General features: G+C 71.0%; 53 protein-coding genes, 1 rRNA gene, 1 pseudogene and 1 riboswitch (1 of these 56 running past the window's edge). Of the genes and pseudogenes, 31 read left to right on the forward strand and 24 right to left on the reverse strand.

What is annotated here, in order from left to right; all coding sequences use genetic code 11:
* Positions 1–92 (forward strand): 5S ribosomal RNA (rrf, locus tag ACWDXC_RS35590); the annotation flags it as partial.
* Positions 93–451: 359 nt separating this feature from the next.
* Entirely contained in the window at positions 452–1081 is a 630-nt protein-coding gene (locus ACWDXC_RS35595; RefSeq protein WP_449989633.1) for a hypothetical protein, read from the forward strand.
* A gap of 170 nt (positions 1082–1251) precedes the next feature.
* Here the strand turns inward: ACWDXC_RS35595 and ACWDXC_RS35600 are convergent, their stop codons facing one another.
* Positions 1252–1836 carry a short chain dehydrogenase gene (locus tag ACWDXC_RS35600; RefSeq protein WP_449989636.1) on the reverse strand — a complete coding sequence of 195 codons (585 nt, stop codon included), beginning with the start codon at positions 1834–1836 and terminating at the stop codon, positions 1252–1254.
* A gap of 205 nt (positions 1837–2041) precedes the next feature.
* Here ACWDXC_RS35600 and ACWDXC_RS35605 point away from each other — a divergent pair, with 205 nt between their 5' ends.
* The gene (locus ACWDXC_RS35605) at positions 2042–3013 is read left to right on the forward strand and encodes a helix-turn-helix domain-containing protein (protein ID WP_449989639.1); all 972 of its coding nucleotides are present in this window, start codon (positions 2042–2044) and stop codon (positions 3011–3013) included.
* Between the two features lie 225 nt (positions 3014–3238).
* Here the strand turns inward: ACWDXC_RS35605 and ACWDXC_RS35610 are convergent, their stop codons facing one another.
* Entirely contained in the window at positions 3239–4003 is a 765-nt protein-coding gene (locus ACWDXC_RS35610; protein ID WP_449989641.1) for a PhzF family phenazine biosynthesis protein, read from the reverse strand.
* 166 nt (positions 4004–4169) lie between these two features.
* Between ACWDXC_RS35610 and ACWDXC_RS35615 the strand changes: the two genes are divergently transcribed.
* Positions 4170–4553, forward strand: a complete 384-nt coding sequence (locus ACWDXC_RS35615; protein WP_219518525.1) for a cell division protein SepF — start codon at positions 4170–4172, stop codon at positions 4551–4553.
* A gap of 306 nt (positions 4554–4859) precedes the next feature.
* Here the strand turns inward: ACWDXC_RS35615 and ACWDXC_RS35620 are convergent, their stop codons facing one another.
* From ACWDXC_RS35620 to ACWDXC_RS35640, 5 genes are all read right to left on the reverse strand, one after another.
* Positions 4860–6191, reverse strand: coding sequence for a hypothetical protein (locus tag ACWDXC_RS35620; RefSeq protein WP_449989644.1), 1332 nt, complete (start codon positions 6189–6191; stop codon positions 4860–4862).
* 120 nt (positions 6192–6311) lie between these two features.
* Positions 6312–8039, reverse strand: coding sequence for an arginine--tRNA ligase (gene argS / locus ACWDXC_RS35625; protein WP_449989646.1), 1728 nt, complete (start codon positions 8037–8039; stop codon positions 6312–6314).
* Entirely contained in the window at positions 8036–10321 is a 2286-nt protein-coding gene (locus ACWDXC_RS35630) for an HAD-IC family P-type ATPase (RefSeq protein ID WP_449989649.1), read from the reverse strand. Before ACWDXC_RS35630 ends, argS begins: the two co-directional genes overlap by 4 nt.
* Positions 10322–10359: 38 nt before the next feature.
* Positions 10360–11379: a phosphate acyltransferase PlsX gene (gene plsX / locus ACWDXC_RS35635; protein ID WP_449989651.1), complete on the reverse strand. Its 1020-nt coding sequence runs from the start codon at positions 11377–11379 to the stop codon at positions 10360–10362.
* Positions 11380–11440: 61 nt separating this feature from the next.
* Positions 11441–12010, reverse strand: a complete 570-nt coding sequence (locus ACWDXC_RS35640; RefSeq protein WP_308126229.1) for a DUF1707 SHOCT-like domain-containing protein — start codon at positions 12008–12010, stop codon at positions 11441–11443.
* Positions 12011–12181: 171 nt separating this feature from the next.
* Here ACWDXC_RS35640 and ACWDXC_RS35645 point away from each other — a divergent pair, with 171 nt between their 5' ends.
* Both ACWDXC_RS35645 and ACWDXC_RS35650 read left to right on the forward strand, forming a co-directional pair.
* Positions 12182–13498, forward strand: a complete 1317-nt coding sequence (locus tag ACWDXC_RS35645) for a KamA family radical SAM protein (protein WP_219518516.1) — start codon at positions 12182–12184, stop codon at positions 13496–13498.
* 381 nt (positions 13499–13879) lie between these two features.
* Positions 13880–14848, forward strand: a complete 969-nt coding sequence (locus tag ACWDXC_RS35650; RefSeq protein ID WP_375074172.1) for a hypothetical protein — start codon at positions 13880–13882, stop codon at positions 14846–14848.
* Positions 14849–15100: 252 nt separating this feature from the next.
* Here the strand turns inward: ACWDXC_RS35650 and ACWDXC_RS35655 are convergent, their stop codons facing one another.
* The 3 genes from ACWDXC_RS35655 to ACWDXC_RS35665 form a co-directional block, all read right to left on the reverse strand.
* Positions 15101–15256: a hypothetical protein gene (locus tag ACWDXC_RS35655; RefSeq protein ID WP_219506210.1), complete on the reverse strand. Its 156-nt coding sequence runs from the start codon at positions 15254–15256 to the stop codon at positions 15101–15103.
* 178 nt (positions 15257–15434) lie between these two features.
* On the reverse strand, positions 15435–16301 hold the full coding sequence (locus tag ACWDXC_RS35660; RefSeq protein WP_449989656.1) for an ABC transporter ATP-binding protein: 867 nt from the start codon (positions 16299–16301) through the stop codon (positions 15435–15437).
* Positions 16294–17229, reverse strand: coding sequence for an ABC transporter permease (locus tag ACWDXC_RS35665; RefSeq protein WP_449989659.1), 936 nt, complete (start codon positions 17227–17229; stop codon positions 16294–16296). Before ACWDXC_RS35665 ends, ACWDXC_RS35660 begins: the two co-directional genes overlap by 8 nt.
* Positions 17230–17832: 603 nt before the next feature.
* Between ACWDXC_RS35665 and ACWDXC_RS35670 the strand changes: the two genes are divergently transcribed.
* The 5 genes from ACWDXC_RS35670 to ACWDXC_RS35690 all read left to right on the forward strand — a co-directional run bounded on the left by ACWDXC_RS35670 (position 17833) and on the right by ACWDXC_RS35690 (position 23408).
* On the forward strand, positions 17833–19341 hold the full coding sequence (locus ACWDXC_RS35670; protein ID WP_449989661.1) for a peptide ABC transporter substrate-binding protein: 1509 nt from the start codon (positions 17833–17835) through the stop codon (positions 19339–19341).
* Positions 19342–19464: 123 nt separating this feature from the next.
* Complete coding sequence (locus ACWDXC_RS35675) at positions 19465–20409, forward strand: ABC transporter permease (protein WP_219506218.1); 945 nt, start codon at positions 19465–19467, stop codon at positions 20407–20409.
* A complete protein-coding gene (locus ACWDXC_RS35680; protein ID WP_219506220.1) occupies positions 20402–21358 on the forward strand; it encodes an ABC transporter permease in 957 nt (318 codons plus the stop codon). The genes ACWDXC_RS35675 and ACWDXC_RS35680 overlap by 8 nt, the downstream gene beginning before the upstream one ends.
* A 12-nt stretch (positions 21359–21370) precedes the next feature.
* Entirely contained in the window at positions 21371–22408 is a 1038-nt protein-coding gene (locus ACWDXC_RS35685; RefSeq protein WP_449989664.1) for an ABC transporter ATP-binding protein, read from the forward strand.
* The gene (locus ACWDXC_RS35690; RefSeq protein WP_219506222.1) at positions 22392–23408 is read left to right on the forward strand and encodes an ABC transporter ATP-binding protein; all 1017 of its coding nucleotides are present in this window, start codon (positions 22392–22394) and stop codon (positions 23406–23408) included. Before ACWDXC_RS35685 ends, ACWDXC_RS35690 begins: the two co-directional genes overlap by 17 nt.
* 13 nt (positions 23409–23421) lie before the next feature.
* On the opposite strand, the gene mycP is transcribed toward ACWDXC_RS35690, so the two are convergent.
* The 3 genes from mycP to ACWDXC_RS35705 form a co-directional block, all read right to left on the reverse strand.
* Entirely contained in the window at positions 23422–24615 is a 1194-nt protein-coding gene (gene mycP, locus ACWDXC_RS35695; RefSeq protein WP_449989668.1) for a type VII secretion-associated serine protease mycosin, read from the reverse strand.
* Complete coding sequence (locus tag ACWDXC_RS35700; RefSeq protein WP_449989671.1) at positions 24612–25238, reverse strand: hypothetical protein; 627 nt, start codon at positions 25236–25238, stop codon at positions 24612–24614. Before ACWDXC_RS35700 ends, mycP begins: the two co-directional genes overlap by 4 nt.
* A gap of 82 nt (positions 25239–25320) precedes the next feature.
* Positions 25321–26127, reverse strand: a complete 807-nt coding sequence (locus ACWDXC_RS35705; protein ID WP_219506228.1) for an SAM hydrolase/SAM-dependent halogenase family protein — start codon at positions 26125–26127, stop codon at positions 25321–25323.
* A gap of 117 nt (positions 26128–26244) precedes the next feature.
* Here ACWDXC_RS35705 and ACWDXC_RS35710 point away from each other — a divergent pair, with 117 nt between their 5' ends.
* From ACWDXC_RS35710 to ACWDXC_RS35720, 3 genes are read left to right on the forward strand one after another with little or no spacing between them, the layout of a single operon-like run.
* Complete coding sequence (locus tag ACWDXC_RS35710; RefSeq protein ID WP_219506231.1) at positions 26245–26547, forward strand: DUF3263 domain-containing protein; 303 nt, start codon at positions 26245–26247, stop codon at positions 26545–26547.
* 39 nt (positions 26548–26586) lie between these two features.
* Positions 26587–27360: a trehalose-phosphatase gene (gene otsB, locus ACWDXC_RS35715; RefSeq protein ID WP_219506234.1), complete on the forward strand. Its 774-nt coding sequence runs from the start codon at positions 26587–26589 to the stop codon at positions 27358–27360.
* Between the two features lie 35 nt (positions 27361–27395).
* Positions 27396–27980: a hypothetical protein gene (locus ACWDXC_RS35720; protein ID WP_449989674.1), complete on the forward strand. Its 585-nt coding sequence runs from the start codon at positions 27396–27398 to the stop codon at positions 27978–27980.
* Positions 27981–27984: 4 nt separating this feature from the next.
* On the opposite strand, the gene ACWDXC_RS35725 is transcribed toward ACWDXC_RS35720, so the two are convergent.
* Positions 27985–29409: an alpha,alpha-trehalose-phosphate synthase (UDP-forming) gene (locus ACWDXC_RS35725; protein WP_449989677.1), complete on the reverse strand. Its 1425-nt coding sequence runs from the start codon at positions 29407–29409 to the stop codon at positions 27985–27987.
* Positions 29410–29475: 66 nt separating this feature from the next.
* Here ACWDXC_RS35725 and ACWDXC_RS35730 point away from each other — a divergent pair, with 66 nt between their 5' ends.
* From ACWDXC_RS35730 to ACWDXC_RS35755, 6 genes are all read left to right on the forward strand, one after another.
* Positions 29476–30030: an RNA polymerase sigma factor gene (locus tag ACWDXC_RS35730; RefSeq protein ID WP_219506241.1), complete on the forward strand. Its 555-nt coding sequence runs from the start codon at positions 29476–29478 to the stop codon at positions 30028–30030.
* 85 nt (positions 30031–30115) lie between these two features.
* A riboswitch (SAM riboswitch) is annotated at positions 30116–30256 on the forward strand.
* Positions 30257–30269: 13 nt separating this feature from the next.
* Positions 30270–31499, forward strand: coding sequence for a threonine synthase (thrC, locus tag ACWDXC_RS35735; protein ID WP_219506243.1), 1230 nt, complete (start codon positions 30270–30272; stop codon positions 31497–31499).
* 24 nt (positions 31500–31523) lie between these two features.
* Entirely contained in the window at positions 31524–31799 is a 276-nt protein-coding gene (locus ACWDXC_RS35740; RefSeq protein WP_043633550.1) for a MoaD/ThiS family protein, read from the forward strand.
* Positions 31800–32046: 247 nt separating this feature from the next.
* A complete protein-coding gene (locus tag ACWDXC_RS35745) occupies positions 32047–32247 on the forward strand; it encodes a cold-shock protein (protein ID WP_090947280.1) in 201 nt (66 codons plus the stop codon).
* A gap of 294 nt (positions 32248–32541) precedes the next feature.
* Positions 32542–34170, forward strand: a complete 1629-nt coding sequence (gene groL, locus ACWDXC_RS35750) for a chaperonin GroEL (protein ID WP_364180550.1) — start codon at positions 32542–32544, stop codon at positions 34168–34170.
* Between the two features lie 187 nt (positions 34171–34357).
* Positions 34358–34780, forward strand: a complete 423-nt coding sequence (locus tag ACWDXC_RS35755) for a nuclear transport factor 2 family protein (RefSeq protein WP_449989683.1) — start codon at positions 34358–34360, stop codon at positions 34778–34780.
* Here ACWDXC_RS35755 and ACWDXC_RS35760 read toward each other — a convergent pair.
* The gene (locus tag ACWDXC_RS35760) at positions 34764–35660 is read right to left on the reverse strand and encodes a LysR family transcriptional regulator (RefSeq protein WP_449989686.1); all 897 of its coding nucleotides are present in this window, start codon (positions 35658–35660) and stop codon (positions 34764–34766) included. The genes ACWDXC_RS35755 and ACWDXC_RS35760 overlap by 17 nt on opposite strands.
* An 83-nt stretch (positions 35661–35743) precedes the next feature.
* Between ACWDXC_RS35760 and ACWDXC_RS35765 the strand changes: the two genes are divergently transcribed.
* Positions 35744–36094, forward strand: a complete 351-nt coding sequence (locus ACWDXC_RS35765) for a DoxX family protein (protein ID WP_449989688.1) — start codon at positions 35744–35746, stop codon at positions 36092–36094.
* An 85-nt stretch (positions 36095–36179) separates the two neighbouring features.
* Positions 36180–36335 (forward strand): annotated as a pseudogene (locus ACWDXC_RS35770) (imine reductase family protein); the annotation flags it as partial.
* Positions 36336–36572: 237 nt separating this feature from the next.
* Here the strand turns inward: ACWDXC_RS35770 and ACWDXC_RS35775 are convergent.
* The 3 genes from ACWDXC_RS35775 to ACWDXC_RS35785 all read right to left on the reverse strand — a co-directional run bounded on the left by ACWDXC_RS35775 (position 36573) and on the right by ACWDXC_RS35785 (position 39656).
* Positions 36573–37001, reverse strand: coding sequence for a GNAT family N-acetyltransferase (locus tag ACWDXC_RS35775; protein ID WP_449989691.1), 429 nt, complete (start codon positions 36999–37001; stop codon positions 36573–36575).
* Positions 37002–37044: 43 nt separating this feature from the next.
* Positions 37045–37575, reverse strand: coding sequence for a YbhB/YbcL family Raf kinase inhibitor-like protein (locus ACWDXC_RS35780; RefSeq protein ID WP_219506258.1), 531 nt, complete (start codon positions 37573–37575; stop codon positions 37045–37047).
* An 80-nt stretch (positions 37576–37655) separates the two neighbouring features.
* On the reverse strand, positions 37656–39656 hold the full coding sequence (locus ACWDXC_RS35785; protein ID WP_357591479.1) for a HelD family protein: 2001 nt from the start codon (positions 39654–39656) through the stop codon (positions 37656–37658).
* A 124-nt stretch (positions 39657–39780) separates the two neighbouring features.
* Here ACWDXC_RS35785 and ACWDXC_RS35790 point away from each other — a divergent pair, with 124 nt between their 5' ends.
* Complete coding sequence (locus ACWDXC_RS35790; protein WP_219506262.1) at positions 39781–40119, forward strand: hypothetical protein; 339 nt, start codon at positions 39781–39783, stop codon at positions 40117–40119.
* 199 nt (positions 40120–40318) lie between these two features.
* Here the strand turns inward: ACWDXC_RS35790 and ACWDXC_RS35795 are convergent, their stop codons facing one another.
* The 3 genes from ACWDXC_RS35795 to ACWDXC_RS35805 are packed head-to-tail and all read right to left on the reverse strand — an operon-like array spanning position 40319 to position 43922.
* Positions 40319–41971 carry a DNA repair helicase XPB gene (locus ACWDXC_RS35795; protein ID WP_219506264.1) on the reverse strand — a complete coding sequence of 551 codons (1653 nt, stop codon included), beginning with the start codon at positions 41969–41971 and terminating at the stop codon, positions 40319–40321.
* 59 nt (positions 41972–42030) lie between these two features.
* Positions 42031–42396, reverse strand: a complete 366-nt coding sequence (locus ACWDXC_RS35800) for a hypothetical protein (RefSeq protein ID WP_219506267.1) — start codon at positions 42394–42396, stop codon at positions 42031–42033.
* 26 nt (positions 42397–42422) lie between these two features.
* Positions 42423–43922: a class I adenylate-forming enzyme family protein gene (locus tag ACWDXC_RS35805; RefSeq protein WP_449989697.1), complete on the reverse strand. Its 1500-nt coding sequence runs from the start codon at positions 43920–43922 to the stop codon at positions 42423–42425.
* Positions 43923–44325: 403 nt separating this feature from the next.
* Between ACWDXC_RS35805 and ACWDXC_RS35810 the strand changes: the two genes are divergently transcribed.
* The gene (locus ACWDXC_RS35810) at positions 44326–45006 is read left to right on the forward strand and encodes a hypothetical protein (RefSeq protein WP_449989700.1); all 681 of its coding nucleotides are present in this window, start codon (positions 44326–44328) and stop codon (positions 45004–45006) included.
* Here the strand turns inward: ACWDXC_RS35810 and ACWDXC_RS35815 are convergent.
* Positions 44984–47314, reverse strand: a complete 2331-nt coding sequence (locus tag ACWDXC_RS35815; RefSeq protein ID WP_449989702.1) for a helicase-associated domain-containing protein — start codon at positions 47312–47314, stop codon at positions 44984–44986. The two genes, ACWDXC_RS35810 and ACWDXC_RS35815, sit on opposite strands and share 23 nt — an antisense overlap.
* A gap of 45 nt (positions 47315–47359) precedes the next feature.
* Between ACWDXC_RS35815 and ACWDXC_RS35820 the strand changes: the two genes are divergently transcribed.
* Complete coding sequence (locus tag ACWDXC_RS35820; RefSeq protein WP_449989704.1) at positions 47360–48130, forward strand: hypothetical protein; 771 nt, start codon at positions 47360–47362, stop codon at positions 48128–48130.
* A 3-nt stretch (positions 48131–48133) separates the two neighbouring features.
* On the opposite strand, the gene ACWDXC_RS35825 is transcribed toward ACWDXC_RS35820, so the two are convergent.
* Positions 48134–48751: a TetR/AcrR family transcriptional regulator gene (locus ACWDXC_RS35825; RefSeq protein ID WP_449989707.1), complete on the reverse strand. Its 618-nt coding sequence runs from the start codon at positions 48749–48751 to the stop codon at positions 48134–48136.
* A 111-nt stretch (positions 48752–48862) separates the two neighbouring features.
* Here ACWDXC_RS35825 and ACWDXC_RS35830 point away from each other — a divergent pair, with 111 nt between their 5' ends.
* Together ACWDXC_RS35830 and ACWDXC_RS35835 are read left to right on the forward strand one after the other, a co-directional pair.
* Positions 48863–49471, forward strand: a complete 609-nt coding sequence (locus tag ACWDXC_RS35830) for an HAD family hydrolase (protein ID WP_449989976.1) — start codon at positions 48863–48865, stop codon at positions 49469–49471.
* 88 nt (positions 49472–49559) lie between these two features.
* Positions 49560–49955 (forward strand): cold-shock protein, encoded by a 396-nt coding sequence (locus ACWDXC_RS35835; protein ID WP_219506279.1) that lies wholly within the window; start codon positions 49560–49562, stop codon positions 49953–49955.
* On the opposite strand, the gene ACWDXC_RS35840 is transcribed toward ACWDXC_RS35835, so the two are convergent.
* Positions 49952–51457, reverse strand: coding sequence for an MFS transporter (locus ACWDXC_RS35840; RefSeq protein ID WP_219506281.1), 1506 nt, complete (start codon positions 51455–51457; stop codon positions 49952–49954). The genes ACWDXC_RS35835 and ACWDXC_RS35840 overlap by 4 nt on opposite strands.
* Before the next feature lie 250 nt (positions 51458–51707).
* Between ACWDXC_RS35840 and ACWDXC_RS35845 the strand changes: the two genes are divergently transcribed.
* From ACWDXC_RS35845 to ACWDXC_RS35860, 4 genes are all read left to right on the forward strand, one after another.
* Positions 51708–52508: a DUF3027 domain-containing protein gene (locus ACWDXC_RS35845; RefSeq protein WP_364180577.1), complete on the forward strand. Its 801-nt coding sequence runs from the start codon at positions 51708–51710 to the stop codon at positions 52506–52508.
* 77 nt (positions 52509–52585) lie between these two features.
* Positions 52586–55627 carry a sacsin N-terminal ATP-binding-like domain-containing protein gene (locus ACWDXC_RS35850; RefSeq protein WP_449989711.1) on the forward strand — a complete coding sequence of 1014 codons (3042 nt, stop codon included), beginning with the start codon at positions 52586–52588 and terminating at the stop codon, positions 55625–55627.
* 108 nt (positions 55628–55735) lie between these two features.
* A complete protein-coding gene (locus ACWDXC_RS35855) occupies positions 55736–56083 on the forward strand; it encodes a YciI family protein (protein ID WP_219506287.1) in 348 nt (115 codons plus the stop codon).
* 5 nt (positions 56084–56088) lie between these two features.
* Positions 56089–56186: the 5' end (the start) of an RNA polymerase sigma factor gene (locus tag ACWDXC_RS35860; RefSeq protein WP_364180581.1), read on the forward strand. Its footprint extends 1195 nt past the window's final position; only the first 98 of its 1293 coding nucleotides appear in the window; its start codon is at positions 56089–56091; its stop codon lies off the right edge, out of view.

Consider the following 56186-nt stretch of genomic DNA (forward strand, 5'->3'; position numbering starts at 1 on the left):
CACCCGGTTACATTCCGAACCCGGAAGTTAAGCTTCCCTGCGCCGATGGTACTGCACTCGGGAGGGTGTGGGAGAGTAGGTCACCGCCGGACAATTTTTTTAGAGAAGGCCCCGACAAGTTGATTGTCGGGGCCTTCTCTGCGTTGTATGGCGAAACAGGCCCTCGGGTATCCCCCGGGGGCCTTTTCTGCGTTCACGATAAGGCAGCTCAGGTGCGTGCCGACGCGCGCCTGCCTGGCTCATAGGAGTGGTAGGGGGGAGTGCGGTGCCGGCATGGTCCGTAGGCGTCGGTTGGCGTCAGGGCTTCTCGGCGAGAGACGACGCGACGACGTATGGACAGGTCCATCAGCGTAGGGAAGTTATCCCTACCCGTGATCTTCATGTTGGCCGTAGGGACACAGCAGCGCTCAGATGATCGACTGGTTGCCCTCAGACGAGAAGGGAACGGGAGATGGAGCAGTGTGATCGGCGGGCTGCGATCGGAGCGGCGACCGCGCTGTTGGCGAGTGGCATGACCGTGATGGCGGCGAGCGAACCCGCCCGAGCGGAGTCCTCCGGCGAGCAGGTCCGAAATTCGTTCCGGGTAGTGGACCGCCGAGGCCGACAGCGTTTCCTGGCGAGCTCAAGCAAACCTCCGGTGATCATTGGAGGTAAGACGTACCCCGCCGACCAACGCCAGGGGCCCGAAGGCACCTACCTGGTCTTCAATGACGGCGACGGCAACGAGAAGGGAGGAATAGTTGCCTCCTCTGTCGGGGCCAGCCTCTCGCTCGACTACACCAACGCGCAGGCGATCACGATGGCCACCCGCTGGGAGGGCGTTCAGGGCGCAGCGCTGCTGGAGATGAAGCACATGCCTGATCCATCGCTCCCGATCGACCAGGTACCCGCCATGCCGCCTCGCGTCCAGCTCGGCTACAGCACTCCGGAAGGAGCTTTCCTGGTGCTCAGCGACTCGCGAGGACGCCCGAGGATCGTGCTGGAGATCGACGGCGACGACCAGCCGGCGATCAAGGTGCTGGACTCCGAGGGCAAGGTAGTCGGCCGGCTTCCCGAAACGCCAACCGGGCGGCGTTCGTAGCCGCCATCCATGATGGCCCCGGCCCAGACATGATGTCTCGAGGCCGGTCCAAGCCTGCATGAGGCTCGGCCGAGATATCCAGCCGAGCGTCTTACTGTGCTGCAGCAGCCAATTGTCGGTCGTGTGTTGCGACCACCTGGAATTCGCCGGTCTCCAGGAGACTGGGAGCTTCAGGGGCTGATGACCTGGCCGTGGGCGGTGCCCTCGACGGTGTCCGCATATATGCGGGCCAGGTCGTGTGCCGGGATGCCGGCTGTGCCGTCCATGCCCAGGGCGAGGCCGGTCTCGCGTACCCAGCCGGGGCTGATGGCGTTGAGGCGGATGCCGCGCGGCATCTCCGGGGCGGCGGCGCGTACGAAGGACTCCAGGCCGGCGTTCACCAGGTGGCCGAGGGTGCTGCCCGGCAGGGGGGCGGGGATGCGTCCGCTGGTGAGCGTCACCGAGCCGCCGGGCCGCAGGTGCAGGGCGGCGCGGCGGACCAGGTTGACCTGGCCGATGAGCTTGCCGTCGAGGCCGCGCCAGTAGTCGGCGTCCGGCAGGGTGGCGAGTGGCGCAAGGGCGCCGGAGGCCGCGCAGCACACCACGGCGTCGACGTCGGGGACCGTGGCGAACAGGGCGTCGAGCGACGCGGGGTCGGTCAGATCGACACGCGCCGGGCCGCGGCGGGATGCCGGCACCACCTCGTGGTCCGCTGCCAGGAGGGCGGCGACCGCGCTTCCGATGGTGCCTGTCGCGCCGATCACGATGATTCTCACAGGTGTCTCCTCAGGCGGGTGGTTCGCAGTCCAGCGTGGGGCGGGCGGGTGGTCCAGGCAGAGCGCAGTCCAGCGAGGGGGCGGGCTGGTGGCCCAGCAGAGTGCAGTCCAGCGTGCAGGCGGGCTGGTGGCCCAGGCAGAGGTCTGGTGTGGGTACATCTGGCAGGTGCAGGTTGGCGGGGGCGGGTGCCGGGATACTGGGGGTGTGGACGGGCGTGCGGATCTGGGGGAGTTTCTGCGGTCGAGGCGGGCGCGGTTGCGGCCGGGGGAGCTCGGGCTGCCGGTGTACGGGCGGCGGCGGGTGCCCGGGTTGCGCCGGGAGGAGCTGGCTCAGCTCGCCGGGGTGAGCGCCGGCTACTACACCCGGTTGGAGCAGGGGCAGAGTCCCAACGCCTCCGATGCCGTGCTCGACGCCGTAGCCCGGGTGCTGCGGCTGGACGACGACGAGCGGGGGCACCTCTACTCGCTGGCCAGGGCGAAGCCTCGGCCGCCGCGTCGGGCCGCCGAGGCGGAGCGGGTGCGGCCGGGCGTCCGGGTGATGATCGAGTCGTTCCGGGACGTGCCCGCGCTGGTCATGGGGCGCTTCTGCGACATCCTGTGCTGGAACGCCACGGCGCACGCGCTGCTGGCCGGACACCTGGGCTTCGACGCGCCGGACGACCCCGCAGGGCGGCCCAACGTGGCGGCCATGCTGTTCCTGGACCCGCGGCTGCGTGAGCTGTATGCGGACTGGGCGGGCAAGGCCCGCTCGACCGTCGCCGACCTCCGGCTGATCGCAGGACGGTATCCCGGCTCTCCCGAGCTGGCCTCGCTGGTCGGCGAGCTCACCGTGGGCAGCGCCGAGTTCGCGGAGCTGTGGGCGGCGCATCCGGTGAGCGAGTGCGACACCGGGCCGCGGGTCTATCGTCATCCGACCGTCGGGACGATGGAGCTCAGTGCCGAGTTCATGACGCTGCCGGACGACGAGGGTCAGCGGGTGGCGGTGTTCAATGCCGCGCCCGGCTCGCCCTCCGAAACCGCGCTCCGCCTCCTCGCCACCCGGAGCACGACGGTCGCCCGGAGCACGACGGCCAGCCAGAGCACGACGACCGCCCGGACTGCGACGGCCGCCGGGACTGCGACGGCCGCCGGGACTCCGACGGCCGCCCCGGCTACGACGGTCGCCCGGCGGCCCTGAGCGGGTCCGTACGAGCCGTAGGGCCCGTTACGGAAGCCCGTAACCCTCGGTGCCGGCTCCGGAGGCGGGAACCGTGTCTCAAGCGCTGGGAATCCCGGCGCCATCGACGGCTCAAGGCTCAGTGACCTGCGACTTTACCTTCATGATCAAATGTGATCAAATTGTGATCAGCGCCGGAGTGTGTGCGTGGCCTGCGTGGGGCACATCCACGTGACTGATGAGGCCTCAGATGTGGAGGGTGCCGGTGACGACGGTGACAGCGTGTCCCGCGAGCTGGACGCGGTCGCCGTCGAGCGTCACCCGTACGACCCCGCCCCGTGCCGACAGTTGCGCGCCCGTCAGGGTGTCGCGGCCCAGCCGCGCCGTCCAGTACGGCGAGAGCGCGCAGTGCGCCGAGCCGGTCACCGGATCCTCGGGCACGCCGACGTTCGGGGCGAAGAAGCGCGAGACGAAATCGGTCGCCGAGCCGGCGGCCGTCACGATGACACCGCGCGCGTCGATCGCCGCCAATGCGGGGATGTCGGGCGTCAACGACCGGACGACTTCTTCGGATTCGAGCTCGACCAGCAGGTCGAGAGCGCTCCTGCCGACGCTCACCGGGGAAGCCCCGAGTGCTTTTTCCAAGCCGTCCGGAACTGTGGCGGGTGTCACTTCCTTGGCCGGAAAATCCATAGTGATCATGTTGTCCGGCATGCGATTCACGGTGAGCGGACCGCTCGCCGTGGCGAATTTCACCGGACCCGTCGCCGCGCCCGTCGAATACAAGACGTGGGCCGTGGCCAGGGTGGCGTGGCCGCACAGCGTGACCTCGACCTTCGGCGTGAACCAGCGCAGCGAATCGCTCAGCAGGAACGCCGTCTCCGACAGGTTCATCTCGGCCGCGACGGCCTGCATCCACTCGTCCGGAACGCGATCCTCCAGCAGGCACACGGCCGCGGGATTACCCTTGAATGCGGTGCTGGTGAAGGCATCGACGATGAACAGGCGCATGGCTCGATGCTATACGGGGCCGGATATCGGGGTGAAACCAGGACGCTAGCCGTACAAAATGGAATTAGTGCTGGGCGTGTCGCATGGCGAACGCGGAATCGTCGGTTACCGTCCAATGTGTCGGGACGTGCCGATTGCGGTGAGTTCCTGAGGAAAGGACAAGCCGATGGGGGCAGTGCGTAAGGTTGCGGGATACCTTGGCCTGGGCGGGATCGATCACTACGACGAGGGTTACGACGACGACGGGCAGTACGAAGAGGAGTACATGCCCGCGACGGAGCGGGCCGCGCGCAGGTGGCGGTCCACGATCGAGTCGTCGCGCATCGTGATGGTGCAGCCGCTCAAGTACAACGACGCACCGTTGATCGGCCAGTATTTCCGCGAGGGCCAGACGGTGATCATGGATGTGACGGGCATGGCGATGCCGGAGGCGACCCGGATGGTCGACTTCGCGGCCGGCCTGGCCTATGGCTGTGAAGGGCGGATCGAGCGCATCGCCGATCGGGTCTTCCTGCTGGCGCCCGCGCACGTGGAGATCGAGACGAGCTGAGCCCGGCTTCAGGGGAAGCCGGGGCGGCTCGCCTCCGCCGCCTTCTCGGGGGGAGAAGGTGGCCACGCGCCTCGGGCGTCATGCCGTGGGGCCGGATGCTCAGCTCATGCGCCTCCGCCGTCTCGGGCGGGCGAGCAGGCGCTCACACGCCTCCATCCCCACTTTCGGGCCATCCTTCCGAGCGGAAGCGGGCGCTCGACTCCGCTGGCTGCTCCGGGAGCACGGTCCAGGAGCGAGCAGGGGCTAGGAGCGAGAAGAGCCCAGGAGTGAGAAGGGCTCAGGCGCCTCCGGGGAGAAGAGCCCGGGTCAGGCGGCGCGGGGGCCGCGGCGGATCAGGCGGGTGAGCTCGGCGCAGTCTTCACTGGCCTGCTTGGCACGCCCCTCCGCCTCGTGCGCGTAGGCGTGCAGTGCCCACACGGCCCCGTCGGCCAGCTCCTTGAGCTCGGCGACCTGGGCGGCCACCCAGCGGGCGTCGGCCTCGGCGGCCTTGCGCCGCCGCCAGAGCAGCCAGCCCGCCGCGCCGAGCAGGCCGGCGCCCGCGACAGCGAGCAGCGGCGGCCCGAGCACCGCGCCGGCGAAGCACGCCAGCCCGGCCAGGACCAGCAGCGCGACGTCCCAGGGGCGGCGGCGCGGGGTGGTGCCGGCGCTGACGATGGCGGCCTCGGCGGCGGCCATCGAGCTCTCGTCCGGCCCTTCGGGGTGCAGCTTGATGTGATGGCCGAGCAGCGCGACGGTGACCGTGGCGGGCGGCTCCAGGCGGGTGTCGGCCTCCAGCTCCTCGGCGACGCCGCGCAGGATCGGGCCGGCCACGTGCAGGGCGATCGCCGCCAGGTGCGGGTCGGCGCCGGGGCGCAGGTCGTCGAGCAGGTGGGAGCTGAGCGAGGCCATCGGGCCGGGCGGTCCGCCCAGGCCGATGAGGGTGCGCAGGACGGCCAGCGGCTCGTCCTCCTGCCAGGCCGCGGCGGGGCTGGCGTCGGAGTTGGTGAGCGGCGTCGACGCGCTCTGCCCGGCCTGCGGGGTGGAGGTGATCTCCGCGCAGCGGGCGCGCAGCCGGTCGAGCCGGGCGGCGGCCTGGGCGGGCCGGGCCAGCTCGGGGATCTCGGCCATCTCCGGGAAGTCGACGAGCGAGGCGGGCACCACGACCGAGGGTTCGCCGGGCACGAGGGCCTGGGTCCACTGCGACGGGTCGGCGTGCTCCTGGACGGCGAGCGCGTCGAGCTTGCGCAGCACGAAGATCTTGCCTGCCGGGCCGTAGGCGCCGCGGGCGGCGGCGAGCCAGAGCGAGCGCTGGCCGTGGCTGACGGGCTGGTCGAGTGACAGGTCGCCGAACGCGGTGCCGAGCCAGGAGGCGTGGATGCGGCTGCCGTGGCCGGCCACGGCGAGCGCCAGGCACAGGAAGAGCGCGGTCTGCTGCTGGTCGCGGCCGGCGGCCTTGCTCAGCGGCTCCAGCGGGTCGTCGCCGGCCAGGATCGCCACCAGCGCCTCGACGGCGGGCGGCAGCCAGTTGCCCGGGATGTCGGCGAAGCCGGGCGGGGCAGGGGGCGCGGAGCCGTTGGCCGCCAAGTGGGCCAGCAGCGCCTCGGCGTAGCGGCGCAGCTCCGCCGCTGTCTGGGGGCTCGTAGTCAGGTCCGTGCTCAAGGCAGAGAACTCCCCCATTTCGGCCTCAGTTCATGACCGCGTAAAGCCTAACCGTTGGAGCGTGCCTTCGAGGTGGAGGCGCGCCCCAACGGAACAGGGGTCTTTCGCGCTAACTGCCTGTTACATGCGCTCGGGGACGGGGACGCCGAGCAGGTCGAGGCCGGTTTCGAGGACGCGCAGCGTCAGCGCGCACAGCGCGAGCCGGTGCGCCCGGATCTGCGGGTCGACGCCCGGCTTGACGACCGGGCACTCCTCGTAGAAGCCGCTGAACAGCTTGGCGGCCTCGAACAGGAAGGTGGACAGCCGGTGCGGCTCGGAGTGCTCGGCCACCTGCTCGACGATCTGGCCGAAGCCGAGCAGGTGCATCACCAGCGCGCGCTCGGCCGGCTCGGCGGGCACGATGCCGGCGGTGGCCTGCGACGGCTCCAGCTCGGCCCTGCGGAAGATGGAGCGGATCCGGGCCGTGGCGTACTGCATGTACGGGCCGGTGTTGCCGTGGAACTCCAGCATCCGGTCGAAGTCGAAGACGTACTCGGTGTCGTGGCTGACCGAGAGGTCGGCGTACTTCACCGCGCCCATGCCGACGTCGTTGGCGATCTCCCGGCGGGTCGCCTCGTCGTACTCACGGTCGGCGAGCTTCTGCTGGGCCCGGTCGACGGCCTCTTCGAGCAGGGCGATCAGCTTGACCGACTCGCCGGAGCGGGTCTTGAACCGGCGCCCGTCCTTGCCCAGCATCATGCCGATCTGCACGTGCTCGGCCGAGACGGTGTCGGGCAGCCAGCCGGCCATCCGGGCGGAGGCGAACACCATCCGGAAGTGCAGCGCCTGGTCGGCGCCGACGACGTAGAGGATCCGGTCGGCCTTGAGGTCGTGGACCCGGTAGCGGATCGCGGCCATGTCGGTGGAGGCGTAACCGTAGCCGCCGTCGCTCTTCCTGATGATGAGCGGCAGCGGCTTGTCGTCGGAGCCGGTGAAGCCCGGCGGGAACAGGCAGAGCGCGCCCTCGCTGATCACCGCCGTGCCCGCGTCCTCCAGGTCGCGGCAGGTCTTCTCCAGCATCGGGTTGTACATGCTCTCGCCGGCGATGTCGGCGTCGGTGAGCGTGACGCCGAGCAGATCGTAGATCTTGTTGAAGTAGCGGACGGTGGCGTCCATGAAGACGTGCCAGAGCCGCATCGTCTCGGGGTCGCCCGACTGCAGCGTGGTCACCCGGGCGCGGGCCCGCGACTTGAACGCCTCGTCGTTGTCGAACTTGACCCGGGCCGCCTGGTAATACTCGGTGCTCTGGCCGGCTTCGAGCTGCTGGACCGCGGCCTCCTCGCCGATGTCGAGCAGGTGCTCGATGAGCATGCCGAACGGGGTGCCCCAGTCGCCCAGGTGGTTCTGCCGGATCACCTGGTTGCCGAGGTGCTCGTGCACGCGGGCCAGCGAGTCGCCGACGATCGTGGTGCGCAGGTGGCCGACGTGCATCTCCTTGGCCGCGTTGGGCGCGGAGTAGTCGATGACGACGGTCTGGGCGGGGGCGATCGTGCCCACGCCGGTGCGCGGGTCGGCGGCCATGCGGTTGACCTCGGACTCGATCCAGGAGTCGTCGAGGGTGATGTTGAGGAAGCCGGGGCCGCTGACCTCGACCGTGCCGGGGAAGTCGGACAGCTCGGCCCGGATCGCCTCGGCGACCTCCCGCGGGGACCGTCGCAGGCGCTTGGCCAGGCTCATCGCGACGTTCGCCTGGAAGTCGGCGAACTGGGAGGGCCGGATCAGCGGGTCTGCGTCGGCGTGCTCCGCACCGAACGCGGCGGCCAGCGCCTGCTGGACGCGCTCGGTGAGCACTAGCTGCGGGTCGGTCATGTCCTAAGGGTACCGGTGGCCTTGAGCACGGCGCTGAGCGCGGCGGCCGCCGCGACGGAGACGCCGACGGCGATCAGATCGGCCCGTACGCCGCCGGGTTCGAGCGTGAAGAGTTCGCGTACGGCGGGGATGGCCAGGGCCAGTGCGAACAGCCCGGCCATGGCGGCGACCAGTACGATCCGGCCCCGGGTGAGCGGCCTGGCGACGAGCACGAGCACCCACCAGGTGGTCAGGAACAGAGCGAGCACGGCCGAGGTGCGGTCCTGCTCCAGCGACCCGGTGGCCGCCGCCGCGTAGGCGGCCAGGACGGCGAGGGCGCAGAACACCCCGGCGGGCACGGCGAAGCGCAGCACTCTCGGCACGAACCCGGGCTTGGCCCGCTCCAGCGTGGGCGCCAGCGCCAGGAAGAGCGCCGGGATGCCGATCGTGAGCGCGTTGACCAGCGTCGAGTGTCGGGGGGTGAAGGGGAACATCATCCCGGCCACGCCGGTGGTGAGCGCCAGCACGATGGCGAAGAAGGTCTTGGTCAGGAAAAGTCCTGACACGCGTTCGATGTTGGCGAGCACCCGGCGCCCCTCGCCGACCACGTGCGGCAGCGTGGCGAACGTGTTGTCGAGCAGCACCACCTGGGCGACCGCCTTGGTGGCCGGGCTGCCCGCGCCCATCGCGATGCCGAGGTCGGCGTCCTTGAGCGCCAGCACGTCGTTGACGCCGTCGCCGGTCATGGCCACGGTGTGGCCGCGGGCCTGCAGCGCGCCGACGAACAGACGTTTCTGCTGCGGGGTGACGCGGCCGAAGACGGTGTTGGCGTCGAGCGTCTCGGCCAGCTCGTCGGGGTCGTCGGGCAGCGTGCGGGCGTCGACCGCGCGCTCGCCGCCCGGGATGCCCAGGTCGACGGCGATCGCGGAGACCGCCGCCGGGCTGTCGCCGGAGATCACCTTGACGGTGACGCCCTGCTTGTCGAAGTAGCGCAGGGTCTCGCGCGCGTCGGGCCTGATCCGCTGCTTGAGCGTCACCAGTGCGACGGGCTCGACCTCGGGTGTGCCGCTTTCCGGGAGTTTGTCCGTACGGCACAGCGCCAGCACGCGGGCACCGGTGGCGCTCAGGCCGGCGGCTCGCGCGTACCCCTCCTCGCCGTCGGAGAGCAGGACGTCGGGGGCGCCGAGGACCCAGACGCCGTGCGGTCCGAAGTCGGCGCCGCTCCACTTGCGGGCGGAGGAGAACGGGACGGCGGCGCGCGCCCGCCAGGGCGCGGCCGGGTGGCGCTCCAGGATGGCCCGGGCGGTGGCGTTGGGACGGGGGTCGGCGGCGGCCAGCGCGGCGAGCGCGTCGCCGACCGGCTCGCCGTCGCGCAGCGGCAGGACCTGGTCCAGCTCCATGCCGCCGGCGGTGAGCGTGCCGGTCTTGTCCAGGCAGAGCACGTCGACCCTGGCCAGGCCCTCGATCGCAGGCAGCTCCTGGACCAGGCAGCGACGCCGGCCGAGCCGTACGACGCCGATGGCGAAGGCGATCGAGGTCATCAGCACGAGCCCTTCGGGGATCATGGTGACGATGCCCGCGACGGCGCCGGTGATGGCGGTGCCGAAGTCGACCGAGTGGCGCAGCTGGCTGTACATGAGCAGCGCGCCGATCGGGATGACCAGCCAGGTGACGTAACGGATGAACTTCTTGATGCCGTCACGCAGCTCGGAGTGCGACAGGTGGAACCTGGCGGCCTCCTCGGCCAGCCGCACGGCGTAGGCGTCGGTGCCGACGGCGGTGGCGGTGAACGCGCCGGTGCCGGCCACGGCGAAGCTGCCCGACAGCACCCGGTCGCCGGGCCGCTTGAGCACCGGGTCGGCCTCGCCGGTCAGCAGCGACTCGTCGACCTCCAGCCCGGCGGACTCGACGACCTCGCCGTCGACCAGCAGGTTGTCGCCGGGTGAGAGCAGGACGAGGTCGCCGAGCACCACCCGGTCAGGGGCGATCTCCTGCTCGCGGCCGTCGCGGCGGACCGTGACCGGGCTCTGGCTGACGACGGCCAGCCGGTCGAGGGTGCGTTTGGCGCGCAGCTCCTGCACGACGCCGACGAGCACGTTGGCCAGCATGATCAGGCCGAACACGCTGTCCTGCCACTCGCCGAAGATCAGGATCAACAGCCATAAGACGCCGATGACCAGGTTGAAGAGCGTGCAGAAGTTCGCCCGTACGATCGCGGCGAGCGACCTGCTCGACCGTTTGGGCACGTGGTTGGGCTTCGCCGCGGCCACCTGCGCAGCCGTCAGCCCTTGCCCCGTTGTCACGACAGCTCCCCCCGCCATCCCCCTGGCTCTGCCACACCCTAGCGCGACCTGTGGGACCGGCCGGCGTTCGCGATCCGCTCGCCGATCTTGGTCACCAGGCCGCCTTCGGACAGGTCGGCGGCCAGCCGGCAGGCCGCGCTGATGCCCGCGGCCCGGGAGGAGCCGTGCGCGATGACCACGGTGCCGTTGAGGCCGAGCAGCACCGCGCCGCCGTGGGCCTCGGCGTCGAGCCGCCGGCTCAGCTCGCGCAGCCGGTTACGCTGCATGAGCGCGCCCAGCCTGGCCACCGGGCTGTCGCCGATGGACTGCCTGAGCTCGTCGAAGGCGTAGCGGACCGCGCCTTCCATGGTCTTGAGCGCGACGTTGCCGGTGAAGCCGTCGGTGGTGATCACGTCGGCCTTGCCGGTCAGCAGGTCGTAGCCCTCGACGTTGCCGGCGAAGTGCAGGCCGGGCGCGGCCTCCAGCAGCTCGTGGGCGCGGCGGACGAGCTTGTTGCCCTTGCCCGCCTCGCTGCCGATCGTCAGCAGGCCGACCCGGGGCTGTTCGACGCCGTGGGCCAGCTCGGCGTAGGCGGCGCCCAGGTGGCCGAACTGCACCAGCGCTTCCGGTTTGACCTCGGCGTTCGCGCCGGCGTCGAGGAGCACGGTGGGGTGCGGCAGGGTGGGCAGGGCGACGGCGATGGCCGGGCGCAGCACGCCCTGCTGGGCCTTGAGCCGGAGCTTGCCGGTGGCCACGATGCCCGCGGTCGAGCCGGCTGACACGACCGCCGACACGTCGCCGCGCCGCAGCAGGTGGCAGGCGACGGCGATGCTGGAGCGGGGGCGGCGCAGGCTGGCCAGCGCGCCCTCGTCCATCGCCAGCGCCTCCTCGGCGCGCACGATGGGCAGCTCGTTGGTGGCGCCGTGGTCGGCCAGCGACTCGTAGAGCACGCGCGGCGCGCCGACGAGCACGACCTGCAGCCCCCGCTCACGCACCGCGTGGACGGCGCCGGCCACGATCTCGTGCGGCGCGTGGTCGCCGCCCATGGCGTCGACCGCGATCGGCCTGCTGTCGGACAATGGTCACCTCGTACGGCATGTCTTCACAGGCCACTACCAGGTTAACCGGTCAGTAGTCGCACTATGCGTCGCCGTGCAGGTTCCAGTCCGTGACGGTGCGGGCGACGATGACCTTGCCGAACGTGACCCGCCCGGTGATCCTGATGACCGGGCCGTCGCCGCCGGAGCCGCCCGACACCTGGCGCTTGGCGAACACCGCGCCGACCTCGTCGATGACCTGGGCGTTCGGCGGCACCCTGACGATCGTCTTGGCGCAGAAGGCGCTGACGGAGACGGTGATCTCGCGGCCGGGGAGCACGGCCTGCGACAGGTCGACGATGAGGGCGCCGAAGGTGGCGGCCAGGTGGGTGTGGCGGGAGGCGATCCAGCGGCCGCGCTTGATCACCTTGCTGAACACAGCGCTGACCTGCTGGTGCTCCACGGTGGCCGGGGCGCCGCCCGAGGCGGGGGTCTGGGGGAGGTCCTTGGTGTGGGGGACGAGCTCGCCGACGGTCTTGGCGGTGTAGATGGCTTCGAGCCGGTCGGCGTGCTCGACGCTGGTGAGTCGTCCACTGGCGAACGCCTCGCCGAGCACCGTGGCCGCGCGGTCACGGTCGGCGTCGGAGGCGCGCATCGTCGGGTCGTCGGTCACGCCCGCCAGTCTAGGTCAAAACGCGATATGTCGCGAGAAGAACTCTCCAGAGAAACTTGGAGCCCACGCGGAACCGTAGCCCCGGCATGCCGCGTCCCGATATAAGAGCGTTAGACGCGCGACGGAGGCATCAGGTTTACACGATCGAACAAAAAAGATGGGAACGGCCTAGTGATCTTGAACCAAGCAGGAACCCGACGCTTCAAGGCGTACACGTCCAAGCACCTCGACGACCTCCTGCTGCGAGCCGGGCTCGACGACGAGGAGCGGCTCAGGGTACGCGCCGTGGCCACGGTGCTCCCCTTCCGGACCAACGCCTACGTCGTGGATGAACTCATAGATTGGTCGGCAGCGCCCGACGACCCCATGTACCGCCTGGTCTTCCCGCAGGAGGACATGCTGCCCGCGGCCGACGTGGCCCGGCTGGCGGACCTGCTCAAGGCCGAGGCGCCCAACGCGGAGATCCAGGCCGAGGCCAACCGCGTGCGCGCGCAGCTCAACCCGCACCCCGCCGGGCAGAAGGAGCTCAACGTCCCCCGCATCGGGGACGAGCCGGTGCCGGGGATGCAGCACAAGTATCCGGAGACGGTGCTCTTCTTCCCCAAGCAGGGGCAGACCTGCCACGCGTACTGCACCTACTGCTTCCGGTGGGCCCAGTTCGTCGGCGACGCCGACCTGAAGTTCGCCTCGGACGACATCGACCAGATGGTCGGCTACATCCGCCGGCACCCGGAGGTCACCAGCGTCCTGATCACCGGCGGCGACGCCATGATCATGGGCGAGCCGGTGATCCGGCGTTACATCGAGCCGCTGCTGGAGCTCGACCAGCTTGAATCCGTCAGGATCGGCACCAAGGCGCTGGCGTACTGGCCGCAGCGCTTCGTCACCGACCCCGACGCCGACGCCACGCTCGGCCTGTTCGAGCAGGTGGTGGAGTCGGGCAAGAACCTCGCCTTCATGGCCCACTTCTCGCACCCGCGCGAGCTGGAGTCACCGCTGGTGGAGTCGGCGGTCAAGCGCATCCTCGGCAGCGGGGCCACGATCAGGACCCAGGCGCCGCTCATCCGGTCCATCAACGACGACCCGCACATCTGGTCGTACATGTGGCGGCGGCAGCTCCGGATGGGGATGATCCCCTACTACATGTTCATCGAGCGGGACACCGGCCCGCAGGACTACTTCGCGGTGCCGCTCGCGCGGGCGTACGAGGTCTTCAGGGACGCCTATGCCGGCGTCTCCGGGCTCTGCCGGACGGTCCGGGGGCCCTCGATGTCGGCGACGCCGGGCAAAGTGTGCGTCGACGGAGTCACGGAGATCGACGGGCAGCGCGTGTTCGTCCTCCACTTCATCCAGGCCCGCGATCCCGGCTTGGTCGGGCGGCCGTTCTTCGCCCGGTACGACCCCACCGCGGTGTGGCTGACGGATCTGCGTCCGGCATTCGCCGACCGTTTTCCGTTCGAGGCCGAGCAGGCCCTGCTGACGGTCTGACCGGTTCAAGCGCGTCTACCGCAACCGGAAAATCTGCGCCCCCGGCCCCTGGCATTTCGTTTTGACGATGATGCCGGCGGGCCGTGCGGGCGCACTTCCTTGTCCCGGGAATATCCGAAATCGCCTCCTGGTATTTCCCGCTTTGTCCGGCCGCGCATTACCTTTCCGCCGCTCGGTAACTTACCCACAAAGCCCGTGTCACGCGGGCTTCCAGCAGCTGCCCCGGGCTCGTACGGGGTGATAGAACTGCGTTAGTAGCTCAGCCGGGACGTCGCGCTTCGTGTGGTGCCCATAGCGCGGACGACTCGGCATTCGGGGGTTATCGATTCGCATTATTCGCTGCATTCGAGAGCGATCGATCAACGAGCCGGGAAGGCAATCATGAAACGCGCAATCAAGACGGCCGTGGCTGTCACATCATTCGGGCTTGCGGCGGCGCTGGCCCCGCCGGTGCACGCCGACGTCCAGGAGCTCGGTCACCGGGCCGCCCCCCAGGCCGACGAGCCGGGCGGCAAGGGCGGCGGGCCGCTGGGCGGCCTGCTCAGCCCGGTCACCGGCCTGCTGGGCGGCCTGCTCGGGGGCGGCGGGGGCCTGCTGGGCGGCGGCAAGAAGTCCGCGCCCGCCGAGAAGTACGAAGGCCAGGCCGAGCCCCGGGGCCCGATCGGCCCCAACTCCTACGAGGACGCCACCCGCTGGTCGGAGCCGCGGCCCGAGCTGGCCCCCAGGGTCGCCGGCCTGCCGCTGCTCGGCGGCCTCGGCAAGGGCCTGCCGCTGGCCGGCGGCCTCCCGCTGGGCGGCGTCGTGCCCGGCGCCTCCCGCCTGGCCGTGCCGCAGAACGCGAAGGTCAAGCCCAACGTCGACGGCACCCTGCACGGCGCGTTCGCGTCGGTGGCCGACCTGGTCGAGGGCTCCCTGAGCGGGGCCATGGCCAAGCTGTCGACCACCCGCCTGCTGCCCGGCGGCACCACCAGCGTCGTCGACGCGAGCAACACCACCACGGACACGCTCAACGGCACCACGCAGGGGCTGGAGAACCTGTCGCTGGAGAGCACCATGGCCGGCCTGGGCGCGGCCGCCAAGCACGCGCTGCCCCACGCCTCGCGCGGCGAGCTGTCGCCGCTCATCGGCCACCTGACCCCCGCCGAGGCCGCGCCGCTCATCGAGTCGCTGCCCGGCACCACCCAGATCGCGGCGGTCGACGAGGTGTCGCCGCTTGTCGAGGACGTCTCCAACGTCCTGTCGACCAACGGCACCAAGGCCACCGGGTCCTACAACGAGACCATCACCTCCCTGGGCTGGTCCACCGCCGCCCTCACCCGCCACGCGGCCGACGCCTGGCCCACGAACTGACACCCCGCGTGGTCGCGGCGGGAGTCTTCCTTGAGGTGCCGACCCCGCGTCTGCGGCCCGCCTGAGACCTTCTCGAACGCCCCTTGAGATGCCGGGGCCCGTTCGGAGGCTCATCCCCGCCGGGGTGTCACCCCGGCCCCGGCTCGCCGGAGCCGCCGCCACTGCAGGGCGGCGGCGCCCGCGGAGCCGCTCGTCAAAGGCCGCCGGCCCCTTCACCGGGCCGGCGGCCTTTTCGTGTGCGCGTGTGTGTGGTCAGGGCAGGCGCACGCCGGTGCGGCGGGCGATCTGCGCCTGCAGCCGGGCCATCTGCCAGTGCAACTCGAGCAGCTGCTCGACCAGCTGCGTCTTGGGTATCTCGGACACATCCTCGGTGGCCAGGTGGTCGATCGCGGCCGAGAGCTCACCCATCGCGCCCCCCACTCCATCGCCGTCAACAGCTCGAACCGACGTTCGAATCCTATCGGACCGGCCGTCTCGCTGTCAGTCTCTTGCCTCACGTGTCACGGCGCTTTTCGTACACACGAGCGATCGCGGGCATGCCGACGGCACCCTCCGGAGGGAGGGCGCACGGGCGGGAGGGCGGGCGTCAGCCCTTGGTGTAGGCGGCGAGGACCTCTTTGGGGTCGCCGTCCATCTTGATCTTGCCCTTGTGCAGCCAGATGACGCGGTTACAGGTCTGCTCGATGACCCGCAGGTCGTGGGCGACGAGGAAGACGGTGCCGGCGGACTCGCGGATCTGCCGGATGCGCTGCTCGCTCTTCTTGCGGAACTCGCGGTCGCCCGTCGCCAGGGCCTCGTCGATGAGCAGCACGTCGTGAGTCTTGGCCGAGGAGATGGCGAAGCGCAGGCGGGCGCCCATGCCGGAGGAGTAGGTGGACATCGGGAGCTGGACGAACTCATCGATGCCGGAGAAGTCGACGATCTCCTGGTATTTCTCGCGCACCTCGGCCGGCGTCATGCCCATGGCGTAGCAGCCGAGCACGATGTTGCGCTCACCGGTCAGCTCGCGCATGAGGGCCGCGTTGACGCCCAGCAGCGACGGCTGGCCGTCGGTGTAGACCGCCCCGGAGTGCGGGGGCAGCAGGCCGGCGATGGCGCGCAGCAGCGTGGACTTGCCGGAGCCGTTGCGGCCCACGATCCCGATGGCGTCGCCGTGGTAGGCCACGAAGGTGACGCCTTTGACGGCGTGCACCTCCTTCATCTGCGGCCGGCCCTGACGCTTGAGGATGCGCGTGAGGGCGTTGACCGCGTTGCCCTTCTCGTTGTCCGACGCCGCGCCGTAGACCCGGTAGATGATGTGCAGGTCGTCGACGATGACCGTCGGCGTCCCGGTGGGTGCGTCCAAGGGGCCCTTGGTCGCGGGCTCCGGGTTGGGGTGCACCCTCACGTCCTTGCCGGGGACGGCGGGCTCCTCGCCCTTCACCTTTGACAGCTCCTTGGTCAGCTCAGCCACGCCCGTACCTCTCCTCGGCTCGCCAGAAGTACCAGAAGCCGAATCCGAGTGCGAACACTGCCCAGAATACGCAAGACGCCCAGACCATCGTCGGGGGGTGGTGCCCGTAGTCGGGGTTGTAGGTCTTGATCAGGATCTCGCGCATCCACTCGATGAAGGAGGCGGCCGGGTTGAGGTACATCGCGGTGGCGACCCACTCGGGCAGCTTGGCGACGTTGACGACCTTGTCGTGGATGGCGAAGAAGACGCCGGAGGCGTAGAGCCAGGTGCGGGTGATGAAGGGCAGCAACTGGTTGAGGTCGCGCATGGAGGCGCCGAGCCGGGCGATGATCAGCGCCGCGCCGATGTTGAACATCGTCTGCAGCAGCAGCACCACGGGGATCATCAGCCAGGCCCAGGTCGGGAACTCGCCGGTGGCCACCACGATGACGGCCAGCACGCCCATCGAGATCGCGAGCTGTTGCAGCTCCTGGATCGTGTAGGCGAGCGGCAGCGTGGCCCTGGGGAAGTGCAGGGCGCGGATCATCGACAGGTTGCCGGAGATCGACTTGGCGCCCGCGGTCACCGTGCGCTGGGTGAAGGTGAAGACGAACATCCCGGTGATGAGGAACGCCGGGTAGTTAACGATGTTGCCCTTGCCGCCCAGGATGAGGCCGAACATCACGTAGTAGATGCCGGCGTTGAGCAGCGGGGTCAGCACCTGCCACAGCTGGCCCAGCGCCGAGTTGGAGTACTTCGAGACGTTACGCGAGGTCGCGTAGGTCATGACGAAGTGACGCCGCTCCCACAGCTGGCGCATGTATACGGGAAACCTCGGCCGCGCGATGGCACGGCGAAGACCGTATCTCTCGGCGAGCTTGGCCAGCGGCTCCTGCCCGCTTCGGCCGCCCGCCTGGGCGTCCGCGACAGCGGATTCCGGCTGGCTCATGGCAAGGACTCTATTGGATCCGGGTCGTTGGGGTGGCTGCCACGGGGACTGTGGCCGACTGTTGGACGGTCGTCCCGGGTGCCCGGTTCCAAGGCACCGTCAAGACTCGCTCAACCGTAGCTCAGCTAGAACGACTCTGCCCGGAACGGCGCGAGCACTGTTTGGTAGGAGGTATTTTTCATCAACTGTTCACGTCCACTCCTGTGCTCACATGACCGTTTCATGACCTTTGTCGCGGCGTGCGTTGTATGGGTGTGACGTGGGATAGGCGCACGTGTGACCGAACTGCAACGCGCCAGAGACTCCCTGGTGGCAAGTAGTAAGGGATAGTCGCGATCGACTGGCAGGGCGTCGGCTGGTTTGACCAGGTCAGCCAAACCCGGGGGATTACAAGGAACCCCCCGTCAGGCTGCTCACGATCATCGCAGCTCAGCGCTTACGCCCACTTGTAGAGGGAGGAAGTTTTTCACCATGCGTGTTACTCGAGGCGCACGAATCGTCGCCGGTACCGCGCTGCTCGCTCTCGCGGTTGCCGCGTGTGGCGGCGGCGCCACTCCGTCCGGCGGAGACCCCACTGCGGGCGGCGGGGAGACGCCGGTCCGCATGGAGCTGGGCGAGCCGCAGAACCTGCTGGTCCCCTCCAACACCACGGAGTCCGAGGGCGCCGAGCTCCTCGCGGCCGTCTTCGAGCCCCTGGTGAACTACGACGAGAACAAGCAGGCCGTCGAGGCCGCTGCCGAGTCGATCACCACCGAGGACAACATCACCTGGACGATCAAGCTCAAGCCGGGCTACACCTGGCACAACGGTGAGCCGCTCGTCGCGCAGAACTACGTCGACGCGTGGAACTACGCCGCCAACCAGGACAACGCCCAGGGCGCCGGCTACTTCTTCGGCCGTGTCGACGGCTACAGCGACCTCGCCCCCGGTGAGGGCAAGGAAGTCACGACCAAGGAGATGAAGGGTCTCAAGGTCGTCGACGACACCACCTTCACGGTGACGCTGGCAGCGCCGTTCTCGCAGTTCAAGGTGATGCTCGGCTACACCGCGTTCTACCCCCTGCCCAAGGCGGCCTTCGGCCCCGACGGCAAGGTCACCGACGCCTACGGCGAGCAGCCGATCGGCCAGGGCCTGTTCAAGCTGGACAAGCCCTACAAGAAGGGCACCGACCAGACGGTCGACCTGACGGTGTACGACAAGTACCCCGGCACCAAGCCGACCGGCTGGACCAAGCTGCAGTTCAAGCTCTACAACAGCTCCGAGACGGCCTACAACGACCTCCAGGCCGACAACGTGGACATCCACGACTCGCTGCCCGCGTCGGCGATCGCCAGCGCCAAGACCGCGCTCGGCGACCGCTACCAGGACCAGCCCGACGCCGGCATCGGCTACGTCGGCTTCCCCCTGAAGTACAACGACGAGTACAAGGACGTCAAGGTCCGCGAGGCCATCTCCATGGCCATCGACCGGAAGACCATCGCCGAGACGGTCTTCTCCGGCACCCGCGCCCCGGCCGACGACTTCATCAACCCGGCCATCGCGGGCTACCGCCAGGGCGCCTGCGCGGCCTGCACGTACGACCCGGGCAAGGCCAAGGAGCAGTACGCCGCGGCCAACGGCCCGAAGAAGCTGGAGCTCGGCTACAACTCCGACGGTGGCCACAAGGAGTGGATCGAGGCCGTCGCCAACAACCTCCGCGCCAACCTCGGCGTCGAGGTGACGGTCAAGCCGTTCGAGAAGTTCGCGGCGATCCTGGACGACCTGGACGCCAAGAAGTACAAGGGCATGTTCCGGATGGGCTGGGCGATCGACTACCCGTCCGCCGAGAACTACCTGACGCCGATCTTCTCCACCGGCGCGATCACCACCGGCTCCAACTACGCGGGCTACTCCAGCAAGGAGTTCGACGAGCTGGTGGCCAAGGGTGACCAGGCGCCGACGGCCGAAGAGGGCCTGAAGTTCTACCAGCAGGCGGATGACGTCCTGATCAAGGATCTCCCCTACATTCCGGTGTACTTCTACCGGAACAATTCCGGGTACTCAACCAAGGTCAAGAACGTCAAGATCAACCTTCTTAACCAGGTCGAGTGGGCCGACGTCCAGAAGGCCTGACGTTGATCCAGGGGTGGGCGGCGCGCTCGTCCACCCCTTGAGAGCCCGCCTCGAAGGCAGTCGCTTGGGCCGTTTTACCCCAGGTTCCCAGGGACTGCCTTCAGGCATGTACGGGAGGCTTGTATGGGCCGTTATGTCATCAGGCGCCTGATCCAGGCGATACCAGTCCTGCTGGGCGCCACCCTGTTCATCTTCGCCATCGTCTTCGCACTTCCCGGTGACCCCGTGGAAGCGCTGGCCGGCGAGAAGCGCCAGGACCCGGCCATCTTGGCCGTCATCCGGGAGCAGTACCACCTGAACGATCCGCTTCTGGTGCAGTACTGGCACTACATCACCGGGATCATCTTCGAAGGCGACTTCGGCAAGACCTTCGCCGGGGTCCCCGTGACCGAGCTGCTGGCCGGCAAGCTCCAGGTCACGCTGAACCTCGCGCTGGTGGCGCTCACCCTCGAAGCCATCATCGGCGTCGTGCTCGGTCTTTGGGCGGCGCTGCGTCGCGGGCGGGCCACCGACACCGCGATCCTCGCCTCGACCCTGCTGCTCATCTCCGTGCCGACCCTGGTCACCGGATTCGTGCTGCAGCTCTGGCTGGGCGTCTGGCTCAAGCAGGCCGTGGGCACCGAGATCTTCCCGATCGCGGGCGCCACCCAGGGTCTGAAGTCGTACCTGCTGCCCGGATTCGTCCTGGCCGGCACGTCGATCGCCTATCTGACCCGGCTCACCAGGACGAGCCTCGTCGAGACGCTGAGATCCGACTACATCCGCACGGCCACCGCCAAGGGCATGTCCAGGCGCCGGGTCGTCGGCAGGCACGGGTTGCGCAACGCGCTCATCCCGATGGTCACCTATCTGGGCGCCGACCTCGGCGCGCTGATGGGCGGTGCGGTCATCACCGAGACGATCTTCAACCTGCCGGGCATCGGCAAGCAGCTCTACGATGGCGTCTACCTGCGAGAGCAGCCGATCGTCGTAGGTATCGTGACAATCCTGGTGTTGGTGTACATCGTGGCGAACCTCATCGTCGACATGCTGTACGCCGTGCTCGACCCGAGGATCCGCTATGAGTGACACACCAAGCCCGGACACCCAGACGCTGACGGCGGACCAGGCCAAGCCGGCGCCGCCGCCCCCGGTCAAGCACCGCAAGAAGGAAGCCCGGTCGGCCAGCCTGTGGAGCGACGCCTGGCACGACCTGCGCCGCAGGCCGATGTTCATCTTCTCGCTGGTCCTCATCGCGATCCTGCTGGTCATGTCGTTCTGGCCGTCGCTGTTCACCTCGATCGACCCGTTCGACGCCCGCACCTGCGAGCTGTCGACGGCCCGTCAGGGACCGAGCCCCGGCCACCTGTTCGGCCGCGACAACCTCGGCTGCGACGTGTTCGCCAGGACCATCTACGGCGCCAAGAACTCGATCATCATCGGTGTCGCCACCATGGCCATCACCGCGATCGTGGGCGGGCTGCTCGGCCTCATCGCCGGCACCCGGGGCGGCATCACCGACACGATCACCTCCCGCATCACCGAGGTCTTCTTCGCGATCCCGTCCATCCTGGGCGCGCTGCTCATCACGGCGACCTTCCGGGACGCCGAGCTGGGCATCTGGATCGTGGTCTTCGCCCTGTCGATCATCGCCTGGCCGATGACGTTCCGCATCATGCGGGCCGCCGTCATCACCGCCAGGAGCCAGGACTTCGTCATGGCGGCGCGGGCGCTGGGCGCGAGCCAGAGCCGGATCATGTTCAAGCACCTGCTGCCGAACGCGGTCGCCCCGGTGATCGTCGTGGCCACCATCAACCTCGGCGGGTTCATCGCGGCCGAGGCCGCGCTGTCCTTCCTCGGGGTCGGCGTGCAGTCGCCCGACATCTCGTGGGGTCTGATGATCGCCGACGCGCGCAGCCGGTTCCTGGAGGCGCCGCTGCCGCTGGTGTTCCCCGCGGTGTTCCTGAGCATCACCGTGCTCGCGTTCATCATGCTGGGCGACGCCGTGCGCGACGCGCTCGACCCGAAGCTCAGGTAGGAGGGGGGATAAGTGAGAAAGACATCGCTGGACACGTTGCTCGCCGAGGGAGGGCGCAGCAACGAGCCGCTGCTCGCGGTCGACAACCTGCACGTGGAGTTCGCCACGCGCGCGGGCCTCGTGCGGGCCGTCAACGGGGTGAGCTACTCGCTCAACCCCGGTGAGACGGTCGCCGTGCTGGGCGAGTCGGGTTCGGGCAAGTCCGTGACCGCCCAGGCGATCATGGGCATCCTCGACATGCCGCCGGCCCGGATTCCCAAGGGGGAGATCCGTTTCCACGGCACCGACCTGCTGAGGCTGTCGGAGGAGGCGCGCACCCAGGTGCGAGGCCAGCGCATCGCGATGATCTTCCAGGACGCGCTCTCCGCGCTCAACCCGGTGTTCACCGTGGGCTGGCAGATCAGCGAGATGTTCCGGGTGCACCGCGGCATGTCCAAGCGCGACGGCATGAAGAAGGCCGTCGAGCTCATGGACAAGGTCCGCATCCCCGCCGCCAAGCAGCGCGTCCACGACTACCCGCACCAGTTCTCCGGGGGCATGCGGCAGCGCATCATGATCGCCATGTCGATCGCGCTGGACCCCGAGGTGCTGATCGCCGACGAGCCGACGACCGCGCTCGACGTGACGGTCCAGGCCCAGATCATGGAGCTGCTCGCCGAGCTGCAGCGCGAGAGCAACATGGGCATGATCCTGATCACGCACGACCTCGGCGTCGTCGCCGACGTCGCCGACAAGATCGCGGTCATGTACGGCGGGCGCATCGTCGAGAACGCCACCGTGCACGAGATCTACAAGTCCCCGGCCCACCCCTACACCAAGGGGCTGCTGGAGTCGATCCCCCGGGTCGACCTCAAGGGCCAGGAGCTCTACGCGATCAAGGGCCTGCCGCCCAACCTGCTCGACATGCCGACCGGCTGCGCCTTCCACCCGCGGTGCCCGTACCGCCAGGACAACTGCGTGACCGACGTCCCCCCGCTGCACGAGATCAGCGGTACGCGCAACAGCGCCTGCCACTACTGGAGGGAGGTCCTCGATGGCGACCAAAGGTGAGCGCATCCTCGAGGTCCGCGATCTGGTGAAGCATTTTCCCCTGACCCAGGGGATCATGTTCAAGAAGCAGATCGGCGCGATCAAGGCCGTCGACGGGGTCTCGTTCGATCTCGACAGGGGCGAGACGCTGGGCATCGTGGGCGAGTCCGGGTGCGGCAAGTCCACGCTGGCCAAGGTGCTGATGGCGCTGGAGCGGCCGACGTCCGGCTCGGTGAAGATCAACGGCCGGGACATCGCCAAGGCCAGGGGCGCCGAGCTCAAGCGGATGCGGCGCAACATCCAGATGGTGATGCAGGACCCGTACACCTCGCTGAACCCCCGGATGACGGTCGGCGACATCATCGGCGAGCCGTACGACATCCACACAGAGGTCGCGCCCAAGGGCGACCGGGCCCGCAGGGTGCAGGAGCTGCTGGAGGTCGTGGGCCTCAACCCCGACCACATCAACCGCTACCCGCACCAGTTCTCGGGCGGTCAGCGGCAGCGCATCGGCATCGCCCGCGGGCTGGCGCTCCAGCCCGAGATCATCGTCTGTGACGAGCCGGTCTCGGCGCTGGACGTGTCGATCCAGGCGCAGGTGATCAACCTGCTGGAGCGGCTGCAGAACGAGTTCAACCTGGCCTACATCTTCATCGCGCACGACCTGTCGGTGGTGCGCCACATCTCCGACCGGGTCGCGGTGATGTACCTGGGCAAGGTCGTGGAGATCGGCAAGGACGTCGACATCTACGACAAGCCCGCGCATCCCTACGCGCAGGCGCTGCTGTCGGCCGTGCCGGTGCCCGACCCCGAGGGGCGGGAGCAGCGCGAGCGGATCATCCTCCAGGGTGACCCGCCGTCGCCGGCCAACCCGCCGTCCGGCTGCCGGTTCCGCACCCGGTGCTGGAAGGCGCAGGAGATCTGCGCGACCGAGGAGCCGCTGCTGCAGATCCGGCCGGGGACCACGCACGAGAGCGCGTGCCACTTCGCCGAGACGCACGACGTGGTGCACGTGAGCTAGGCGCACTCCGCCTTCAGAGGCCCTCCGCGGACCGGTCCGCGGAGGGCCTCGCGCGTCTGCGGTGGCGCACGACGACGCGGGTGGCCAGGACGCAGGCGAGCACGAGCAGGCCCGCCACCACCGGCGTGCGCGACCAGGGCCGCTCGGGCGGCGGCAGGCCCGCGCCGAAGTGGGCGCCGGGGATCGGCGGCGGCGGCGCCGGGCCGGCCAGCCGGGCCGCCTGGCGCAGGGCCAGCGCCGCGTTGACCACGCCGTGGCCGTAGGTGCGGTCGTAGCCGCCGTCGGGCCGCCTGCGGGTGCCCGCCTCGATCGCCCGGCGCACCTGGAAGGGCGACAGCTCCGGGTGGGCCGCCCTGATCAGCGCCGCGATGCCCGCCACCAGGGCCGCCGCCGAGCTGGTGCCGTCGCCCACCACGTACGAGCCGGACGGGCCGGCGGTGACGATGCCGGTGCCGGGGGCGACGACCGACAGGTAGTCGCGGCGGTTGGAGAAGGGCGCGGGGCGGAGCCTGCGGTCGACCGCGCCGACGGCGATCACGCCGGGGTAGGCGGCGGGGAAGTTCTTCCTGTTGGCGCCCTCGCCGTCGTTGCCGGCCGAGGCGACCAGCACCGCCCCCTTGGAGACGGCGTACTGCACGGCCTCCTCCTCGGCGGCCGAGCCCTCCCAGGCGCCGCTGCCGCCGCCCAGCGACATGCTGATGACGTCGGCGCCCTGGTCGACGGCGTAGCGGATGCCCCGGGCGAGCGCGTCCCTGCCGCCGCCGCGCTGCTTCTCGCGCATCGGGTCGGAGCTCTCCAGCGTGACGCGGACCGACAGCACCCGGGCCGCCGGGGCCACGCCCAGCACACCCTGGCTGCGGCCGTCGCCGTGGCCGCGCCCGGCGATCAGGCTGGCCATCGCCGTGCCGTGGTGCCCCCACAGGCCCGCCCGCCTGCCGACGCCGGTCAGGTCGGGGCCCTGCCGCACCGCGCCCGCCAGGTCGGGGTGGGCGCGTACACCGGTGTCGAGGACGGCGACGAGCACGCCCTCGCCCCTGCTGGAGCGCCACGCCTCCGGCAGCCGCAGCGCGTCGAGCTGCCACTGCCGGGCCCGCGCCGCGACGGCCAGCTCGTCGGCTGGGCTGAGCGCCGCGCCGCCCGCGGGTAACGCGGCGACCCCGATCAGGAGCAGCAGCGGCATGAGCGGCAGCAGCAGGGATCGGATCACCGGGTGAGGCTCCGGTGCAGCGTGGTGGCGAGCTGGAGGGCGATGCCGCGTAAGCGGGCGGTGGCCGGGTCGCCGGGGCGGTAGGGCCTGCCGTCGGCGTGCCCGGCGGCCGTGGCCACCAGGTAGCGCTCGTGGGTGGAGATCAGCGTGCCGGTGAAGTACTGGCGTTCGCCGAACCGTTCGGCGGGGCCGCCGGGGAAGGCGACGGGCCGGACGGTGGGCGGCCGCTGGCCCAGGACGGCGGAGGCGGCGGTCGCGATCGGGTCGCGCTGCCGCGCCAGCACCGCGATGCCGACCGTGGCGACGAACGTGGACGTGCTGTCGGCGTAGGTGGCGCGCAGCGCTGTGACGCAGGCGGGCAGGGCGAGGACGGCGCCCGGCTGGAAGGCGGCGGGGCAGGGCGCCTCGGGCGCGACGCCGGTCAGGACGTAGGTGACCCGGGCGCCCGAGGGGCTGGTGCCGGCCACGGCCGGGGGGAAGACGCGCGTCACCGGCCAGGAGCGCCAGCGGTCGGGAACGGGCGGTCCGGCAGTGGGCCAGGCCGCGGTCAGCAGGGCGAGCAGGGCAACGGACAGGTAGTACACGTCGACCTCGGAGGGAGGAGGCGCCGAACTGCCCTGCATTCTGACACGCGGCCGACGATTCGATGTGATGGTTCGGTAAACGGTCCGATACGCGGAGTAATTCCGTTCTGCGGCTTTCGTACTAGCTGACGGGGGCGAGCCGGACATGCGCTCCCGGAGGCAGTCCCAGCCGCTGGGCCGCGTCGCCCGAGTTCACCGCGAACGCGATCAGCCCCGCCGAGTCCGCGAACGCCACCAGCTCCCCGGGCGGCACCGCCGCGTACGTCTCCCGGTACGGCATCGACAGCCGGCGCCGTCCCAGCCACACCCCCACCGTGCCGCCGACCCGCAGCCCCAGCGCCTCCAGGTCGCCCGCCGGGATCGAGAGCTGCGCGTTGCCGTAGCGGTCGACCGAGACCACCTCGCCCTCCACCGCGCCGCCGCGCACCACCGAGGTCGGCTCCGGCAGCGAGATCAGCCGGTCGAGCGGCACCTCCGGCCCCAGGTCGGCCGGCCGCAGCCCGCCGCACAGCCGCGCCGCCACCGGCGCGAACACGTCACGCCCGTGAAAGGTGGGCGACACCGGGTGCAGGAAGTGCTCGTCGTTGCTGATCTCGTACGCCGCCGACGCGCCGCCGTTCGCGGCCACCGCCCACGACAGCAGCCCGTTGTCCGGCCCGATGAACACCCGGCCGCCCGCCTCGATCGCCACCGGCCGCCGCACCCCGCCGCCGCCCGGATCCACCGCGCCGATGTGCACACCCTGGGGCAGGTACGGGATCGTCTGGGCGAGAATCGCCGCGCCCCGCCGTACATCGCCGGAAGGGACCAGGTGACACACGTCGATCACCCGGACCTCCGGGGCGATGCCCGCGATCACGCCATGACACGCCGCGACATAGCCGTCTTCGAGGCCGTAGTCGGTGAGAAGTGTGATGACTGAGGTCACACTTGGTGACTGTACGTCTCCCAATCCGCCGTGAACAGCCGCACTCGGCACATTACGATGGCCACGGGCCGCGTGCGCGCGACGTGATCGTCACGCGCTCATCCCGAGGAGGAGACCATGGACACTGCACCGGTCAGCGGTGACAGTGCTGCCCAGGAACCCGTTCGACAGCCCCTCACCGACCGCGAACTCGAGCTCCTCGCCTTCGAACGCCACTGGTGGCGCTACGCGGGCGCCAAGGAGCAGGCCATCAAGGAGACCTTCGGGTTCTCCGCCACCCGCTACTACCAGTTGCTCGGCGAGCTCATCGACCGGCCGGAGGCGCTGGAGCAGGACCCGATGCTGGTCAAACGCCTGCGCAGGCTGCGTGCCACGCGACAGCGCGAGCGCGCGGCCAGACGGCTTGGCATGCGCCCCTGACCTGTTGGGTACGGCAGGCGCGTGGAGAACATCCCTGGAATGGAAGCGATACTGAAGGATCCGGCGGGCGCCGTGATCGGGCTCGACTTCGACGGCACCCTCTCGCCGATCGTGCCCGACCCCGCGGCCGCCCGGATCCACCCCGAGGCCGCCGCCGTTCTCGCCGAGCTGGGCCGCCACGTCAAGGCGATCACCATCGTGACCGGCCGGCCGGTGGCCACCGCCCTGCGGCTCGGCCCCGGGCTGGCCGACGTGCCCGGCCTGGTGGTGCTCGGCCACTACGGGTTCGAGCGCTGGGAGCAGGGCGAGATCACCGGGCCGCCGCCCCCGCCCGGGGTGCCGAGGGCCGAGGCCGAGCTGCCGTTCGTGCTCGACGCGCTCGGCCTGACGGCGGGCGTCGCCGTCGAGGACAAGGGCCGCGCCGTCGCCGTGCACACCCGCCGCGCCCCCGACCCCGAAGGGACGCTGGCCAAGCTGCGCGAGCCGATGGCCAAGCTGGCCGAGAAGCACGGGCTGGTCGTCGAGCCGGGCAGGCTGGTGCTGGAGCTGCGCCCGCCCGGCATGGACAAGGGCCAGGCGCTCAGCCTGTTCCTGGCCGAGCGGGAGGCGCGGTCGGTGCTGTTCGCGGGCGACGACCTCGGCGACCTGGCCGCGTTCGAGGCGGTCAGGGGAGCCGGCGTGCCCGGCGTGACCGTCTGCAGCGGCTCGGCCGAGGTGACGGCGCTGGCCGAACGGGCCGACATCGTCGTGGACGGGCCTGACGGCGTGGTCGCCCTGCTCAAGGAGTTGACGTCGGCTTTCAGCCGTTCATGAGTGGCTTGCAAGTCGGCTCGGCTACCGTCGGGATCATGCTCAAGCGCTCACTGGCCGTAACCGCCGTCGCCGCCTCCGCCCTCCTCCTGGTCCCCGCCGCCGCCGCGAACGCGGCGCCCGCCCAGCAGCTGAAGCTGCGCGGCGGCCTGACCCTCTACGTGCCGATCAAGTGGAAGGTGTACGGCGGCGGCACCGACTACGTGCACGTCGTGACCGGGAAGTGCGCCCATCCCGGCGGCGGCTTCTTCACCCCCGACTGCAAGGGCTTCTGGATCTTCGGTCCGAAGGCCATCAAGACCGGCGCCGAGGGCTTCGGGCCCTACAACGCCCAGCGGGGCGGCTACTACCCGGCCTCCGACGTGCAGCGCTGCCCGGCCGACGGGCGGCTGCTGCGCGGCGAGCGCATCGGCAGGCACGTCAAGGGCCTGCGCCAGGTCGGGCCCGGCCACAAGGCCCACTACCACGAGTTCACCACCCGCTGCCGGACCCACTCGGGCAAGAGCACCAGGACCAGGTTCACCACCCGCGAGTGGTATCTGCCGGCCACGAAGGTGCTGGTCGTCGACGAGTGGAAGACGCCGGGCCTGACCGACACGCTGCGCAACGCCGACTGGCGGTGACCCGTCAGCCCAGCGCGTCGAGCTGGGCGGCCAGCCAGCGCTGCGGCGGCAGGGCCGTGGCCGCCGCCTCCAGCCGGGCCCGGCGGCGCGTCCGCTCCTCCTCGGGCATCACCAGCGCCCGGTGCAGCGCGCCGGCCGTGCCGCTGACGTCGTAGGGGTTGACCAGCAGCGCGTCGGCGCCCAGCTCGGCCGCCGCGCCCGCCTCCCGCGACAGCACCAGCGCGCAGCGCGGCGACAGCACCGGGCCCTCCTTGGCCACCAGGTTCATGCCGTCGCGGATCGGATTGACCAGCAGCACGTCGGCCATCCTGTAGGCGGCCAGCGAGCGCGGGTAGTCGTCGTTGACGTTGAGGATCAGCGGGTCCCAGTCCTCGGTGGCGTAGGCGTCCTCGATCTCCTGCGCGCAGCGCTGCACCGAGGCGGTGTACTCGCGGTATTCGGGCAGGTCGTGGCGGCTCGGGTAGGCGAACGCCAGGTGCACCACCCGGCCGTGCCACTCCGGATGCGCGTCCAGGAACTCGCGGTAGGCGAGCAGACCGCGCACGATGTTCTTCGACAGCTCCGTGCGGTCGATGCGGACGATCAGCCTGCGGTCGCCGACCTGCTCGCGCAGCGCGGCCATGTGCGACTCGACGTCGGGCTCCCCGGCCCGCGCCCACAGCGCCTTGCCGTCGACGCCCAGCCCGTGGACGCCGATCCGGGTGACGCGCCCCTCGTGCGTGACCGTACGGGCCGCGCCGTCGACCTCGGCGCCGAGCAGGACCGCGCAGCAGTCCATGAACGCCTCCGCCCACCGCCCGGTGAGGAACCCGGCGTGATCGGCGCCCAGGATGCCCTCCAGGACTTCGCGGGCCACCTCGTCGGGCAGCAGCGCGAAGTATTCGGGCGGCGCCCACGGCGTGTGGCTGAAGTGCGCGATGCGCAGGTCGGGCCGCTCGGCCCGGAGCATCGCCGGGGTCAGCGTCAGGTGGTAGTCCTGCACCATCACCCGCGCCCCGTGGCCCGCCTCCTCGGCCAGCGCCAGCGCGAACGCGCCGTTGTAGTCGCGGTAGGACTCCCAGTCGCGCTGGAACCTGGTGCCGAACACCGGCGCGTTGGGGATGTCGTAGAGCAGGTGGTTGACGAACCAGAGCGTCGAGTTGGCGATCGAGTTGTAGGCGCGGTGGAAGGTGGCCGGCGCGATGTCGAGCATCCGCAGCGCCCCGGTGTCGTAGCCCGCCTGGTCGAGCCGGCCGCCGGGGGCCTGCCGCACCGCGCTGCGGTCGCCGTCGGACAGCGCCGCGCATACCCACAGCACGCCCGCGTCCCGGGCGACTCCGGACAACCCCGACACCAGACCGCCGCCGCCGCGTCTCATTGTCAGCTCGCCGTCGTCGGAGACGGTGAACGAGACCGGGCCTCTGTTGGAGGCGAGCAGGACGCTGTTCATCGACGCTCCCAGGAGTTACGACGAGGAGATGTCACGGAGGTGTCTCCCGACCTTAGGATCCCAGCTATGGCGCTAGATGAGGCAACCGAAGAACTCGCCCGCTCGGCCGCCGTAGGAGATCATCGCGCACTCGGCGAGCTCCTGCGCCGGATCGAGCCGGACGTGCTGCGGCACTGCGCCCGCATCCTGCCCTACCACCAGGACGCGGAGGAGGCGGCTCAGGACACCCTGCTGGCCGTCGCCCGCAACATCGGGCGGTTCGAGGGGCGCGCCAGGTTCAGCACGTGGCTGCACATCGTGACCGCCAACTGCGCGCGGACCACGTACCGGTCGCTGAAGCGCAGGGCGGCGGAGCAGAGCTCCGACGAGCTGCCTATGCAGAAGCCCGACGTGCGGCGGGTCAGCGTGATCGCCGGGTCGCGGCTCGACCTGCTCGACGCGATGGAGGCGCTGGAGGCCGACAAGCCCGACCTGGCGCAGGCCCTGGTGCTGCGCGACATCGTCCAGCTCGACTACAGCGAGGTGGCCGAGCAGCTCAACATCCCGCTCGGCACGGCCAAGTCGCGCATCCACCAGGCCCGCAAATACGTGCAGGCGGCGCTCGGCGAAGACTATCGGTGAGACCGGTTGTCTCGCGAAGTGAGACGACTGGTCAGTTCGCGGCTCGGATTGGGTAGAGTCCGAGTCAGCAACTCCAACTGAATATTGCTCATCCAGAGGGGTGGAGGGACCGGCCCTGCGAAGCCCCGGCAACCCTCCCGGCTTGTGACTCGCGACCTGCGAGGCCGACCGGGACAGGGTGCCAATTCCGGTCCGTGGTCAGGGTGGCCGCGGACGAAGATGAGGGAAGGCCTCGCTTCATGTCGCTCGACTTCGGTCCCGCCGTCGCTCTCTCCTGCCGCGAGTGCGGCACCCGCTACCCGCTGGGCCCCAGCTTCGCCTGTCTGGAGTGTTTCGGGCCGCTCGAGGCGGCCTACTCCTTCGGGAACGTGACCCGCGCCGACATCGAGTCGGGCCCGGCCAACATCTGGCGCTACCGCTCGCTGCTGCCGGTGCCGGTCGACGTCGCGTCCAAGCCCAACATGAACCCCGGCTGGACCAAGCTCGTCAAGGCGGGCAACCTGGGCCGGGCGCTGGGCATCAAGTCCCTGTACGTCAAGGACGACTCGGGCAACCCCACCCACTCCTTCAAGGACCGGGTGGTGGCCATCGCCGTCGAGGCGGCCCGCAACTTCGGCTTCCACACGCTGTCGTGCTCCTCCACCGGCAACCTGGCCGGCGCGGTGACGGCCGCCGCCGCCAGGGCCGGCCTGGAGGCCTGCGTGTTCATCCCCGCCGACCTGGAGCAGGCGAAGATCGCCATGGCCCGGGTGTTCGGCGGCAAGCTGATCGGCATCGACGGCACCTACGACGAGGTCAACCGGTTCTGCTCGGAGCTCATCGGCGACCCGCTGGGCGACAAGTGGGGATTCGTCAACGTCAACCTGCGGCCCTACTACGCCGAGGGCTCCAAGACGCTCGCGTACGAGATCGCCGAGCAGCTCGGCTGGAAGCTGCCCGAGCAGATCGTCATCCCGATCGCCTCCGGCTCCCAGCTCACCAAGATCGACAAGGGTTTCAAGGAGCTCATCCAGCTCGGCCTGGTCGAGGACAGCCCGTACAAGGTGTTCGGGGCGCAGGCGCTCGGCTGCTCGCCGGTCTCGGCCGCCTACAAGGCCGGCCACGACGTCGTCCAGCCGGTCAAGCCCGACACCATCGCCAAGTCGCTGGCCATCGGCAACCCCGCCGACGGCCCCTACGTGCTCGACATCGCGCGCCGCACCGGCGGGGCGGTGGAGGACGTCACGGACGCCGAGATCGTCGCCGCGATCAAGCTGCTGGCCTCGACCGAGGGCATCTTCGCCGAGACGGCCGGCGGTGTGACCGTCGGCGTGCTGAAGAAGCTCGTCGAGACGGGCCAGCTCGACCCCGAGGCCGAAACCGTGGTGCTCAACACCGGTGACGGGCTCAAGACGCTCGACGCGGTCACCGACGTCACCCCCACGGCCGTGATCCGGCCCTCTCTCGACGCGTTCCGCGCGACTGTCTGACAACCAGGAAAGGCGAGATTTACCATGAGCGTTTCTGTGCGGATTCCCACCATCCTGCGCACCTACACCGGCGGTAACGCGGAGGTGAGTGGAGAGGGCGCAACGCTGCGTGACGTGCTTGCCAAGCTCGACTCCGACTACCCGGGCATCGGCGCGCGCATTCTTGATGAATCGGGCAAGATTCGTCGTTTTGTCAACGTTTACGTTGGCGAAGAGGATGTCCGTTTCGCCGAGGGGCTCGACACTCCCGCCCCTGAGGGCACTCAGATCTCCATCATCCCGGCGGTCGCGGGCGGCTGAGAACCCCCCGATCTCCAGAACGACCCTCTAGAAGGCGCCCCATGCGGGCGCCTTCTCTTTTGTGAAATACAAGGTTGAACCAGTTAGCGTGAGGTGAAATACCCGATTTGCCGATTGACTCTGTTGCCAAACGCCTTCCCACAGGTATGGTCGAGTGCGATCGTACGGCTGATATCCATTAGTCAGGCGATTGTAGGTCTCGCGGAGGAATGGGCGGGATCTATGAGCCCAGTAAGAGGAGTCGGAAGTGGCGCAGGGCACCGTCAAGTGGTTCAACGCGGACAAGGGCTACGGCTTCATCGCGGTAGACGGTGGTAAGGATGTATTCGTCCATTACTCGGCAATCTTGATGGACGGGTATCGGTCTCTCGAGCAGGGCCAACGGGTCGAGTTCGAGATCACGCAGGGCCAGAAGGGACCGCAGGCGGAGTCCGTCCGCTCGGTCTGACGTGGTGAGCACCGGCGGCTCGCACGTCAGCGCAGTACGTGCGAACCGCCACCTCTCGTCCCCTCACGTACGGCGGGCTCACGGGCCCGCCGTACCGACGTGACCTGGGGTGGGGTGCTGTCGGCTTGCACTCGACCGGGTAGAGTGCTAAACAATTCGTTGGCACTCTCTGTCGCAGAGTGCCAACCCTGGGATCGAGACGATGGGGTCCGCCGAAGGAGCTGCGGGCCCACATGCCGTCGCGGGCGTCGGCTCGATCGCAGCAGCCACCCTGTGTCTGGGAGGTCTAGCCTTATGGCAGCCAAGATGATCGCGTTTGACGAGGACGCCCGGCGCGGTCTCGAGCGCGGTATGAACCAGCTCGCCGACGCCGTCAAGGTGACCCTGGGGCCCAAGGGCCGCAACGTCGTGCTGGAGAAGAAGTGGGGCGCCCCCACGATCACCAACGACGGTGTCTCCATCGCCAAGGAGATCGAGCTCGAGGACCCGTGGGAGAAGATCGGCGCCGAGCTGGTCAAGGAAGTCGCCAAGAAGACGGACGACGTCGCGGGCGACGGCACCACCACCGCCACCGTGCTCGCCCAGGCGCTCGTCCGTGAGGGCCTGCGCAACGTGGCCGCCGGCGCGAACCCGATGGCTCTGAAGAAGGGCATCGAGTCCGCGGTCGAGCGGGTCAGCGAGGAGCTGTCCAAGCTGGCCAAGGACGTGGAGACCAAGGAGCAGATCGCCTCCACCGCCTCCATCTCCGCCGCCGACCCCGAGATCGGCTCGCTCATCGCCGAGGCGATGGACAAGGTCGGCAAGGAAGGCGTCATCACCGTCGAGGAGAGCAACACCTTCGGCCTCGAGCTCGAGCTCACCGAGGGCATGCGCTTCGACAAGGGCATGACGTCGATGTACTTCGTGACGGACTCCGACCGCATGGAGGCCGTGCTCGAGGACCCGTACATCCTCATCGTCAACTCGAAGGTCTCGGCCAACAAGGACCTGCTGCCGCTGCTCGACAAGGTCGTGCAGTCCGGCAAGCCGCTCCTCATCATCGCCGAGGACATCGAGGGCGAGGCCCTGGCCACCCTCGTGGTCAACAAGATCCGCGGCCTGTTCCGCTCCGTGGCCGTCAAGGCCCCGGGCTTCGGTGACCGCCGCAAGGCCATGCTCGGCGACATCGCCATCCTCACCGGTGGTCAGGTCATCGCCGAGGAGGTCGGTCTCAAGCTGGAGAACGCCACCCTCGACCTGCTCGGCCGCGCCCGCAAGGTCGTCGTCACCAAGGACGAGACCACGATCGTCGACGGCGCCGGTGACGCCGACGCGATCAGCGGCCGCGTGAACGAGATCCGCGCCGAGATCGAGCGCACGGACTCCGACTACGACCGCGAGAAGCTCCAGGAGCGCCTGGCCAAGCTCGCCGGTGGCGTCGCCGTCATCAAGGCGGGCGCGGCCACCGAGGTCGAGCTCAAGGAGCGCAAGCACCGCATCGAGGACGCCGTGCGCAACGCCAAGGCGGCCGTCGAGGAGGGCATCGTCCCCGGTGGTGGCGTGGCGCTGCTGCAGGCCGGCGCCAAGGCCTTCGACAAGCTGGAGCTGACCGGCGACGAGGCCACCGGTGCCGCGATCGTCCGCAAGGCCCTGGAGGAGCCGCTCAAGCAGATCGCGGTCAACGCCGGCCTCGAGGGCGGCGTCGTGGTCGAGCGCGTGCGCAACCTCACCCCGGGTGAGGGCCTCAACGCGGCCACCGGCGAGTACGTCAACATGTTCGAGTCGGGCATCCTCGACCCGGCCAAGGTGACGCGCTCGGCGCTGCAGAACGCCGCCTCCATCGCGGCGCTCTTCCTCACCACCGAGGCCGTCATCGCCGAGAAGCCCGAGAAGACCCCGGCCGCTCCCGCTGGCATGCCCGGCGGCGGCGACATGGACTTCTAGGTCCGATCGCGTTCCACGTGGCGATAGCGTCAGCCCGGTCCGGATTTCCGGCTCGGGCTGATGTGTTTATCGGAGCCGTCCCTAAATAGGGGCGGCTTCTTCTCTTGTGCGCGACAAACAGGTCTGATCCACGCCAGCCAGGTTCCGGTCCGGGTGGAACTCTGGGGCAATGAGCGCTTGGGCAGTCATGGAGAAGTTTTACGCCGCCGAGGCCGCGTACGTCGCCGCCGGCGGATTCGGCAAGGCGTCGTACGACGACGTCGCCGTACACCTCGACCCTGAAGTGGTGCTGCACCAGGCACCGGGACTGCCTTTCACCGGAACGGGCGCCTGGCGCGGGCATGACGGGATGGAACGCTTTCTCGCCGCCTTCAGCGCGGTGTGGGAGTCGATGGAATTCCTGGAGCAGGAGCATTGGGGCGACGACAGCACGGTGGTCGTCCGCAACCGGGTCCGCTTCCGCGCCCGCGCCACCGGGCGGGACGTCGACGCCCTGATCATGCAGCTGATCACCGTACGGGACGGGCGCATGCTCGAATGTCGGCCCTTCTACTGGGACCCCCAGGCCATCGCCGACGCCTGCCGCCCGCCGGTCAGTCGTTCCGCCTGACGGCCAGGCAGCAGCGGACGAAGTCCTGGACGACGGGGTTGGCGTCGTCGGCCGGGGTCCAGGCGACGCCCACGCGGGTGGGGCTGACGCCGCTGACGGGGCGGTACGTGACGCCTGGGCGGGCGTAGAAGCGGGCGGCGGACTCCGGGGCCAGGGCGACGCCGTAGCCGTTGGCGATGGCGCTGAGCCAGTCGTCGGGCTGGTCCGTGACGGCGCCGACGCGCACCGGGTGGCCGTCGCGCTCGTCCGCCGCCAGCCAGTAGTCCCGCCACGGGCCCGTCTCCACCGGAGCCGCCACGAACGGCTCGTCCCACAGCTCCTCGAAGGCGATCACGTCGCGCGCGGCCAGCGGATGGGCCGAGGGCAGCGCCACCCAGCGGGGCTCGGAGAAGAGCGCCTCCACGCGCAGCGCGTCCTGGCCGGGGAACGGCAGGCGCAGCAGGGCGACGTCGACGTCCCCCGTGGCGAGCCCGGCCGTCGGGTTCGACCAGGAGGCCTGGCGCAGGTCGGCCCGCCAGCCCGGCCTGGCACGGGCGAACTCCGCCACGATGCGCTGGGTGGCCTCGTTGGCGGCGCTGGCCAGGAAGCCCACCCGCAGCACGCGGGCCGCCCGGCCGGCCGCCTGCCTGGTGCGCCGCAGCGCCGCGTCCCAGTCGGCCAGCAGGGCGGGCGTCCGCTCCGCCAGCGCCCGGCCCGCCTCGGTCAGGGACATCCCGGCCCGGGAACGACGGAACAGCTCGGCGCCGAGCAGCGCTTCGAGCTGCTTGATCTGCTTGGTCAGCGCCGGCTGCGACACGTACAGGCGAGCTGAGGCCCGGGTGAGGCTGCCTTCCTCCGCCACGGCGACGAAGTAGCGCAGCAACCTCGTGTCCACATCCATGCCCCCAGGTTATAGACGCAGGTATTGGACGCCGGTGGGGGCGCGGGACAAGGCTGGGATGCGGGAGGAAAGGGGGAAAGGCAATGTACGTCGCCTATGTGGTCGTCACGGTGGTCACGATCGTGATCAACCTCTGGGCCGCCGTCGCCGACTTCGCCCGCGCCGAGACCGTCCTGGCCAACGCCGCGGCTGTCGGCATCTCGCCGTCCTGGATACCGCTGCTGGGCCTGCTCAAGGCGGCCGGGGCCGTGGGACTGCTCCTCGGACTGGTGGGGGTGCCGTTCGTGGGGGGCGCCGCCGCTCTGGGGCTCGTGCTGTTCTTCGTGGGGGCGGTGGCCCTCCATGTCCGGCAACGGGTGTTCGGGAACATCGGCTTCCCGGGGGCCTTCCTCGCGTTCGCCGTCGCGTCCCTCGTGCTGGGGGCCGCCGGGTGACGCCTGCGGTCAGGTGGCCGGTGCGATCGCTTCGCACTTCGACGGGTCCACGGGATCGAGCGCCGCGCTGGTCGGCTCGGCGGGGGTGCCGGCGGCCGAGTTCTCCGAGCTCGCGCTGGGCTGGATCATGCCCGCGGTGTTCAATCCCGCCTGGCTCGCCCAGCAGGCGCCGAGCCTGGACGAAGGGGCGTATCCGGGGGACCTGGGGACGCTGCAGATGAACTTCAACGCGCTGGAGCACATCCTCCGGACCAGCGCCGAACAGGGCATCCATTCCGAGCAGCCCCGGTTGATGGGCGGGTGGCGCTCTCGTCCTCGGTTTCCGTGGGGGTGGGACGAGGTGGTCACGTTGCGGGCCTGGGGAGCGCGGCGCTCGTGGCGGGGCATCCCTTGGAAGTCGCGATTCGGCCGGCGTTCTGGTGGTTGCGGCAAGTGCGTAACGCTGGGGGTGCAGGGGGCCGGAGACCCTTTGGGGCGGTCAGGGCAGGGGCTTGACCCAGCGGGACCACTCCGGCTGGGGCGTGTAGCCGGCGGCGGACCAGGCCGGGTGGGCGAGGGTGTTGTCGTGCAGCACCATGGCGTCGGCCCGGAAGGCGCCGAAGGCGGTGAAGCGGCGTTCGGCGGCGGCGAGCAGCGCGGTGGCGATGCCCTTGCGGCGGTGGGCCGGGTGGACGGCGAGGCGGTACAGGTGTGCCCGCCAGCCGTCCCAGCCGGCGATGAGGGTGCCCGCGAGCGCGCCGTCGAGCTCGGCGATCAGCAGCGCCTCCGGGTCGCGTGCGAGCAGGGCGGTGACCTTGTCGGGGGAGTCGCGGCGGTCGGTGCCTTCGGCGGCGTGGAGCCAGAAGTCCAGGACGGGCTCCACGTCGCCCGGGCCGCCGAACCGGATGTCCACCCCGAGGTCTCTCATGGTTCGCGAACTTATCAAATGGCCGCGAACCGATCAGAGCCGGTCAGACGCCGTAATGGGCGATGATGTGGCCGCGCGCCAGCGTGTTGGCGGTGATGTTGAAGCCGACCGCGGCGGGGGAGGTGTCGCTGTCGACGCCGAGGCTGTCGACCGACAGCGCGTGCACGGTGAAGACGTAGCGGTGCGGGTCGCCGGGCGGGGGCGCGGCGCCGCCGTACTCCTTGGTGTTGTAGTCGTTGCGGGCGTGGACGGCGCCCTGCGGCAGGCCCTTGAACTCGGGGCCGGTGCCGGCGCCGGTGGGCAGCTCGGTCACCGAGGCGGGGATGTCGAACAGCACCCAGTGCCAGAACCCGCTGCCGGTGGGGGCGTCGGGGTCGAAGCAGGTGACGGCGTAGCTCCTGGTGCCGTCGGGGGCGCCGGACCAGCGCAGGGCGGGGGACAGGTTCTGGCCCGTCATGCCCCAGTCGTTGAAGACGTGGAGGTCGTTCAGCCGGTCGCCGTCGGTGATGTCGTCGCTCTGCACGACGAGCGCCGGGGCGGACGGCAGGTGTTCGTGTGGCAGCGGTGCTGGCACGGTTTCCTCCTAGGGGTGATGGCTTTTCCCCCGTCATCCTAGGAGCGATCGGCGCCGCTGCCACTGCCCCGCGCGCCGTGTCAGCCGGTGAGCTGGGCGGGCAGGGGTTTGGCGTGCAGGACGGTCAGGGACGTCACGGCACGGGTGAGCACCACGTACAGGCGGGCGAGCCCGCGGGGCTCGGCGTCGACGATGTCGGCGGGCTCGACCACGATCACGTGGTCGTACTCCAGGCCCTTGGCCAGGGTCGCCGGGACGATCAGCAGGCGGTGCTCGTCGGCCGCGTCGGGGTCGAGGACGGCGTGGGCGACGCCGTCGAGCGCGGCGGACGCGGACGCCACCTGCGCGTCGGGGACGATGACGCCGATCGAGCCCTCCTTGGCCAGGGTTTCGGTCACGGCCTGGCGGAGCTCGCCGCCGGGCCGTACCGAGAGTGAGCCGGCGCCGGGGCGCAGGGAGCGGGGGGCGGCCAGGCCGGGGGCGATGGAGGGGAGCAGGCGGGCGGCGTAGTCGAGGACCTCGCGCGGCACGCGGAAGCCGAGCGTCAGCTCGGTGACCTCGCCGGTGTCCTGGCCGAGGTGGCGCAGCACGTCCTCCCAGGAGCTGGTGGACCACGGGGTGGTGCCCTGGGCGAGGTCGCCGAGCACGGTGGCGGAGCCGTTGCGGCAGCGCCGGCCGAGCGCGCGGAGCTGCATCTGCGACAGGTCCTGGGCCTCGTCGACCACCAGGTGGCCGAGGGAGGGCGTGCGTTCGACGAGGTCGGCGAGCTCGTCGAGGAGCGCGGCGTCCGCCGCCGACCATTTCGCGGACTTCCAGCTCCGGTACGGTTTCCGCCAAAGGATCATTTGCTGCTCGTCAGGCGACAAATCGGATTTGGCGGCCTTGGCGAGGAACTCCGCGTCCGACAGCAGCCGATACAGCACCTGCTCCGGCGTCAGCTTCGGCCACACCGCGTCGACGAGCTGCTTGACCGGCTTCGAGCGGGCCACCGCGTCCTGCACCCGGTCGTCGGGCGACTCGCCGCGCTGCTCCATCCGTACGAGCACCAGGTGCGCCAGCCGCTGGGCCAGCGCCGCCCGGCCGGGACCGTAGCGGGTGGTGCCGCGCAGCGAGGCGACGATCTCGCGCACCTCGTAGTCGGCCACCCGGTGCCGGTAGGCGCCCTTGGTGAACACCAGGCCCTCTTCGGGCTTGACGATGTGCAGCCACAGGGCGCGTTCGAGGACGGCGGCCATGCGGGCGTCGCCCTTGACGGCGGCGACCAGGGGGTCCTCGGCGGCGGCGTGCTCGCCGAGCAGCCCGGCCACCGTCGTCTGGTCGACCTTGACCTCGCCGAGAGCGGGGAGCACGGAGGAGATGTAGGACAGGAAGGCGCGGTTCGGCCCGACGATCATCACACCGGACCTGGCGAGCCGCTCGCGGTGGGTGAACAGCAGGTAGGCGGCCCGGTGCAGGCCGACCGCGGTCTTCCCGGTGCCGGGGGCGCCCTGCACGCACACGGTCTGGGCGAGCGCGGCGCGGACGATCTCGTCCTGGTCGGGCTGGATGGTGGCCACGATGTCGCGCATCGGGCCGGTGCGGGGGCGTTCGATCTCCTCGGTGAGGATCCTGGAGGGGCCGATGTCGCCGCCCTGGCCGAGCGGCTCGTCCTCGAACGCGGTCAGCGCCCCGCCGTGATAGCCGAAGCGGCGCCGCAGCACGACGCCCATCGGGTCGGCCGGGCTCGCCTGGTAGAAGGCCCGCGACACCGGGGCCCGCCAGTCGATCACCAGGGGCCGGCTGCCGCCGTCGTGGACGTGGCGGCGGCCGACGTAGATGGTGGGCGGCAGGTCGTCGTCGGCGCCCCGGTCGAGGCGGCCGAAGAACAGCGGCGTGTCGGGGTGGTCGGCCAGCGCGGCGACCCGCTGGTCGAGCAGCGACTGGAGGATCTGCTGCGACACCCAGTCGCCGGCGGCGTCGGCCGACAGCGACTGCGCGTGGGCGCGCATGGCCTTCAGCGCGGCGCGGGACTCGGCCAGGTGGGCCTGCTCGGCCGCGAGCACGTCGGAGGGTATGTCGGGGGCCAGTTGGTCTGTGGGCATGCGAAAGCGCCTCCCGGTGGTGGTCGGAGGTGGTGGTAACAGGCAGCGAATCCGCCAGTTTAGTGGCCGTGCCGGTGGGCCTCAAAAGCATTTAGCCGGGCGCGCGAGGGGGTAGGAAACCGGCGTGGCGCGCGTCCGGCTCGGCATCTCGCCGATCATTCCCACCGTCGCGAGCTTCCTACTGGCGGCGCTGTGGGGGCTGTCGGTGTTCGCGGGCTGGGGGCTGCAGGCGTTCTGCTCGGGGACCGAGCTCGCCGCCGACTGCTCGCGCCGGCTCGCCGGGGTGTCCGCGGTGTCGGGGCTGTTCGCCGTCGCCGCCGCGGGCTGCACGCTGGCGGCCTGGCTGGCCGGAGCGGCCCGGCGCGACCCGCGGCTGTTCGGCAGGCTGATGGGCGCGGGGGCCGCGGCGTGGATCGCGGCCGAAGGAGTGCTGTTCCTCGGCGGCCTGTTGCTCCGCACCTAGCTGTAACGAAGCTGGGAAATACCGAAAAATCCGGGCATACCAGGTGCGTTTGTCGGATCATCAGGGTATGTCGCTGCCGGACTGGCAGCGCCGATGAGAGGACGCAGTGAGGGGGGTGGTTCGATTGTCGACGGCCCGCGGAGTCTCGTGGACGTGAGGCACTAGACCTGGCCTGGCCGCTCTTACGGAGCGGCCGGGCTCACACCCCGCCCAGCACGTCGTCGGCGTCGATGATCTGGTACGCGTATCCCTGCTCGGCCAGGAACCGCTGACGATGTGCCGCGAACTCCTGGTCGACCGTGTCACGGCTCACCACCGTGTAGAAGCGCGCGCCGCCCCCGTCGGACTTGGGCCGCAGCACCCGCCCGAGCCGCTGCGCCTCCTCCTGGCGCGACCCGAACGTGCCCGACACCTGGATGGCCACCGCCGCCTCCGGCAGGTCGATGGAGAAGTTGGCCACCTTCGACACCACCAGGACCTGGATCTCCTTGTCGCGGAACGCCTGGTAGAGCCGTTCGCGCTCCTTGATCCGCGTCTCGCCCTTGATGACCGGCGCGTTCAGGTGCTCGCCCAGCTCGTCGAGCTGGTCGATGTACTGGCCGATGACCAGCACCTGCTCGCCCAGGTGCCGCCGGACCAGCGCCTCCGTCACGTGCGTCTTGGACGGCGTCGTCGCGCAGAACCGGTAGCGCTCCTCCGCCTCGGCCATCGCGTACGCCAGCCGCTCCTCGTCGCTCAGCGTGACCCGAACCTCGACGCAGTCGGCCGGGGCGATCCAGCCCTGGTTCTCCATCTCCTTCCAGGGCGCGTCGTAGCGCTTGGGGCCGATCAGCGAGAACACGTCGCCCTCGCGGCCGTCCTCGCGCACCAGCGTCGCCGTCAGGCCGACGCGGCGGCGGGCCTGCAGGTCGGCGGTCATCCGGAAGATCGGCGCGGGCAGCAGGTGCACCTCGTCGTAGACGATCAGCCCCCAGTCGCGCGCGTCGAACAGCTCCAGGTGGCTGTAGACGCCTTTGCGCCGGGTCGTCATCACCTGGTAGGTGGCGATCGTGACCGGGCGGATCTCCTTCTTCGAGCCGGAGTATTCGCCGATCTCGTCCTCGGTCAGCGAGGTGCGCTTGAGCAGCTCCTGCTTCCACTGGTGGGCGCTGACCGTGTTGGTGACCAGGATGAGCGTCGTCGCCTGGGCGTGGGCCATCGCGGCCGCGCCGACGATCGTCTTGCCCGCGCCGCACGGCAGCACGACCACGCCGGAGCCGCCGTGCCAGAACGCGTCGGCCGCCTCCTGCTGGTAGGGGCGCAGCGACCAGCCGTCCTGCGCGAGCTTGATCGTGTGGTGCTCGCCGTCGACGTAACCGGCCAGGTCCTCGGCCGGCCAGCCCAGCTTGAGCAGCGCCTGCTTGACGTTGCCCCGGTCGCTCGGGTGCACGACGACCGAGTCGCCGCCCAGCCGCTCGCCCAGCATCGGCTGGATCTTCTTCGAGCGCAGCACCTCTTCGAGCACGGCCCGGTCGGTCGAGGTCAGCACCAGGCCGTTGACCGGGTCCTTCTCCAGGCGCAGCCGGCCGTAGCGGGCCATGGTCTCGGCGATGTCGACCAGCAGGGCGTGCGGCACCGGGTAGCGGCTGTGGCTGATCAGCGCGTCGATGACCTGCTCGGCGTCGTGCCCGGCGGCACGCGCGTTCCACAGCGCCAGCGGCGTCACGCGGTAGGTGTGGACGTGCTCGGGCGCCCGTTCGAGCTCGGCGAACGGCGCGATGGCCTTCCGGCACGCGTCGGCCTTCTCGTGGTCGACTTCGAGCAGCAGCGTCTTGTCGGACTGGACGATGAGCGGGCCGTCGTTCACCAGCATCCCTTCTACGGTTGACGCCTATCCAACACGCGCGAAGGCCAATACAGTCCCCGGACTGGCTAGTCGTCCTCTAGATAGCCGTTGACGCCGAGGAAGACGAACAGGCCGACGGTCAGCACGAACCCGGCCCCGAACAGCACCCAGCTCCACACGACCATGGACCGGGCGGACTCGGGGGAGGCCGAGGCCCGCATCGACAGGCCGGCCAGGATCGCGCCGGGGATGCCGAGCAGGTTGCAGCAGCTCACCACGGCCAGCAGGTTGAGGACGAGGGAGACGATCGCGTTGGCGCTGGGCTGGTTGCGCGGAGGCGGCGGCGGATAGCCGTAGCCGTAGCCATAGCCGTATTCGGGAGGTGGCTGCGAGCCGTAGTCTGCGCCGTAGGGCTGGTACGGATAGCCGCCGGGCTGATCCTGCTGGCTCATGCCACCTCCTGTCCGGTCAACATTTATCACGGATTGGTCAGGTGCCCTGCCCGAATGCGGGCCCTCAGGGCCTTGCGGTCCAGCTTGAGCACGCTGGTGACGGGGATGGCATCGACGAACGTGATCTCGCGCGGATACTTGACCCGGCCGACCCGGTCGCGGGCCCAGGTGATCAGCTCGTCGGCGGTCGCCGTCGCACCCGGCCCGAGCTGGACGAAGGCCACGACCTCCTCGCCGTGGCGCGGGTCCGGCCGGCCGACGACGCCGGACATGACCACGTCGGGGTGGGCGTTCAGGGCGTCCTCGACGTCGCGCGGGAAGACGTTGAAGCCGCCCCGGATGATCAGGTCCTTCTTCCGGTCGACCACGTACAGGTAGCCGTCGTCGTCCACGCAGCCGAGGTCGCCGGTGCGCAGCTCGCCCCCGGCCAGCGCGGTGCCGTCGGGGTCGGGCTCGTGCTCGCCCCAGTAGCCGAGCATCAGCGCCTCGCCGGCCACGCAGATCTCGCCCACGTCGCCGGGCTCGACGGCCTCGCCGTCCGTGTCGCGGATCGTGATCGTGTAGCCGGGCAGGGGCAGCCCGACGCTGCCGGCCTTGGGCCGGTCCGGCGGGTTGAACGTGGTGACCGCGCTGGTCTCGGTCAGCCCGTAGCCCTCCAGGACGCGCACGCCGGGCATCCGGCGCTCGAACTCCGCCAGCGTCTCGCGGCCGAGCGGCGCCGCGCCGCAGGTGAGGAAGGCCAGGTCGGGCAGCGGGTGCTCCTCCAGCGGCTCGGCCAGCAGCATCCGCAGCATGGCGGGCACCACGGTGCCGTACTGCACGCGCTCCTCGGCGGCCAGCCGCAGGAACAGCCCGGGGTCGAACCAGCGCATGAGCACGGCCTGGGCCGGCTCGGTGGCGTGCATCCCGGCGACGGTGACGATCAGCCCGTAGGCGTGGGAGAGCGGGACGGGGACGATGGCGCGGTTGATCCCGGGCTGGTGTGACATGTCGTAGGAAGCCTTGGCCACCTGCCACAGGCCCGCGTGGCTGAGCATCACGCCCTTGGCCCGGCCGGTGGTGCCGCCCGTGTACATGAGCGCGGCGAGGTCGCCGGGGTCGCGCCGTACCGGCCCGTGCTCGGTCGCGCGTTCGAGCTCGGCGGTGCCGACATGGATGGGCACGTCCACCTCGGCGGCCTCGACGGTGGGCAGGAGCTCGGGGGAGGTGACGATCGCGCGGGCGCCGCTGTCGCGCACGATGTGGCGCAGCTCGACGGCTCCGACGAGGAACACGACCGGCGTCACCACCGCCCCGGCGGCCCACAGCGCCTGGCAGACGACGGGCACGTCGGGCGAGGTGGCCATCATGACGACGACCCGGTCACCGGGCCGGATCCCGGCCGCCACGAAGCCGCCGCAGACCTTCCTGGCCCGCTCGGCCAGGCTGTGGCTGCGGTGCCAGTTCCCCTCGTAGAACAGCGAGTCGTAGTCCTCGAACCGGTTCCAGGACTCTTCGGCCAACCGGCCCAGCGTTTGCTCGGTCACAGGTCCCAACTTGCTGCGCGCCTCGGCATGGAGTCAACCCTGTCCGCATCGACCGGACGGCTTTCCTGACTGGTCATTGTGGAGTGCGGTCCGCCTGCCCTTAAATAGGCATAAATCCGCCTCTGGCGTGATTCCTGTGCCCAGTGGGGGCCCGATCCACTTTTGAGGTGACTTATGGGGATAATGTGGCGCAGGTAGGCAACTCCGTACTTGTCAAACTCTGACTGTCCCGAGCAAGGGAGAGCATGATCGACATGGTCCAGCACCCATCCGCCGCCGAAGGTGCCTGGTCACGCCCCTCCGACGGGAAACCGGAACAATCCGTTGGCCCGCGATTACTGACGAAGGAAAATTACACCGCCGCACCGGTCGCGACTTTCCGTGAAAGTTCCAGAGGTGTCCAGTGACGAACGACACCGAACCCCGCCAGGGCGAAACGACGCTCGCCGACGGATTCCCGCCGCTCACGGACCTGACGGCCGCCCGGCTGACGCCCTGCGACGTGGCGCACCTGCTGCGCACCTACCTGGAGCCCGCCTGCTTCCCGCCCGCGGTGCGCCGCCTGGCCGAACGCCACCTGCTGGCGCTCGTCGGCCCAGAGTCGACCGGCAGGCGGCTGGGCGCCATCGCCCTGCTGTCGCGGATGCCGCTGGCCGAGGGCAGCATCACCATCCTGTCGCCCGGCACGACCGTGCCCGACCTGCTCGCGCGGATGCCGTTCGACCCCGGCCGCGCCTACCTGCTGCCCGACTGGCCGCACGCCGGGCAGCCGCTCACCCCGCTGGCCCGCGCCCTGGCCGAGATCGGCGCGTATCTCGTCGTCACCCACACGCACCCCACCGACCTGCAGCATCCCTGGGCGCCGCCGCCGGGAGGCGACCTCTTCGACCTCTGCCTGGCGACCTTCGGCACGCCGCCGCACCGGTGCGCGGCCGACCTCGCGGCGGGCCGTGACCACGCCGCCACCCTCACCTCACCGGCCGCCGTCGTCGCGCTCGCGACCCAGGTGACCCGCCTGGACACCCCGATCGCCGAGCTCGTCCCCGCCGGGCCGGCCGGCGTCAGATCCCCGAGACCCCGGTGATCCGGTGCAGCGCGAACCGGTGCACCGCCGCCCTCGTCTCGTCGTAGGCGGTCAGATAGCCGCCCTCCATGCGCGCCGGCTCCAGGATGCGGGAGGTCGCGTTGCCCTGGGAGTCGAGGTAGCCGATCCACACCCGCACGCCCTGCCGGATCGCGTCCTGGAGGGCGGAGATCGTCGCCGTGGCCGGGGTGCGGGGGAGCTGGCCGCCGGGGGAGTCGACGGGCTCGCGGCGCGCCAGGTGGGCCGCGTCACCGGCGCGCAGGGCGCGGACGGCCGCCACCGCCACCTCGGGGTCGAGGCCGTTGGGTGAGCTCAGCGGGCGGACGGGCGGGCCGCCCTCGGTGCGCCGGCTGTCGAGCTGGGTGATGATCACGTCGCCGTCGAGCGACTCGGGGACCGGCGCGTACCCCATGGCGCGCAGCGAGTCGACCAGGGCCGCCCGCGACGAGCGGGAGGCGATCACGGTGGGCGCCAGGCGGCGCAGCCGCAGGGCGGCCGAGCGGCGGTCGGCGGTGAGCTGGTCGAGCAGCGCCGGGTCGTCGCAGCGGACGTACGCGCTGGCCGTGCCGACCCGCATCCGCCCGTGCCGCCGGGCCACGTCGGTCACCAGGTAGGACAGCGCCTGCGGGACCGGGGTGGCGGAGTGGCGTTCGAGCATGGCCAGCAGATCCTCGGCCGCCTGCCCGGCGTCCAGGGCCCGCCGGATGGAGCTCTCGGCGAACCGGTAGACCGTCGCGCCGCCCTTGGACTCGACGTCGGCGGCGAGCGTCATCCACCGGTTGAGCTCGCTGGTGAGCGGGCCGGGGGCGACGGCGGTGAGGTCGGCCTGGAGCAGCACGTGGTCGACCGGCTCGGGCAGCAGCGGGGCCAGCGCCGAGGCGGGGTCGTCGCCGGTGAGCAGGGCCCGGCCGTGGCCGGACAGCGCGCCCAGCCCGGTCAGCCCGAGCTGCTCGGCCTCGCGCAGCGCGAACTCGGTGAGCTGCTCGCGCAGCGGCCCCCGGCGGCGCGGCTGCTCCCAGGCGAGGCGTTCGAGCACGGAGTCGCGTGAGGGCGCCAGGCCGGGCGCGGCGGCGAGCACGCCGAGCGTGGCGGCCCGTACGGCCGGGGCCGACGAGCGGCGCAGATCGGTGTGCAGGGCGTTGAGCGGCCGGTCCCGGTCGTCGCGCTCGCCGACGAGGCCGGGCACCCGGTCCATGTGCAGCCAGGTCGAGGCCAGCGTCACCCACCGCTCGGCGGTGCCCCTGACCCGCCACAGGTCGTAGCCGGGCGTGGGCAGCCACTCGCCGTCGACGTTGCCGCCCGCCGCGACCAGCCCGGCCGCGTGGGCGACCTCCACGACCAGCGCCGCCGCCCACTCGGGCAGGTCGAGCTCGGTGGCGGTGCGCTTCATGTCACGCACGCCGAGGCCGCCGGTGCGCAGCACGCCCGGCGGGTCGATGCTCCACCGCTCGCACAGCTCCTCGACCGCCCGGACGAACATGAACGCCTGCCCGGCCGCGGTGCCGTCGCTCAGCTTCGGGTCACGGGCGGCGCCGTCGAGCGCGGGCGGCACGGCCAGCAGGTCGCGGTGCACGCGCCCGCCGCGCAGGTAGAGGCCCACCTCGCGGGGCAGGACCACGCTCTCCTCGCCGGTCGCCGCGAGCAGGCCGCGCGCCAGCAACTGCTCGATGGGCGATCGGGCCGAGCCGATGCGCACCTCGCGCCTGGCGTTGGGCACCCGGCCGGTCGGCGGCCCCCAGGCGAGCTGGTCGAGCGCGGCCCTGGCCTCCGGCGAGACGGCCTCGACCAGGGCGGCGGGCTTGGCCAGCGCGGCGGCCAGCCGCTCGCGGCCCGCCCCCTCGGTGCCGGGCGCGATGTCGTCGGCCATCTCGTCGAGCTGCTCCGGCGGATGGTGCCGGAACGCCGCCTCGGCCGTCGGACCCAGCCCGGCCGGGTCGTCGAGCGCCTTGCGCACGCCCGGGGCCAGGTCGAGCGCCGAGTCGGGCCCGTACACGAGTGCCAGGCCGCGCAGGTGGTCGAGGGCGGCGGTCAGCGCGGGCTCGGGCTTGCCCGCCGCCAGCGCGCCGCCGATCAGCTCGCGCAGCGCCGTCTTCCTGATCGGGCCCGGTTGTACGGCGAGCGTCTCGACGACGGCGAGGCGGAACCGGTCGAGCCGGTCGAGCACCCTGGCGATCGCCGACGGGCTGCCCGCCCGGGAGGCCAGGCCCTCCAGGTGGGCCGGCACCGGGGTGATCAGCTCGGGGCGCGCTGACACCAGCGCCCGCAGCTCCTCGTCGGAACGCCCCCTGATCCACTCCGTGAACTCCATCGTTGCCATGGTATGTCCCTGCTCGTTGAGGCAGCATTGCTTGGCGTGATGGAGCGAGCGGACCAGCTCATACTCAACTACGTCAGCAAGGCCGCTGACGCGGCGTACGGCGTGCTGAGGCCGGAGCAGCGGCTCGACTTCACCAGGCGGCTGCGCGCCCGCATCGAGGAGGAGCGCGGCGGCAGCCAGAACGCCCGTGACGTGGCCAGGGTGCTGGCCCGGTTCGGCGATCCGGCGGCGCTGGTGGAGCGCGAGGCGCGCCGCCTGGCGGACGCCTCCGCGCCGTCCCCGGCCTCGCCGCCGCCTCCTCCGCCTCCGCCTGGAGCGGGTACGGGAGCCGCGCGGTCGGGCACGACGGCGGCCCTCCCCAGGGTCGTGGACGACGCCGTGCCGCCGGGCGTGGCGCACCACCGGCGCGTCGCCAGGACCGCAGCCAGTACCGTGGCCAGGACCGTGGTCAAGGACCATCCGCGCGAGGCCGCCGCCCTGGTGGTCCTGGTGGTGGCCGCGCTGCTGGTGCCGTTCGGCCTGCCGGCCGTCGCGATCTTCCGGCCGCCGGCGATCGCCTGGGGGGTGGCGGTGGCGCTGGTGATGTCCAGCGAGACCTGGACGCTGCGCGACCGGCTGATCGGCGCCGGGGCGCCGGTGCTCGGCTACACGGCGGGCGGCGTGGTCGTGGGCGGCCTGCGGGTCGGCGACCGGCCGGGGCTGGAGGCGTTCGTGCTGGAGTTCTTCGACACCAGCGGGATCATGTTCATGATCGGCGCCGGGGCGGGGGTGTGCTGGCTGTTCCTCCGGCTGCTCGACCGCGACTGAGCCTCAGGTGACGGGCGCGGGGGTGGGCGTCAGGCCCGCCGCCAGCCGCACCCAGGCCGCGACGAACTGGTCCTTCTCGGCATGGCCCGGCGTCTCGCCCACCGTCTCCTGGAACAGCCGGTACTGCACGACCGACCCGCCCAGGACGGCGGCGATGCCCGCCCAGTCGAGCTTGACGTCGCGATACTCCGGCTGGGTCTCGAACCAGCTGACGATCGCGTCGAACATCGGCTGCAACAGCCCCTGCCGCACCACCGCCACCAGCTCGGGGAACTGGCTGAGGTCGCGGAAGAAGACCCGGGTCAGCTCCGACTCCTCGCGCACCTTGGCCAGCCCGGCCCGGCACAGCAGCGACAGCCGCTCCTCCAGGCCGGCCGAGGACTCCATGCCGTTCAGCTCGGCCAGGCTCTCGGCGATCTGGGTGCTCGTCCTGGCCGCGTGCTCGTTGATCGCCGCGGCCAGCACCTCGTACTTGGACTTGAAGTGCCGGTAGAGGCCGCCCGCGCCGGGGGAGAGCCCGGCGGCGGCCTCGATCTCGGCGACGGACGTGGCGGCGTAGCCGCGCTCGGCGAACAGCCGCAACGACTCGTCGATGATCCGCTCACGCGTGCTCGTGGCCATCTGTTTCCCGCTACCTCCGGCAGATAAGTAATTCCTTTCCTACGGTCCCACAACAACCGCCGTTACACGTATCACCCCGTTCTTTGGCATCCTTCACATGTGGCGACATCGGTGGGTTTTGATCTGGACATGACACTGGCTGATACGCGAGCGGGGATCGCGGCGGTCTACGACGAGCTCTCCTCGCGGCTCGGCGTCCCGATCGACAGCGCGCTGGTCGTCACGCGGCTCGGCCCGCCGCTCGAACAGGAGCTGGCCTACTGGCTGCCGCCGGAGGAGATCCCGGCCGCGGCCGACCTCTACCGGGAGATCTACAAGGACGTCGGCGTGCCCTCGCACGTGGCGATGGAAGGGGCGCACGAGGCGATCGAGAGCGTGCGCGCGGGCGGCGGCCGCGTCATCGTGGTGACCGGCAAGAACGAGCGCGACGCCACCAGCACCGTGCGGCACCTCGGGCTGGACGTCGACGAGGTGGCCGGTTCCGTCTTCGGCGCGGCCAAGGGAACGGCGCTCGCGAGGTTCGGCGCGGCGGCTTATGTTGGTGACCATGTGGCGGACATCGCGGCGGCGCGGGCCGGAGGCGCGTTCAGCGTCACGGTCGCGACCGGCCCCTACAGCGCGGGAGAGCTGCGCGAGCACGGCGCCGATGTCGCCCTGGGCGACCTGACGGAATTCGCCACCTGGTTCGCCGGATGGCGCCCGCACGCCGAACTCGTGTAATTCATCGGCATTTACCCGGTCGCCCCGTCGCTCTACGGGGCATAACCTACGTCCATCCCTATCACGACTGTTTGAACGAGGTCCTCCTGTGCCGAGTGGCAAGGTCAAGTGGTACGACGCCGACAAGGGTTTCGGCTTCCTCACCCGCGACGACGGCGGTGAGGTCTTCGTGCATTCCTCCGCGCTTCCTGCCAATGCCGGGCCACTCAAGCCGGGGCAGAAAGTCGAGTTCGGCGTCGCCGAGGGCCGCCGCGGCCAGCAGGCGCTCTCGGTGCGCATTCTCGACCAGCCGCCGACCCTGGCCAAGACCAAGCCCAAGGGCAAGCGCAAGAAGCCGGACGAGATGGTGGTCATCGTCGAGGACCTGATCAAGCTGCTCGACGGCGTGTCCACCTCCTACCAGCGTGGCAAGCATCCCGAGGCGGCCCACGCCAAGAAGATCGCGCAGGTGTTGCGGGCGGTCGCCGACGACCTGGACGCCTAGCCGTTCGGGTTCGTCAGCGGCTTGGTCCTGTCGAGCGGCTCGGTCCGCGGCTCCGGCTCGGGATGCCGGACCCGGACCGCCCGCTTGGCGGCCCGGACGCGGCGGCGCCGGGTCACCACCAGCCAGCCGAGCACGGCGGTCAGCGTCACGGCCAGCGTGACCAGGCCCGCCGTGCTGCTCTCGGTCAGCGACAGGACCAGCCCCACCAGCCCGCCGAACACCCAGGCGAGCTGCAGCATCGCCTCGACCACGCCGAACGTGGACGAGCGCATCTCCTCGCCGATCTCCCGCTGCACGATCGCGTCGAGGGCCAGCTTGCCCAGCTCCTGGGCGAACGCGGTGACCAGCGAGATCGCGACCGCCGCCCACAGGCCGAAGAACACCGCCGACACGATCATGGTGACCACCGTCAGCGCCAGCGTGACGAGCACGAGCGCGCCGGGAGCGTGGTTGCGCGCCCAGTTGGCCACCACCGCCCCGATCAGGCCGCCCAGCCCGGCCGCCGCAGCCAGCACCGCGATCGTCTTCGGCACGTCGAAGAACGGGTCGGGCTCCGCCAGCCACGGCACCCCGCCGTCCTGCACCAGGAACAGCAGGAAGAACAGCAGGAACCCGGAGAACAGCCGGATGGCCACGTTCGCCCACACGGCCTCGGCCACCGCCGGGCCCACGTTGAACAGCGTCCGCCAGCGCGGCGCCCGGCCCTCCGCCGGCGTCTCCTCCTCCAGGTCCGGCGAATCCACGTGGCGCGGCAGCCGTACGGCGAAGACCCCCGCCACCAGGAACGCGACCATCGCCACCCGCAGGATTGCGGCGCTGCCCAGCCACGCGGTCAGGCCCGCGCCGACCGGCACCATCACGCCCGCCGTCACCAGCGAGAACAGCGCCACCCGCGCGTTGGCCGAGACGAGCGTGATGTCGGCGGGCAGCACGCTCGGCATGATCGCCGCGCGGGACACGTTGTAGGCCTTCGACAGCACGAGCACGCCCAGCGCCCCGGCGAACAGCGTCGGCAGGTCCTGCGGGCCCACCGCCGCCGCCATTGCGAAGCACAGCAGCCCGCGGCCGAACAGCGTGCCGGCCATCACGTAGCGGCGGCCTGACCTGAAGCGGTCCAGGATCGGCCCCACGAACGGCGCCAGCAGCGCGAACGGCAGCATCGTGATGACCAGGTAGAGGGCGACGGGCCCGCGCGCCTCGCCGACCGGGAGCCCGAAGAACACGGTGCTGGCCAGCGCGACCGTGACGAGCGTGTCACCCGCGCTGTGCCCGGCGGTGAGCTCGATCAGGCGGCCCAGGCCGGTGCGGTCGGCGCCGTTGGCGTGGGTGAGCCGCCGGGTGGCCCGGCCGACCTTGCGCGCCCCGCCCGCGGTGGCCCGGCCGGCTCGCGCGGTGCCGCCCGCGGTCGCCTTCGCGGCGCGCGCGGTCGCACGGCCCGCGCCGGCGACGCCGCGCCCCACGCGCCGCGAGATCTCCCGTGCTCGCTCCCAGCCTCCCTCCACGCCTACCAGTCTTACCCGATTCCTTGGCGATCTCCGCGCCGGATCCCCTCCACAAGGGTCCCCTCCCACCCGCTCGGGGTCCCGGTGGAACTCGTGGGCCGGATCCGGGCCGGAGGGCCGGCTCCCACCCGCCCGGAGTCCTGGTGGGTGCGGAACTCGCGGCCGGATCCGCGTCAGTCGGCCCCGCGAGGTCCGGGCATGGGTGAGAATGAAGTGTGAGCGAACAGCACCTTTCGGCGGAGGCGGGCCGATGACCCGTGCCAGGACCCGCGTCTCCGCCCCCGACCAGGCCTGTGTCGCCGCCGTCGATCTGGCGCGCACCGCGGCCGAGGAGCTGGCGCGTCCGGGCGAGCCGGGCGAGCACCTCGGTTTCGAGAGCGAGGGCGACCGGATCGTCACCCATTACTTCGCCTGCCTCGACCGCGCTTATCGGGGCTGGCGCTGGGCCGTGACCGTCACCCGCGCCTCGCGGGCGAAGAAGGTCACGGTCAGCGAGGCCGTCCTGCTGCCCGGCGCCGGCGCGCTGCTGGCGCCCGAGTGGCTGCCGTGGAGCGAGCGGCTGCGGCCCGGTGACCTCGGCGTCGGCGACCTGCTGCCGACCGCGGAGGACGACGACAGGCTGGAGCCGGGCTTCACCGAGACCGACGACGACGTCGACCACCAGATGATTTTCGAGTACGGCCTGGGCCGGGCCCGTGTGCTCTCGGCCGTCGGCAAGGACCGGGCGGCCAGGCGCTGGCACTCGGGCGAGCACGGGCCGCACACTCCGATCGCACACGCCGCGCCCGCGCAGTGCTCCACCTGCGGCTTCTACTGGCCGCTCGCGGGTGGGCTCCGGCGCACGTTCGGGGTCTGCGCCAATGAGTACGCGCCCGACGACGGCAAGGTGGTGGCCGCCGACCACGGCTGCGGCGCCCACTCCGAGGCCGCGGTCATGCCGCCGCCGGTGGAGCAGGCGACGCCGATCCTCGACGACCTGGGCTACGACCTGATGGAGGAAGAGGCCGGCTCGGTCGACGAATCCGCCTCCGAGGAGCTCGGCCACTCCTGATCGTCTCTGGCGGGGAGTGTCGGCGCGGGCCGCTAGCCTACGGTGGCCCCCAACTCTCTACCCCGGGATCGTGATCGATGACCGACACCTTTGGCGCCGACCGGATGCGAGCCGCCGTGCTCGCCGCGTGGACGGCCTCGCCCGCCAGGTTCCGCGAGGACGCCAACGCCGAGGAGGACTTCGCCCTCGGCGGCTACCGCGACCGGCTGATCGTGGAGCTGGCGCAGAACGCCGCCGACGCGGCGCTGCGGGCAGGCGTGCCAGGGGTGCTCCGGCTGACGTTGCGCGGCAGCGTGCTGACGGCCGCCAACACCGGCGCGCCGCTGGACGCGACCGGCGTGGAGGGCCTGTCGACGCTGCGCGTCTCCGGCAAGCGTGACGAGGCGGGCGCGGCCGGTCGGTTCGGCGTCGGGTTCGCCGCCGTGGTGTCCGTCTGCGACGAGCCCGCCATCGGCTCGCGTGGGACGGGCGCCGTCCGCTGGTCGCGCGCCGAGACGGCCGCGCTGGTGGGCGCGGTGCCGGAGCTCGCGGGCGAGCTCGCCTCGCGCTCCGGGCACGTGCCGCTGCTGCGCCTGCCGTTCGCCGCCGACCCGCTCGACGTCCCCGAGGGCTTCGACACGCTCGTACGGCTCCCGCTGCGTGACGAGGCGTCGGCCGTGGCGGTGCGCCGCATGCTGGAGGAGACGAGCCCGGCGCTCCCGCTCGGCATGCCGGCGCTGGCGGCCATCGAGATCGACCTCGACGGCACGGTCCGCACGGTGTCGGCCGACGGCTGGCACGTGGTGTCCGATTCCGGTGAGTTCGGCCCTGACGAGGTGGCCGAGCTGTTCGCCGACCGTCCCACCGAGGAGCGGGCCCGGCCGTTCTGGTCGGTCCGCTGGGCGGTGCCGCTCACGGCCGGCGGCGAGCCCGCCGCGCCGCCCGCGACGGTGCCCCCGGTCGTGCACGCGCCCACGCCCAGCGACGAGCCGCTCGACCTGCCGGCGCTGCTCATCGCGTCGTTCCCGATGGCCACCGACCGGCGTCACGTGGCGCCGGGGCCGCTGACCGACTTCCTGGTCGAGCGGGTCGCCGACGCCTACGTCCGGCTGATGCGCGAGCTGCCGCGCACCCCGAAGCTGCTCGACCTGGTGCCCGCGCTGATGGGCAAGGGCGAGCTCGACGCCCGCATCCGGCGGGCCGTGCTGCGGCGGCTGCCCGGCACGCCGCTGCTGCCCGCGCTGTCCGCCCCGGCGCCAGCCGTGCAGACGCCGTCGTTCGCCGACGCCGAGGTCTACGAGCCCGACGCCGAATGGCAGGTCGAGCACCCGGCGCAGGAGCCCGGCGCCGACGGCTGGGTGGTCGCGGGCAAGGAGGCCGCCGTGGTCGCCGGGTCCGGCGAGCTGCTGGCGGCCGTCGCCGACTTCGTGCCAGGGTTGCTGCCCGCCGGCTGGCCCGCCCGCCATCCGGCGATGGCCTCGCTCGGCGTGCGCCGCGTGGAGCTCGCCGACGTGGTCGACCTGCTGTCGGGCGAGGCCGTCGAGGGCAGGGAGCCGTCGTGGTGGCGCTCCCTCTACGACGTGCTGCCGGCCGACGACCCCGAGTCGCTCGGCGCCCTGCCCGTCCCGCTGACCGACGGCCGCCTGGTGCGCGGCCCGCGCGGCACGCTCATCCTGGAGCCCGGCTCCGTACGCCTCGACGCGGGGCTGGACCTGGCGCCGCTCGGGCTGCGGATCGTGCACCCCGACGCCGCGCACCCGGTGCTGCTGCGGCTGGGCGCGGCCGAGGCGAGCCCGCGCACCATTCTCGAAGACCCGCTCACCAAGGCCGCCGTCGGCCAGTCGCTCGACAGCCCCGATCCGGAGCCGGTGGCGCGTGCCGTGCTGTCGCTGGTCGAGGCCGCCGGGCTGGCTCCCGGCGAGGCGCCGTGGCTGGGCGCGCTGGCGCTGCGCGGCGCCGACGGTGAGCTCTACCCGGCCGGTGAGCTGATGCTGTCCGGCGGCGCGCTGGCCGGGCTGCTGGAGCCCGACACGCATCTCGGCGTGGCCGCGGGGGAGCTGGAGGAGACCTACGGGCCGCGCGTGCTGGCCGCCGCCGGGGTGCTCGACGGGTTCGCCGTCGTGCACGACTCCGACGTGCTGCTCGACCATGACGACTGCGACCACGACCTGGACGGCGAGGACGAATGGCTCGACCACGTCCTCGACCTGCTCCCCGAGCTGGACGTGCCGCCGGTGGTGCCGGAGTTCGCCGCCGTGCGCGACCTGGAGCTGGTGGCCGACTGGCCGGCCGCGCTGACGCTGCTGACCAGGCCGCCGCTGCGCGCGGCGCTCCACCCGCTGCGCGTCGAGGGCGTCGAGGTGCCCTCCTACACCGCGTGGTGGCTGGCGGGCCACCCGGTGCTCGGCGGGCGCAAGCCGCGCGAGCTGCGGCTGCCGGGCGCCGACCCGCTGCTCCAGGGCCTCTACGGTGACGCGCCCGCCGGGCTGGACGAAGGCGCGCTGGCGATGCTCGGCGTGCGCACCACGCTGGCCGAGCTGCTCGACTCCCACGGCGGCCCGGAGGAGCTGCTCGACCTGATGGCCGACGAGTCCATCGTGGTCGACCGGGCCCAGTTGCGGGCGCTGTGGGTCGCGCTGGCGGGGGTCGAGCCGTCCCGGGTGGCGCCGCCGCCGAGGCTGCGGGCGGTGCTCGGCGGCGACATCGTGGTGGCCGACGCCGAGGACGTCGTCGTGGTCGAGGCCCCCGACCTGCTCCAGCTGGTGACCCGCCACCCGCTGGTGCTGGCCCCGTACGACCTGGCCGAGTCGCTGTCGGAGCTGCTCGACCTGCCGCTGGCCGGCGAGCTGACCTCCGGCGAGGTCACCTCGTCCGGAGAGACGCGGCCGGTGCCGCCGCAGGTGCGCTCCCTGCTGCCGACGGCGCCCGAGACGTACGTCGAGCACGAGAAGCTGCTGGTCGACGGCGCGGAGTGCACGTGGCGCTTCTTCGAGGGCACCGTCCACTGCACCGGCGTCGACGGGCTGGCCCGCGGCCTCGCCTGGGCCACCGGCCAGTGGAACGACCGCCTCGCCGTGGCGGCGCTGCTCCGCGACCCGGCCGCCGTCCCTCTGCTGCTCGCGGAGGCGGATCTGTCGTAGCCGGAAAGTTTTTCCGGGTAGGTGTCCTTCTGGCGGTGTCCCGTTCGTGGTTATGGCATGCGGCGGTCCTGCCGCACCTGACACGACGGGACATCGAGGAGTCCGAACATGAAGTACATGATGCTGATCATGGCCAACACCGCCGACGACAGCGGCCAGGCCCCCGGCTGCACGCCCGAGGACTGGATGGCCTACGACAAGGAGGTGCGGGACGCCGGGATCTGGGTCTCCGGGGAGTCGCTGGCCGACCTGGTCACCGCCACGACCGTCAGGGTCGGTGCCGACGGTGAGCGCACCGTGACCGACGGGCCGTTCGCCGAGACCCGGGAGCTGCTGGGCGGCTTCTACGTCATCGACGTGCCCGACCTCGACGCCGCCCTCGACTGGGCGGCCCGCTGCCCGGGGGCGCGCGACGGCTCCGTGGTGGTCCGGCCGGTCGCCGACTTCGGGGTCTGACTCCCATGAGCGCGGACACCGGCTCCCCGGCCGGACCTGGCGGGGGCGGGCTGGGGCCGGTGGCGTCGGTGGAGGCGGTGTTCCGGGAGGAGCGCGGCCGGCT

This window comes from Nonomuraea sp. NPDC003214 (genome assembly GCF_053590035.1).

Bases quoted from the DNA above. Each gene is read 5' to 3' on its own strand.
- ACWDXC_RS35690 (WP_219506222.1), top strand. From the start codon at position 22,392: ATGGCGACCAAAGGTGAGCGCATCCTCGAGGTCCGCGATCTGGTGAAG.
- ACWDXC_RS35825 (WP_449989707.1), bottom strand. From the start codon at position 48,751: ATGGCCACGAGCACGCGTGAGCGGATCATCGACGAGTCGTTGCGGCTG.
- ACWDXC_RS35795 (WP_219506264.1), bottom strand. From the start codon at position 41,971: ATGCTGGTGAACGACGGCCCGCTCATCGTCCAGTCCGACAAGACGCTG.
- ACWDXC_RS35730 (WP_219506241.1), top strand. From the start codon at position 29,476: ATGGCGCTAGATGAGGCAACCGAAGAACTCGCCCGCTCGGCCGCCGTA.
- ACWDXC_RS35665 (WP_449989659.1), bottom strand. From the start codon at position 17,229: ATGAGCCAGCCGGAATCCGCTGTCGCGGACGCCCAGGCGGGCGGCCGA.
- ACWDXC_RS35855 (WP_219506287.1), top strand. From the start codon at position 55,736: ATGAAGTACATGATGCTGATCATGGCCAACACCGCCGACGACAGCGGC.
- ACWDXC_RS35850 (WP_449989711.1), top strand. From the start codon at position 52,586: ATGACCGACACCTTTGGCGCCGACCGGATGCGAGCCGCCGTGCTCGCC.
- ACWDXC_RS35765 (WP_449989688.1), top strand. From the start codon at position 35,744: ATGTACGTCGCCTATGTGGTCGTCACGGTGGTCACGATCGTGATCAAC.
- ACWDXC_RS35655 (WP_219506210.1), bottom strand. From the start codon at position 15,256: ATGGGTGAGCTCTCGGCCGCGATCGACCACCTGGCCACCGAGGATGTG.
- ACWDXC_RS35615 (WP_219518525.1), top strand. From the start codon at position 4,170: ATGGGGGCAGTGCGTAAGGTTGCGGGATACCTTGGCCTGGGCGGGATC.
- thrC (WP_219506243.1), top strand. From the start codon at position 30,270: ATGTCGCTCGACTTCGGTCCCGCCGTCGCTCTCTCCTGCCGCGAGTGC.
- ACWDXC_RS35785 (WP_357591479.1), bottom strand. From the start codon at position 39,656: ATGCCCACAGACCAACTGGCCCCCGACATACCCTCCGACGTGCTCGCG.
- ACWDXC_RS35675 (WP_219506218.1), top strand. From the start codon at position 19,465: ATGGGCCGTTATGTCATCAGGCGCCTGATCCAGGCGATACCAGTCCTG.
- ACWDXC_RS35755 (WP_449989683.1), top strand. From the start codon at position 34,358: ATGGAGAAGTTTTACGCCGCCGAGGCCGCGTACGTCGCCGCCGGCGGA.
- ACWDXC_RS35720 (WP_449989674.1), top strand. From the start codon at position 27,396: ATGCTCAAGCGCTCACTGGCCGTAACCGCCGTCGCCGCCTCCGCCCTC.
- ACWDXC_RS35725 (WP_449989677.1), bottom strand. From the start codon at position 29,409: ATGAACAGCGTCCTGCTCGCCTCCAACAGAGGCCCGGTCTCGTTCACC.
- ACWDXC_RS35800 (WP_219506267.1), bottom strand. From the start codon at position 42,396: ATGAGCCAGCAGGATCAGCCCGGCGGCTATCCGTACCAGCCCTACGGC.
- ACWDXC_RS35775 (WP_449989691.1), bottom strand. From the start codon at position 37,001: ATGAGAGACCTCGGGGTGGACATCCGGTTCGGCGGCCCGGGCGACGTG.
- ACWDXC_RS35610 (WP_449989641.1), bottom strand. From the start codon at position 4,003: ATGCGCCTGTTCATCGTCGATGCCTTCACCAGCACCGCATTCAAGGGT.
- ACWDXC_RS35670 (WP_449989661.1), top strand. From the start codon at position 17,833: ATGGAGCTGGGCGAGCCGCAGAACCTGCTGGTCCCCTCCAACACCACG.
- argS (WP_449989646.1), bottom strand. From the start codon at position 8,039: ATGACCGACCCGCAGCTAGTGCTCACCGAGCGCGTCCAGCAGGCGCTG.
- otsB (WP_219506234.1), top strand. From the start codon at position 26,587: ATGGAAGCGATACTGAAGGATCCGGCGGGCGCCGTGATCGGGCTCGAC.
- groL (WP_364180550.1), top strand. From the start codon at position 32,542: ATGGCAGCCAAGATGATCGCGTTTGACGAGGACGCCCGGCGCGGTCTC.
- ACWDXC_RS35740 (WP_043633550.1), top strand. From the start codon at position 31,524: ATGAGCGTTTCTGTGCGGATTCCCACCATCCTGCGCACCTACACCGGC.
- ACWDXC_RS35710 (WP_219506231.1), top strand. From the start codon at position 26,245: ATGGACACTGCACCGGTCAGCGGTGACAGTGCTGCCCAGGAACCCGTT.
- ACWDXC_RS35700 (WP_449989671.1), bottom strand. From the start codon at position 25,238: ATGCAGGGCAGTTCGGCGCCTCCTCCCTCCGAGGTCGACGTGTACTAC.
- ACWDXC_RS35595 (WP_449989633.1), top strand. From the start codon at position 452: ATGGAGCAGTGTGATCGGCGGGCTGCGATCGGAGCGGCGACCGCGCTG.
- ACWDXC_RS35680 (WP_219506220.1), top strand. From the start codon at position 20,402: ATGAGTGACACACCAAGCCCGGACACCCAGACGCTGACGGCGGACCAG.
- ACWDXC_RS35760 (WP_449989686.1), bottom strand. From the start codon at position 35,660: ATGGATGTGGACACGAGGTTGCTGCGCTACTTCGTCGCCGTGGCGGAG.
- ACWDXC_RS35815 (WP_449989702.1), bottom strand. From the start codon at position 47,314: ATGGAGTTCACGGAGTGGATCAGGGGGCGTTCCGACGAGGAGCTGCGG.
- ACWDXC_RS35845 (WP_364180577.1), top strand. From the start codon at position 51,708: ATGACCCGTGCCAGGACCCGCGTCTCCGCCCCCGACCAGGCCTGTGTC.
- ACWDXC_RS35650 (WP_375074172.1), top strand. From the start codon at position 13,880: ATGAAACGCGCAATCAAGACGGCCGTGGCTGTCACATCATTCGGGCTT.